Origin of the sequence: Mesorhizobium sp. WSM4906 (genome assembly GCF_029674625.1) — a bacterium.
In the GTDB taxonomy this organism is placed as follows: Bacteria; Pseudomonadota; Alphaproteobacteria; order Rhizobiales; family Rhizobiaceae; genus Mesorhizobium.
The window spans coordinates 5,028,078-5,083,510 of sequence record NZ_CP121355.1; the positions used below are offsets into that span (position 1 = coordinate 5,028,078).

Below are 55,433 nucleotides of genomic sequence, written 5' to 3' on the forward strand. Positions count from 1 at the left end.
CTCCAGCCCGATGCCGCGATTGCCGCCGGTGACGAGGGCGACCTTGCCGGAATGATTTGTCTTGCCGGTCATCGTCCTTCTCCCGGACTCATTTGCCTGTTCGCGACCCTTCGAGGGCGGCATTTTTGTCTGCGCTTACTTCTTCTGCGGATGGATCGTCTCGCCGCGCTTCAGCATGGCCACCAGGTCGGCAATCTTCTTCTTGCGCCCCGCCTCGGTCTTCATGTTGTGGGTGCGGAAGGCGAGCGCGAAGCGGTTCTGCGCGGAAAGCTTTGCCAGCATCGCCTTCGCCTCCGGCTCGGCGTCGATCGCCGCCTGCAGATCGGGCGGAATCGTCATCTCCTTCGATCCGCCATAGGCGCGGTCCCAGCGGCCGTCGGCCTTGGCCGCCTCGACCTGTTCGAGGCCATGCTTCGTCATGCGGCCCTCCTCGATCAGGCGGGCGACATTGTCGATGTTGATCCTGCTCCAGATGCTCTTCCTGCCGCGCGGCGTGTAGCGCTGCAGGAAGCTCTTCTCGTCGAGCGACTTGCGCACCGCGTCGATCCAGCCGAAGCAGAGCACGACGTCGATCGCCTCCTTCGGCGTGATCGAGGCAAGACCCGAACCCACCTTGTGAACCTTGATCCAGACCTCGCTTTCGCTGGCGTGATTGTCGGCCAGCCAGGCGTAGAAACTCTCGGCATCAGGGAATTCGCGAACCTTGTCCGGATCGACTTTTATGGGTGCCATTGCCGCCCTCGTTTGCTTATCCCGATCGTTGCAGTCTGGACGATTCCGCGCCACCGCAGCAATAATTGCTACCAGTTTCCGTCAGCGGCCTGGGGCGACCGCTCCGCACGGCACATATGCAAATTGGACGCCAGCCAAAAAGTCATTTTCTTCCACTTTTTCAATTGCTTAGTGAGACTCAACACTTCTGTTGACTTCTACAGATGTGTGGAGTACGCTATCTTATGAATGCGAACGAACTCCGGCGCTGGCTCGCCAAGCAGGGATGCACCTTCGAAACCCACCGTGGTGGGAGCGGTCACCTGACTGTCCGTCTCAAAGGCAAGGTTTCCCAGCTGCCAATGCACGGCGGCGGCAAGGAACTTGGAACGCGCTTGGTCGAGAAGATCAAGAAGGATCTGGGCCTGAAATAGAGGAGGCTGTGTATGTGGTATGAACTCGCCCTCACGCCCGATGACAACGATACCTGGCTGGTTACAGCGCCTCAATTCGATGAGGTCGTGTCCTATGGCGACACCAAGGAAGAAGCTTGCCGGAATGGGCGGAACGCCATCGAGGAGGCGATCGCGGCGCGCATTGCTCATGGCGACGACATTCCCTACCCGCTCAAGGAAACCAAGGGTAAGGGATGGTTCGTCGAGATTCCGGCGCTCATCTTCCTGAAGTCGGCCCTATACATGGCTCTGAGGGAAAAGGGCTGGAGCCGAGCGGATCTGATGCGCGAACTGAAATGCCAGCGGGAACACGTCGATCGTCTGTTCCGCCTCGACCACAACTCACGCCTTGACTCGCTCGAGGAGGCGTTCAAGGCGCTTGGCCACCCGCTTCGCTTCGACATGGAGTTCCACAAGGCCGCCTGACTTTCGTCGGCGGCCGTCTTATCACCATCGGACTCTCGATGACGCTATCGGTTTCTTCCGTTTCCGTTTCGCCCTCTCGCCTGCCACATCACCGTCCATGCAAAGAAAAGGCATGGACATGGACAATCGAAAAATCCTGATCGTCGGCGGCAGCTCGGGCATGGGGCTGGCGCTTGCCAGGCGCTGCCTGGATGAGGGTGCCACGGTCGTCATCGCCGGGCGCGGCGAAGCGAAACTGAACGCCGCGCGGGACGAGCTCAACCGGCCGGCAAAGCTCGAAACAGCGGTTGTCGACATCAGCCGCGAAGCCGAGGTCGCGGCGCTGTTTGAGCGCATCGGGCGGCTCGACCATATCGTCAGCACCGCGGCCGATATCGAAGGCGCCTACCAGCTGCTGCCCGAGATCGAGCTGGAAGCGGCGCAGCGTGTGGTGGAGAGCAAGTTTTACGGGCCGCTGCTTTTGGCCAAGCACGGCACGCCGAAGCTTTCGGCCAACGGCTCGCTCACCTTCGTCTCCGGCATTGCCGCCTACCGGCCGGCGGCGCGCGGCTCGGTGGTCGCCGCCGTCAACGCCGGGCTCGAAGGTCTGGTGCGGGCCCTGGCCGTCGAGCTGGCGCCGATCCGCGTCAACGCCGTCTCGCCCGGATGGGTCGACACACCGATCTGGCAGCTCGTCGCCGGCGACGCCAAGGACGAGACGCTTGCCGCGATGGCCAAGCGGCTGCCGGCCGGCCGCGTCGGACGGCCGCAAGACATTGCCGACGCGCTTCGCTTCCTGATCGGCAATGGTTTCACGACGGGAACGACGCTGCATGTCGAGGGCGGGCACCGGCTGATCTGACGGGCTCGAAATTCTCTCCTATCGCTGCAAGCAGCGCCTTCAGCGCCGGCGGCTGGACGCGCCGGCGCCGCCAGATCATCACCAGCTCGGCCGAGCGGACAGGGGCTGGCCATGCGATCTCGGCCACCTCGCCACGATCGAGCGCGGCCGCCACCGCCAGGCGCGGCACCACGCCAAGGCCGGTGCCGGCCGCGACCATGCCGGCGATGGCGTCGATGCTGCCGGCTTCCACAGCCAATTTCGGTCCGTCGAGGCCCGCCTCAGCGAAGGCCCGGTCGATCATGGCACGGTAGACGCATCCGGTTCCGGTGGCGACGAAGCATTTTTCGGCAAGCTCCTTGAGATCGACGTCCGTCCGGTTCTCGCCGGGCGGCGCGATCAGCACCAGCGGCTCGGCCGCGACGATGCGCCTGGCAAAACGCTCGTTCGCTTCGCCGGCGCCGGGCCTGTCGAAGCAGAAGGCGACGTCGATCTCGCCTTCTCCCAGCTTGCGCCGCAGCTCGCCGCTGCCAGCGATCTTCAGTCTGATGTCTATGTCGGGATGAGCGGCGCGGAAATCGGCAAGCCACTCGGGAAGCCGTGCGGATGCGATCGTCTCCAGCGCGCCGATCGACAGGCTGCCGGCCGTCTCGCTCCTGGTGGCATCGATGGCGGCCCGCGCCTCGTCGGCGAGCGACAGCAATTGCTCGGCATAGGGTTTCAGCGCCTCGCCGGCCGGTGTCAGTTCCAACCCCTGCCGCGAGCGGGTGAACAGGCTCGCGCCAAGCTCGGCCTCCAGCGCCTGGATCTGGTCACTGACGCTCGACTGCGCAAGATTGACCTCCGCCGCGGCGCGCGTGACGTTGTGCGTGCGCGCGACGGCGAGAAACGTCTTCAGCAGCCTTGGGTGCATGCGGCGTTACTGGAGCTGCGGCTTCTTGAGGAAGGAGTTGCGGTCGGCGGATTTTACGCGCAGCCAGGTTTCGCGGCCGTCGCGCACGACACGCAGCGGAATTTCCGCGCCGGCCGGGTTCTGCCAGAGTTTCCGGTAGAAGTCGGCGAGACCGTCGACCTCGCCGTCGCGCACATCGGAGATGATGTCGCCCTGGCGCAGACCCGCTTGCTCGGCCGGGCCGCCCTCGGCAACGCTCATCACCACCACCATGCCGTTCGACTCGGCCGAGAAGGCGCCGAGCCAGGGGCGCGGCGGCCGGGCCAACTGGCCACGCTTCACCAGGTCGTCGAGGACCGGCGTCAGAAGGTCGATCGGCACGATCATGTTGATGTCGGCGACCTCGCCGGCGCGGCTCATCTGCAGGCGCAGCGAGCCGACGCCGAGCAGCTTGCCGGCGCGGTCGAACAACGCCGCACCGCCCCATGACGGGTGCGCCGGCGCGGTGAAGATCGCCTCGTCGATGAGATATTCCCAGTAGCCGGCGAATTCCTGCTTGGTGACGATGTGGGCGTCGACCTGCTGGCCGATGCCGTCGGCAAGCGTCACGGCGTCGCCGATATTGGCCTTCCTGGCGTTGCCGAACTTGACCGCCGGCAGGCCGAGCGGCGACAGCGCCTGCACCAGGCCGAAGCCGGTCTCCTGGTCGTAGGCCAGCGCATGCGCGGCGACCACGCGGCCGTCCTGGTCGGTCAGCCAGACCTCCTCGGCCTCGGTGATCAGATAGCCGATGGTGAGCACCAGCCCGCTGTCGCGGATCACCACGCCGCTGCCCTCGCGGCGCGTGCCCAGCGCATTGGCGGTGAAGGCGTCGTCCGGAACCGTGGCGCGCACGGCAACGACGGAGCGCGAGACTTTTTCGATGGTCATCGGTCGATCCTGCATTGCGGGTCTTTTTCTATAGGTATGGCCAAAGGGGCGATGTGCAAGGGTATCTTCCCTTCTCCCTTGTGGCCCTTGGGGATAAGGGAAAAGAGGCTGGCCCAGTCGTTAGTTCAACGAAAATTGAACTTTTTTCTTTGACGCGCGCGCAACCGCACCTAAATCTTGCGCCAACGAACCCGCATCCACCCCGCAGAACAGGGCCTTCGAGATGAACCAGTACACTCCGCCGAAAGTCTGGACCTGGAACAAGCCGAATGGCGGCGCCTTCGCCTCGATCAACCGGCCGGTTGCCGGGCCGACGCATGAGAAGGAACTGCCGGTCGGCAAGCATCCGCTGCAGCTCTATTCGCTGGCCACGCCCAACGGCCAGAAGATCACGATCATGCTGGAGGAGCTTCTGGCGCGCGGCCACAGGGGCGCCGAATACGACGCCTGGCTGATCCGCATCAACGACGGCGACCAGTTCGGCTCAGGCTTCGTCGAGGTCAATCCGAACTCGAAGATTCCGGCGCTGATGGACCGCAGCGAGCCGAAGCCGGTGCGCGTGTTCGAATCCGGCTCGATCCTCACCTATCTCGCCGAAAAGTTCGGCGAGTTCCTGCCGACGGAGCGTGCCGCTCGCGCGGAAACCTTCTCGTGGCTGTTCTGGCAGATGGGCTCGGCACCCTATCTCGGCGGCGGCTTCGGCCATTTCTACGCCTATGCGCCGGAAAAGATCGAATATGCCATCGACCGCTTCGCCATGGAGACCAAGCGGCAGATGGACGTGCTCGACCGGCGGCTGGCCGAGAGCGAATACCTTGCCGGCCCCGACTACACCATCGCCGACATGGCGGTCTGGCCCTGGTATGGCGGGCTCGCCAAGGGCCGCAACTACAATGACGCCGCGCAGTTCCTCTCCGTGCATGAATACAAGCACGTGCAGCGCTGGGCCGACGCGATCGACGCCCGGCCGGCGGTGAAGCGTGGCCGCATGGTCAACCGCATCTCCGGCGACCCGGCCTACCAGCTGCACGAGCGCCACGACGCCAGCGACTTCGAGACGAAGACGCAGGACAAGCTGCAAGCGGCGGAGTGATGGGGCTTACCCTCCCCCTCGTGGGGAGGGTCGCTGCGAAGCAGCGGGGCGGGGCTGGCGCCGACCCCCACCCGGACCTTCGGTCCGACCTCCCCACAAGGGGGAGGTAGGGCGTCCTGCTACCTCCCATACGTGTACGTCACGCTGGCCTCGCCCAGCGCCTGGCTCTTCGCCGCCACCGACACCATCGCCGGCGACGGATTTTCCGGCGTGCGCAGCTTCGCTTCGCCCAGCGCATAGAGCGTGAAGACATAGTGGTGCATGCCGCTGCCGGGCGGCGGGCATGGGCCGAAATAGCCGGCGCGGCCGACGCCGCTTTCGCCGGACACCGTGCCCCTGGGCAAGCGCTTGCCGCCCTTCGAGCCGGCGCCTTCGGCCAGGCCTTTGGCGCTCGCCGGGATGTCCCAGGCGAGCCAATGCCAGAACCCCTTGCCGCCATTGGCATCGGGATCGAACATGGTGAGCGCGTAGCTCTTGGTGCCGGCCGGCGGGTCCTTCCAGGCAAGCGCGATCGAGACGCTCTTGCCGCCGCATCCAGCCTTGTCGCCGAGATATTTGGCGTCCCATTTGCCGTTGGAGACCGACGGGCTGGAGATTTCGAAGGCGGATGCCTGGGTGGCGAGACCGAACAGCACAAGCGCGGCAAAGCCAAAGCGCGAGATCATGGCTGCACTCCTTCTGCTTGAACTGAGGAAAATCTATCCGAAAGGCGAACCGGAGCCGAGCAACTTTGTGTGACGAGTTGGCGGGGCGCCGAGACCGCTGATCTCCCCCCTTTGTGGCTACCCTTGTGGCTACGCTATGCACACATCTTCTGTGACTACTGATCGACCTGAGGCTTGATTGCCAGGTGGTTCCCCCAATCCGTCGCTGCTTCGCAGCGCCACCTTTCCCCCCTCCGGAGGGAAAGGAAGGGAGCCTTGCTGGACGAGCGTTGACGGCAAAAAGCCTGGCGCCTTTCCTCTCCCCCGTCGATCGGGGGAGAGGTGGCTCGGCGAAGCCGAGACGGAGTGGGGGGTCGACCAGCGCTACATTAGACATGCGCCAAGCTGCCATGCACGCTATCGCCAAAGACCAGCCGCTTGGAAATGTATGCATCCCCTAGCCGCTTGGGGGGAGATTGGACGTCACCGCCGCTTTCGCCAATCTCCAACGATCGGGTTGAACGCCCTACTCCGCCGCGTTGCATTCCTCCAGCGGCGGCGCCACCAGCCCGTCCACGGCCGCCAGCCACAACCGGTCGATGCGGGCAAGCTTGGCGCCGTCGATCTCGTCGAGGTGGTTCCAGTACATCCCGTCGTCGTAGAAATAGCCGAACTCGTGCTCCATCGCCTCGGCCGCATCCACCGCCTCGGTGTCGATGCAGGCGCGCAACTCGGCCCGCATGGCGGCAAGGCGCGATGGCGTGAGCTCCCGCACCTCCTCGAAGGAGAGCTTCGGGAAGATCAGCCGGCTGCGCGGCAGGGCCGACAGGTTGGCGCAGAGCGTGCCGCGCCGCAGCGCGTGGATCAGCAAGCGCGCGGACTTTGCCTCGAGGCTCTGCAGCGTGATGTCGCCGCGCAGCGGGTCGGCGCGGCCGGTGCCGTAGAAATGCGTGTCGCCGGCATGATCGTAGATCATGTCGCAGCCGAGGAAGGCGAGCACGTCCGGTCTCTGGCTGCGGACCGTCCAGTAGGCCGCCGTCATCGACATGGTGCCGCCGGCATAGACGAAGCCGCCGAAGCTGTTCTGCGCCGGCACATAGTCGGCGGCGCTGAAGATCCGCCGCGCCGGATCGGGCCGCGGCATGCGATCGGCCGGGAAATCGCCGGCATGGACAAGGATGTCCCAGTCGGAGCGCACGCGCCAGGCATTGTTGATGGCGACGATGGCGGCGAAGGCCTGCTTCGGCCATGAAGCGCAGCGCATGACATCGGGCGCGCTGCCGAGCAGCAGCGTCACGCGGAGCGATGCATCCATGCCATCCTCCCTCACCAGCCGGGGCGACACATTTGAGCTTGCCGGCCGTCTCCTGCAAGGGCCGACCGCCGCGCGATCTGCCCGCCAAACCCTCGAAAAGACCGGCGATGCGGCCCTTCACGAATTCTTTCAGCCGGAACATCCCCTGGAATGCTCCGTTGGAAATTCAATCAACGATGCAAACCGATGGAGATTTCCTCATGATGAAGAAAATCCTCGCAGCTTGCGTGCTTACCCTTGCGCTCGCGACCTCGGCCGCGATGGCGCAATCGACCGGCACGAGCGCCGGCGCGAATGCGTCGGGCAGTGTGTCGGGCGGCGTGAACGGTGGCGGAACGGTGACTGGCACAACGCCGACCCAGACGGATACGACCACGACCGGTTCCACGAACAAGTCGAACGGCATGGAGGACCGCTGCAAGGACAGCGGCGGCTACGATACCGACAACAACACTCCCAGCGGCGCCATGACTTCCGACATGCAGAACTGCAACAAGTAGCGTCGCCTGGCTCTGTCGCGCTTCTCCGCGTCGGCTCCCCGATGCGGGCCAATGCATGAAAAAAGCCCCGCCGGTGGAGGCCGTCGGGGCTCTTTCGTTCGGGCCGTGAAGGTGGACTTCGCGGCCTGTCGATCCAGGGGGGTATTGGATCGGCCGCGACCCTAGCTGAAGAATCGGCGGCCTCGACAATCACGCCTGCGCGAGAATGAGATGATAGCCGGCGAAGGAGGTGCTTTACAACTTGGTTGGAGATTGGCGAAAGCCGGCGCGACAGCCAATCTCCCCCCTTGTGGGGCAGATGCCTGGCAAGGCAGAGGGGGGCGCTGTCGCGCCAGTCTCTCCATGCTTCGAAGTGTCGGACAGGCAAGACGGCAAGCCCGCGTTCCTTCGCGCCCCCCTTTGTCCTGCCGGACATCTCCCCCACAAGGGCAGGAGATCAGCAGTTTCAGCGTTGCGGCTCAACCCCTCAGCAACTTCGCCAACCTTGGCACACCCTCGCCCACCGCGCGGTCATCCGCGAGCGTGAACGACATGCGCAGCGTGTTGCGGCCGGTGCCGTCGGCGTAGAAGGCCTTGCCGGGAACGAAGGCGACGCGCGCCTCCTTCACCGAACGGGCCAGGAGGTCGGTGGCGTCCGAGCCTTCGGGCAGCGTCAGCCAGACGAACATGCCGCCTTCCGGCCGGTTCCAGGAAATGCCGTCGGGCATGTTTTCCTCGAGCGCGCCGAGCAGCGCGTCACGACGCCGGCGATAGGCGCCGATCAGCCTCTCCACCTGGCGATCGAAGATCGTTTCGGCGACGCGGTGCATGACCATCTGGTTGATCGAGGGGCTGTGCAGGTCGGAGGCCTGCTTCATCAGCACCAGCTTTTCCACGACGTGGCGCGGCGCGCAGACCCAGCCGACGCGCATGCCGGGCGACAGGATCTTGGAAAACGAGCCGCAATAGAGCGTGCGGGCCTTGTCGATGCCGCCGGAACGCGCGCAGTCGAGCGCCAGGATCGGCGGCACGGCCTCGCCGTCGTAGCGCAGCGCCCGATAGGCGGCATCCTCGATGACGGCTATGTCGAGCTCGCCGGCGAGATCGAGCACCGCCTCGCGCTGCCCGGCATCGAGCGTATTGCCGGTCGGGTTGGCGAAATCCGGCACCAGATAGGCGAACTTCACCTTGCCGCCATTGGCCGCGGCCGCCGCGCGATAGGCTTCCGGCGTCATGTTGCCGCCGGCAACGTTCAGCCGGTCGTAGCGCGGCTCATAGGCGTTGAAGGCCTGCAGCGCGCCAAGATAGGTCGGCCAGGTCACCAGCGCGGTGTCGCCGGGCGACAAAAACAGCCTGCCGAGATAGTCGAGCGCCTGCTGCGAGCCGGAGGTGATGAAGATGTTGCCCTCGTCGCACCGGACACCCAGCGTGCCCATATAGGCGGCCAGCCATTTGCGCAGCGGCAGAAAGCCTTCGCTGACCTGATATTGCAAGGCGGCGCCCGCCTCCGCGCCGCCGAGCACCGCCTGGTAGGCGTCGCCGATGGCCTCGGCCGGAAACAGCGTCGGATCCGGAATGCCGCCGGCGAATGAGATGATGTCGGGCTGGTCGAGCAGCTTGAGCAGCTCGCGGATTTCCGAGGCCTTCATGCGCGAGGAGCGCGAGGCCAGAAGGTTCAACAGGGTCAAGGCGCACCTCCCGCAGGGCGAGTTTTCTTTTAGGTCAATGTAGCTGACCTATTATCAGACGGCACCCTTCGCGTGAATACACAAAACAGTCACGGCGCATCGTCCAGGCGACGTTATTTCCCGCATGTCGCTTTCCCAAAACCGCTGCACACCCAAAACCGCTGCACACTTTTGGCCGACATGCGCTTGCCGGCATATTTTCAGAAACGCTAATGGAAAAATGTTGCGAGTGAAGCGACTTCAGCGCAGCATGGAGGCTGCGGGCCGGAGAGTCAGGAGAAAAACAATCCGGCCAAACGGGATAGGGGGTAAATGACACTCGAAATCATCGGGGCCGGATTCGGCCGCACCGGCACGTGGTCCACTTTCGCTGCGCTGAACAGGCTCGGCTTTCCGAGCTACCATATGCAGGAAGTCATCATGAACAAGGCCAACAAGGGCCATCTCGACTTCTGGCGCAAGGTGGCGAACAGCCCGCCCGGCACGCAGCACGACTGGAATCGCGTCTTTGCCAATTACCGGGCGACCGTCGACAATCCGGGCTGCTGAGTGTGGCGCGAGCTGATGGCGGCCTATCCCCGTGCCAAGGTGCTTTTGACGCTGCATCCGCGTGGCGCCGAAGCCTGGTACGAGAGCACCATCGACACGATCTACTTCACCGAAAATGTCTGGCAGTTCAGGGTGCTGGAATGGCTGACGCCGTTCGGCCGCAAGTTCGGCGACATGTCGCGGAAGCTGGTCTGGGGCCGCACGCTGAAAGGCGTGATGAACGACCGTGACAAGGCGGTGGCGCGCTACAACGCCTATATCGACGAAGTGAAAGCGGCGGTGTCACCGGAGAGGCTCCTGGTGTTCAAGGTGACCGACGGCTGGGGTCCGCTCTGCGATTTCCTCGGCGTTCCGCTTCCCAACGAACCCTTCCCCAACCTCAACGACCGCGCCAGTATCAAGAAGATCATCCGCGAGATGATCATCGGCTCCTATCTTATGCTCGCCGGCGTCGCGGTGCTGATCGCGCTGGCGGTCGGCGGACTGTGGTGGTGGCTGGGGTAAAGGCAAAGGATACCGGATCGGCGGCGTGCATCTCCGCCTCCGGCGCCAATAGCGGGATTGTCGTTATATTAGAATAAGCGCATATTATCGCAGGCCGAAGCCTTGCTCCGGCCGAACCGCCGTTGGCCATGTTTGTCCAGGCGGTCCACAGACCAAGTCAAATGCCGGTGAAGCACATGCACCTCGGTGTGCTGCTCAAACGATCGAGCAGCCCGGGGCAATGATATTTGGAGGAGATTCCCATGAAGGTTACCATATTGGCCAATTACGAACCCCATGCCGCCAAAGGGCTGATGCAGGGATCGAACCGCGAGGTTGCAATTGCGGCGCTTTTTGAAAGCGTCGGCGGCAGGATGAGCAACCTGACGTTCACGCGCGGCATGTACGACGTCGTCGTCAATGGTGAGGTGCCGGATCAGGTTGCCGGGATGGGCATGGCCCTTGCCGTGCGGGCCAGTGGCTCGGTGAGCGACCTCGTCGTCCTCGAAGAGCTCGACATGAAAGCCGTGATCGCGGCCGCCAACAAGGCCGCCGGCGCCTACAAGCCCGCCGGCTGACCATTGGCCAGGCGGCACGGGACGATTGAACGCACCCGTGCCGCCGGCATCGCATCGCTAAGCGAGGCTTTGTTGTGACGCATGTCGTTGTCCCAAAAACCGCTACGCACTTTTGGGCAACACGCGGTTAGAAGGGCAACCGAATCTCGATGTCCAGGACGGAATCGGGCAAGCCGATATCCTTGCGGATTTCCGGCGGCAGTTCGTTCAATTCGCGCGTCGTCCTGCGGCGCTGGCTCGCCCGCGCGAAGGCGGCCCGGATTCGGCTAAGGCTCTTAAACATCGCGACCTCCACTTAAGCAGCGGCACGATAGTGCCGGGCGCCGCTTTTGAGGTGCGTCTGTAACCAGCCGATTGCGCGGAAACGGTGAAATGCTTCACGAAGCCGAAGCGGCCTGAAACATATGCACGCAAACTAATTGGGGTGGGGGCGCATGTCGATCCGCGGCGCCCGCGATGTCAGGCGATCAAGCGCAGGCGGCGGCAAGCGCCGCGCCTGAAGCGCGTCGCGATCTTTCAGATTCGCCGCATGCGCTTTAGGTTTTTGATTTTACGCATGTCTTCGTCCTGAAACCGGCTCCCACTGGGAGACATGCTTTAGCTCGTCGCTTGATAGTTGGCTTAAACTTCGAAACCGGAACAGGCGCCCGCATAATCCGGCGCCTGCCGTTCGGCCGCTCGCCATGCGGCTTTCAGAACTTCATGGTGCTCGGCGTCTATGCGCCGGCCCGGCGGGCGCGTTTGCCCGACGTATCCTGCCTTTGATCTTCTTCGTCGATCTCGCTCATCGCCTGTTCCCAAAAGCGCAAGTCGGCGCCCTCGGGCTTTCCTTCCTTTTCCCAAAGTTCATAGGCGCGCATGCGGATGCGCTCTTCTCTGCTCTGATCAGCCATCGGTTCCTCCGGATCTCGATTTCACCAGAAGGAACGTTGGCAGCGGCGAAACGATCCGCGGGCCGCAGCCGATTTTCCGCGCCGCTCAGCCGATCATTGCGCCGTCGCTGGCGACCGCCCTGCCCGCCCGGTATTGTGGGAAGGCTGATCGGCGCGCAGCACCGAGACAGATGAGGGGGTTGGGAGGAACGGGGCGTGGATGATTTTGAGCACCTGGCCTCCAATATCTCGCTTCGTCCAGCACCAGTCATCCGTCGCCTTCGGCGACTCCTTCTCCCGCAACGGAGAAGGAGGCACTGCCTATTCCGCTTTCGCGGAAGTTTCCGCGCGCAAAAAATATGCGATGGTGCGGTCTGCGGTACGAGGCCGCCGTGGTCGACGCGGACGCCCAAGCACATCCCCAACAATGTCGCCCCCAACGGCCGCGTCGACCATGAACCAAGGCGCCCCCCGCGGGCGCCGTTTCTTTTGGGCAATCAGGCTTGGGCGTATTCGGCGACCAGCCCCTCATACTCCTCGAAGGCCGGCAGGGCCGCGTAGCTGTGCACGGCGGGCGTCGTCGCCCAGGATAATTTCTCGCTGGTCCAGGTCTCGATGAAGGGCGTGAACCAGGCGTGGTCGTCGAGCATGGTCGGACGCAGGTTGACGAACCAGTCGAGCCCTTCCGGCCGGGTGAACATCCAGGTCATGCAGTAGCCGCAGAAATAGTGTCTCGAGGCGCCGTGCAGGCCGCCGATCACCGGCTCCCCCTTGGTGATCTCGAAACCTTCCGCGGGCATGGCGGCGCTCAGCGAATAGGCGCTGGAGGACATAAGCTGACAGCCGGTGCAGTGGCAGGCCATGGTGAGCAGCGGCTTTGCCGAGATTTTCAGGCGCACGCGGCCGCAGCGGCAGCCTCCTTCGGCGGGCAGTGCGATGTGGGGCATGGTGGGCTCCTTTGGGGTCTTCCCCTTCTCCCCTTGTGGGAGAAGGTGTCGCCGAAGGCGACGGATGAGGGGTGCTGGACGGAGCGAGGCGATGGAGTCCTGGCGCTTCAACCAGCAGACGCCGAGTTTCTTCCAACACCCCTCATCCGTCTCGGCGCTGCGCGCCGATCCACCTTCTCCCACAAGGGGAGAAGGGAACTGGCGCTCAGCTGCCAACCAACACCGCCGTCGTCGTCAGCCGCGCGCCCTGCTTCGCGAAAACCTCATTGTGCCGCGCGATGATGTCAGGCGCCTTCTCCTCATGAGAATCCAGCGTCGAATGGGCATCCGAAACCACGGTGACGCCAAGCCCTTCGGCTAACGCGCCCTTGACTGTGGCGGCGACGCAGAAGTCGGTCTGGGCGCCGATAAGCACGACGTCCCGCGCGCCCTGCCCCGCGATCCACTGCCTGAGCTCGGCATTGGAAAAGGCATTGCCGACCGTCTTGCCGAATGTCGGCTCGCCGGCCGCCTGGCCGAGCTGCGGCCACACCGGCCAACCGGAAGCGCCCGGCGCCAGCGGATCGCCCGCCGGCCCATCATGGCGGATGAACGCCACCTTGCGGCCGGAGCGCCGCGCCCAGTCGATCAGTTTTCGAGCACGTTCAGCGATGGCGCCGGCGTCATGGATCGGCGGATCGAAGCGGCCGTCGAACATGCCGGTCTGGAGGTCGATGACGATGAGCGGAGCGGCGGCGGAGGGAGCGGTGTCTGACATGGCGGCGAGGATAGCGGAGGCGGGGGATGGGTCAAGGCGGCGGAGCCGGCGAGTGCCATTGCCGACTTATCAATCACTAGTTGAAATGCAAATACATCACAACTACAATCCGCGATTGATTGGGGGAATTACGATGAGTCGACAATGCACCGTATTTCTGATTGGAGGAGACACCGGAGGCAACGAGCCGGCGGTGTTCACGCTGCAGGACGTGGGAACAAGATGCAGGCTCACCTGCAGCTATCGAAACAAGGTCATCGAGGCGGAAGAAGACGACTATTTCGAAGCCCTGTGCCAAATCCGCAAGCAACTCGAAGTAGAAGGGATACTGCCATTCTGTTACGGCGCGAGTTACAATGTTTTCCCTGAAGGGACTGTGACAGGAATGAGCCGTGGATTGGTGGTCTGCAAGGTAAAAAAGGGGGAGCGTCCCAGGGAGAGCGACTTAGTCAATATATTCGACGAAGGCTATGACGTGGTGCCCGTGTTCGTCCACATGCAGCAGCAGTTTTGGGACTCATGGCTCGCTTCTGTATCCGATTGAGGATTGATCCTCCCGTTCGCCTGTCGCAGGAGTTGACAGATGGATCCCGACTGGCCGTTTGACGATCCGCCCAATGTTGCGGTCTTCACGACGCGTCAGGTCGTGACGGGCGAACATATCATCGACTATGTCGTGCATGACGACGACGACGGCGCGTGGCAGTTCCTGAACCGGGCTGCCGATTTCAAGATGGCCAATGCCATGCTTGTCGGCCTGTCGGAGATGGTAAAGCGTGATAGCTCGCTTCGCGAGCTCTGGGATCTTCCATATGGCTGGTGTGCATGGCGCGAGGGTAAGGGCCAACCTTGGCACAGGGCGAAACAGGAGCAAGAGGCGGAGTGATGGTCTGGAGGCGCCAGCGTGCCTTCGTCATCAACTCTGAAGGATCGAGGCGTCTCTAAGCCTAGCGTTTAGGGTGACGATGATCTTTCGCATGACGGCGGCGATGGCCACCATTGGCTTCTTGCCGTTGGCGCGAAGGCGTTTGTAGAATGGTGCGAACTCGCCCCTTCCGGCAGCGGCGTGCAAGGCGGGCATGTAGAGCATGCTCCTGACCTCTGGTCGTCCGCCACGGATTTTGCGGTAGCCGTGTTTTTGGCCACTGTCGTTTGGATGAGGCGCGAGCCCTGCAAGGGCTGCAGCCTTGCGGCGTGTCATGGACCCCAGTTCGGGCAAGGTGGCCAAGAGCTTGGCCGCCACGATCGGGCCGAGACTGTCCATGGCCGTGCAGATGGCTGCCCGGTGCTTGAGGGTGGTGCTGTTGGCGACGAGCTCGCGGATGTCGGCCTCGATGGCCTTGATCTGATTGTCGATGGCTTTGATCAGCGCCTTGAAGGAGGCGGCGAGCTCGCGGCCGCCGGGAGCCTTGAGGCGGTTCTTCTCGGCGCCCCTGAGGGCTATGAGCTCCTGGCGGCGGCGGACCAAGGCGCGCAGGCGGATCTCCTCAGCGTCTGGAGCCTGCCACAGGCACAGCTTATCCCAGCGCTCACGGCCATAGGCCCAAAGCATGCCGGCATCGATGGCGTCGCTCTTGCCGTGCGTGCCGTAGGAGCGGATGAAGCTCTTGACCTTGAGCGTGTCGGCACGATGGCAGGCGATACCGGCGCGCAGGCACTCCTCGAGCAGCAGGCTTTCATGGCCGCCGGTCGGCTCGCACACGACAAGGTCGATGTGTTTGTAGCTCTTGAGCAAGGCACGGATCGTGCGCCGCTGATTGGCGATAGTGCGGGTGGTGGCGCCGTCACAGACGGTGATGGTGTCCTTGGCGATGTCGAAGCCGAGGCACAATTGCGGTTGTGATGCAGGAAGGCCATGCTGGTGGTATCCTTAAAGGGCTTCGGATTGTTTGCGGGCGTGGCGTGAGCCGGCGGCCAATCAACTCTCCAAGCGATGGCGGACAAAGACGGCAGGGACCTTGATGACGTCGGGTGCTACCCGGTCCCAGGGACGGTCGCCTGCCGCCGGGACTGCTGGCTGTGATGGGCCGCAGTCCCGGCCGCCAAACTACCCGATCCTTCTCAAACAATCCTAGGGCGGAGCAAGGAGCGAAGCGACGCGCGCAGACCCTGGGATCCATGCCGTGACGTCGGTCGGAGGATGCCACGATCGAGAACGGCCGCTTGTCGAGCAGCCCTGCCTTTCTGCGACGTGGCGGCGCTCGAGCGTCACGGCATGGATCCTCGGGTCAAGCCCCATAGGCGCTAACTTAGCAATCGATGTGCGATGGCGCGTCGTCGTCGGGGTGGTTCGCGCAAGCGGTGGAGCAGCATGTCGAGGGAGATCAACCTGGTAGGCCCCAGTAATACAGCCATCGAGATGTTGGAGATTGCCAAGGCCACGAGACGCCAGATCGGCAGGGCGGATCGGTTCAGGCGGCCAGGGGGAGAGAGTCCGGCGCCTCGGGATCGAGGGCCGGCAGGTCATCTTCGGCCAGCAGGGCGGCCAGCAGAGCGGTGTTGATCCACAGGCGAGCCAGGTCGGGATCCTTTGCGCGGAGATCTTCCAGACCCACCAGCGACTTCATGCGTTTGAACGCCAGCTCGATCTGCCATCGCAGACGATAGGTCGAGGCGAGCCGCTCAGGCGGCCAGTCATCCGGCGGCAGCGATGTCAACAGCACCAGATAGCCGGCCATCTCGATGCCGGCCTGGCTGGGTTTGTATCTCGCCTTGGCCGCCAAACGGCGCGCCGCTCGTCTGGCCTTCTCAGCCGCCTCGGGCGGCATGGGCAGGATCACCACCCGAGCGGGTATCGCGACCCTGGACTTGCCGTCCTGGACGCCCACCGAAAGATCGAGCACGCCCTTCTTGCCCGCTTCACGGCACAGCGCCAAGCGATCCAATAGCCGGCCTTGGCCATCCAGCAGGCGTGGATAGTTTGAAGGGGCACGAACCAGAAAATCAGCCCCTGCCTCGATTACCCGAGCCAGATCGTCGGCCTTGGCGTGGGCACGGTCGGCGATCCGAAGCTCTCCAGCCCTGGCGCCGCGCGACAGCCGCTCGGCTTCATGGCGATCCGTGACCTCCACCGAACAGAGCTTCAGCGTTGCAAGATCGAACACCGTGTGCACCATCCAATAAACCCGCTTGGGACCAGGCGGCGCAACTACCGTGGCGTCCACCGCCATCATCCGCAGGCCTCCGTACAAGCCGGCGAAGGCTTCGGGGCAGCGCTCGGCAAGCAATTGCGAAACCAGGCCGCCCACCCAATCAGCACTGGCCTTCAGACGCTTCAGCATCGCCACGTCCGACATCGACGCCACTCCCCGCTGCTCGGCCCAACCAGCCAGCATCCGAAGCGAGAAGCGACCCAGCACATAGGCAAAACACAGCCGCAGCAGGTCAGCAGCGCTAGCCACCTGCCGTTTGCGCAGCAGCGCCCCAGCCTCCCGCGCGCTGGTCTCCAACTCTTCCGCCGAGCCCAATCGTCCGACCAGCTCGTCCCAATCCAACGCTTGCAGCGAATCGCTCATAACCACGGTGAATCACTCACCACGATCACCGTCAAGCCTAAGTTAGCGCCTATGGGGTCAAGCCCGAGGATGACGACCGGATAGGCTGGCTAAGGTATTGAAATCGCTTTCCCTCCCAGGGAGATAGCGCCGCGCCTCACGACATCAGCGGCATGGGTCCCTTCAGCGCTTCCGCCAGCGCGTCGCGGAAGACCGCGATCGGGCGCGCGAGCCTGCCGGCCGGCGGGCGGTGGAGGAGCCAGCAGCGCACCTGCGGCTTGAAGCCGGGGCAATCGACCACCTCGACCGCGTCGCGCCAAGGGCTGCCGGACAGGGCGCCGGGGGTGACGACGCCGATGCCGTGGCCGCGCGCCACCAGCGACATCCTGAGATCGGCCCCTTGCGCCTCGACGCCGACGTGGAAAGGCAGCCGCGCCACTTCGAAGCGGTGGCGGATGAAGGCGCGGAAGCCGCAGCCGGTCTCGTTGAGCACCCAGGGGTAGCGCGCAAGGTCGGTGAGCTCCGACGGTTTCGGCACGCCGAGGCCGGGCGAGGCAACCAAGAGCACCGCCTGCACGCCGAGATCGTCGCCGACGAGTTCCGGCGGCGGCGCGACACCCTCGGCGAGGCAGACGGCGACGGCGTCGATCTCGCTGTGCAGCACCTGCTCCACCAGGCGCGGCGACAGGCTGGAGGTGATTTTCAGCGTCAGCTGCGGAAAGGCCGCGCGAAGACCGTCGAGCGGCTCGGAGAGCGCGCTGGTCGAGAGATAGGGCATGATGCCCAGCCGAAACTCGCCCCTCACCTCGCCGGCCGGCGACACGCCGGCCTTCAGATCCTCCAGCGAGCGCAGCACGCGGCGGCCATGCTCATAGGCCTCGCGGCCCGAGGCGGTCGGCTTCAGCGGTTTCGACTGGCGGTCGAGCAAGGGTGTGGCCAGCCGCTCCTCCAGATTCTGGATGCGGCGCGTGACGCCTGGCTGGGTGAGGTTGAGCCTGGCCGAGGCGCCGACGATGGAGCCGGTTTCGACGACGGCGACGAAGGCTTCGAGGTCGTGGATATTCATGCGTAGCTCGCATAATCATTATCATGTCAATTCAATTGTAGCATTATGCTTATTCCGAATAAAGTCCTCGCTGGATATGCGAACAGCGAGGAACCTCATGCACGGAACCCACAACGCGCAACTGGCCGAGCGGCCGGCCGAAACCATCACCCGATCGCAGACGCTGCTCTTTGCCGCCTCGGTCGGCATCATCGTCACCAACCTGTTCGCGCCGCAGACGCTGGTCGGGCTGATCGGCCCGTCGCTGGGCGCCGCGGCATCGGAGAGCGGTCTCGTCTCGATGGCGACCTTGCTCGGCTATGCCGCCGGGCTGTTCTTCCTGGTGCCGCTCTCCGACCTCGTCGAGAACCGGGTGCTGGTGCTGCGCATGCTCGGCGCGGCGGCGCTCGCTGCGGCGATCGCATCGTTCGCGCCGTCCGCCACCTCCCTGCTCGCCGTGCTGTTCGTGCTGGGCGCCGCCTGCTCCTGCATCCAGGTGCTGGTGCCGGTCGCCGCCTCGATGGCGCCGCCCGGACAGGACGGGCGCGTCATCGGCGACGTGATGAGCGGGCTGATGGTCGGCATCCTGTTGTCGCGTCCGCTCGCCAGCCTGGCCGCCGACGCCTTCGGCTGGCGCGCCTTCTACGGCATCAGCGCCGCGGCGCTGGCGCTGCTCGCCATCTTGCTCGGCCTCGCCTTGCCGCGGCGGCGGCCGCTGGCGCATACGAGCTACGCGACGTTGATCGCCTCGCTGCTGGAGCTTTTGCGCCAGGAACCAGTGCTGCGCCGCCGCGCGCTGACGGCGAGCCTGGTGATGGCTGCCTTCAGCGTGTTCTGGACGGCAGTAGCGCTTCGCCTTTCGGCAGCACCCTTCGAACTCGGCCAGCGCGGCATCGCGCTGTTCGCGCTGGCGGGCGCCGGGGGTGCTGCGGTGACGCCGATCTTCGGCCGCGCCGGCGATCGCGGCTTCACGCGGCCGGTGACGATCGCCTGTCATCTCGGGCTCATCGCCGCGCTCGGACTTGCGACTTGGGCGGGCGCGGCCACCGGTGGGGGATGGCTGCCGCTGCTGCTGATGGGCGCCAGCGCCGTGCTGCTCGACATCGGCGTCACCGGCGACCAGACGCTCGGCCGCCGCGCCGTCAACCTTTTGCAGCCGAAGGCGCGCGGGCGCCTCAACGGACTGTTCGTCGGGATATTCTTCATCGGCGGCGCGGTCGGCTCGCTGCTGGCGGGGGTGACCTGGGCGTGGGGCGGATGGAATGCGGTCTGCGCGGCCGGGGCGGTGTTCGGGGTGGCGGCGCTGGTGGTGGATTGGGTGGGGTGAGGCGGCGCCGAATCTCCCCCCTCGAGGGGGAGATGGCCGCGAAGCGGCCAGAGGGGGTCGTCTCGCATCAAGCACCGACGCCTTGTGGAAGCGAAGAGGTTGGCGCCCCACGCGCAGCGACCCCCTCTGTCGCCTTCGGCGACATCTCCCCCTCAAGGGGGGAGATCAGGCGCTAACCAATCCCGCCCGTCACGACATAGGCGCCCGCCGCGCGCCCATCTGCCAGCCTCACGACGGCCGTGACGATAGAGCCATAGGAGCCGCGCCAGACACTGTGGAGGCCTTGATGCGTCGGGGCCGGCACCTCGACCCGGCCGGTGTAGCGGTTACCTCCCGGCTGCATGATGACCGCCTCGCCGTTGACGTGGACTTTCGCGACCGCTTCCGGCTGCGCCTCGCTCGCCTCAATCTCCAGCGCGATCGCGATCTCGTCCGTGTCACCGGCGTGGACCGTTTCGGCAGTCAGCGTCGGGGCAAACGGCGCATCGCCGGCACCGCTCGTCATACCGCCGCGCGCCGCAAACACATCGTCCGCCAGCGCCGGCGTGCGCGGCGGAACGGTGCGGCGCTGCGTGGAGCGCTCGTAGTCGCCGGCCATCGTCAGCAGCGCGACGTCGTCATAGGCCTTGCCGGCGAAGGTGAGGCCGACAGGCATGCCGATATCGGCCATGGTGCCCATCGGCACCGTCACCGTAGGGATGCCGAGATGGCGCCAGACCAGATTGCCGTTGGCGACCCAGGCGCCGTTGCGCCAGGCGAGGTCTGCCGAGGCCACGTTGACGTCGGCATCGGCCGGGCCGACATCGGCGACGGCCGGCAGCACCACGGCGTCGAGCCGGTTGGCCCCGAGCCAATCCTCGAAATCGACGCGGCGCGTTGCCTCCAGGCCCTTCAGCCCCGCCTCGATCGTGGGGATGTCTTCGAGCGGCGAGACACCCTGCTTGGCCCGCTCGACATACTCCGCCAGGTCGAAGCCGTCGTCGCCGTAGCGGTCGGGCAGCGCGCCCGGCGGCTGCGGGAAGATCTTCGGGCCGTCGACCGAGGCGAGATCGGGGAGCGCCGGATCGGCATTGGCGCGCAGGAAATCGTCCCATGACCAGATGGCGAGGTCCCAGAGCTCGCGTTGGGCAAACTCCTGCGGCACCAGCCCGCGATCGATCATGGAGAGAGCGCCCGGACGGTCGCGCTCGTAGTTGGAGACGACGGGGAAATCGACCTCGACCACTTCGGCGCCGAGCGCTTCGAGGTCGCGCGCCGCCTGTTGCCAGAGGTCGAGCACCGAGGCGCGCGTCTCGATCGGCCGGTTGGCTTCGCTGTCCTTGCCGATATACATTTTGGGCACGCCGAGCCGCTTGCCCTTGAGCGCGCCTTGCAACGCCAGCCCGGTATAGCTCGCCGGCCGAAGCGTCGAGGTCTTGGGGATCGGCACCCAGGGCTGCACGCGCCAGAAATCGCCGCGCGTGTCGTGATCGTCGGCGACGATCACGTCGAGCAGCTCCAGCATGTCGGGGACGGTGCGCGTGTGCGGCACCACCACATCCATGGTCGGCACCAGCGGCCAGTTGCCGCGCACCGAGATCACACCGCGCGAGGGCGTGTAGGCGACCAGCGCATTGTTGGACGCCGGCGCGCGGCCCGACGACCAGGTCTCCTCGCCGAGCCCGAAGGCGGCGAAGCTCGCGGCGGTCGCCGTGCCCGAGCCGTTGGACGAGCCGGAGCCGAAGGCTGCGGTCAGGTAATCCTTGTTGTATGGACTCTCGGCGCGGCCATAGACCCCGCGCTGCATGCCGCCATTGGCCATCGGCGGCATGTTGGTGAGGCCGATAAGCACCGCGCCGGCGGCGCGCAGCCGGGCGATGGTGAAGGCGTCGTCGTTTGCCGTGAGATGCTCGAAAGCGGGCGAGCCGGCCGCGACCGTCAGGCCCTTCGCCTTGTAGCTGTCCTTGGCGGTGTAGGGGATGCCGTCGAGAGGCCCGAGCGGCTTGCCCTGGCGGCGGCGCCGGTCTGAGGCAGCCGCCTCCTCGAACATTTTCGGATTGAGGATGGGCACGGCATTCAGCGCAATGCCGTGCCGGTCGTAATGCGCGATGCGACGCAAGTATGCGCCGGTAAGCTCGACGCTGGTGACTGCGCCATCCTCCAGCGCGCGGCACAGGTCGGCGATCGAGGCTTCGACGAGGTGAAGGGTGTTCATCTCATTCCCTGCTTGTGTGGCGGCCACAACGGCCAAAGGCAGCGTTCCGTCACACCCCCCTCTGCCCTGCCGGGCATCTCCCCCGCAAGGGGGGAGATTGGATGTCGCGCATGCTTTCGCCAATCACCGACATTGCAGAGAGGGTGCCGTCGCCGGAACTGCCAATCTCCCCCCCTTGCGGGGGAGATGGCCGGCAGGTCAGAGGGGGGGTGCGAAGGAACTCGGTCTTTGCGAATTCGCCTCCAAGAAGATAGTGGTTCGACTGAAATGCTGGCGGGACAGCGCCCCCCTCTGCCCTGCCGGGCATCTCCCCCACAAGGGGGGAGATCGACTGTCACGCGAGCTTTCGCCAATCGGCAGCCCCTACACCCCCAGCACCGCCTTCACCCGTTCGCGCGTATAGGGCAGATCGTAGATGCGCTTGCCCGTCGCATGCCGAAACGCGTTGGCGATGGCGCCGGCGGTGGGGCCTTGGGCGGCTTCGGCGACGCCGAGATAGGGCGCGCCGGGATTGTCGACGACATGAACATCGATCCTGTCCGGCACGGCGCTGAAGCGCAGGATCGGATAGGCCGACCAGTCGGAACTCAGGATGCGCGTCCTGTCGAAATGGACGGCCTCGTAGAGCGTCCAGCTCAGCGACTGCAATATGCCGCCCTCGGTCTGGTTGACGATCGAATCCGGCGCCACCGCCTCGCCGCAGTCGACGGCGCAGACCACATGCGAGATGCGGATCGTGCCGCTGTCGCGATCGACATCCGCCTCCAGCGCCACGGCAAGCCAGGCGGCGTGGTTCTTGTATTTGGCGAAGGCGAAACCCCTGCCCCGGCCTTGCGGCAGCGCATCTTTCGACCAGCCGAATTTGTCGGCCGCCACCTCGATCACCTTCCTGGCGCGCGGGTCCTTCAGGTGGCGCAACCGGTATTCCACCGGATCGGCATTCGCCGCCAGCGCAAGCTCGTCCATGAAGCTTTCGATGGAGAAGACGTTGCAATAGGCGCCGAGCCCGCGCAGCGAGGATACCCGCACCGGCATATCGGCGATGAAGTGCCAGTTCACGCGCTGATTCGGCACGTCGTAGAGCGGGATCGCGTTGCGGTCGCCATTGCCGAGCGGCGAGATCTGCAGCTTGGCGGGGTCGGCCGGGAAATGCCGCGCCATCAGCCGGCCCGCGATCAGCGAGCCGGCCGAGCCCGGCCGCGTGCCGTGGCTGTTGCTCCACAGATCGTAATGCCAGTTCACGATGCTGCCGTGCTGGTCGAGCGTGGCGCTCGCCCTGGTGAGCATCGCCGGCCCGTAGGGCTCCCACAGATGCTCCTGGTCGCGCATCCATTGCACCCGCACCGGCTTGCCCGGAACTTTCTGCGCGATCAGCGCCGCATCGGCGGCGGCGTCGTCGGCGCCGTTATGGCCGTAGCAGCCGGAGCCCTCGGTGTGGATGCAGCGCACTTTTTCGGGCGGCACGCCGAGCATCTCGGCGATCGCCTTGCGGTCGGGGTAGACGCCTTGGGTGTGCGTCCACACCGTCGTCAGGCCATTGTCCAGCAGGGCCACCGCGCTCGACGGGCCGATCGAGCCGTGCATCTGGTAAGCACGCGTGAACTGCGCCTGCAGCGTTCTGGCGCCCGGCGCGCTTTCGGCGCCGACCGAGGTCACGGCGCCGACTTCCGAAACGGATTTTTCCAGGAAGGCCGGCATGTCGCTCTGGTCGGGAAGCGCCGGCTGCTCCTGCCATTTCGCGACGGCGGCCATGGCGCGCATGGCCTTCACCGCCTGGAACTCCTGCTCGGCGACGACGGCCAGGAAATCGCCGTCGCGCACCACCGCGACCACGCCGGGCATCGCCTTGACGGCGGCGTCGGCGAAATCGGTGAGCTTGGCACCATAGCTCGGCGGCCTGACCACGCGGGCATGCACCATGCCCGGCGGCCGCATGTCCTGCACATAGGCCTCGCCGCCGGTGACCTTGGCCGGAATGTCCACCCGCGCGAAGGGCTTGCCGATCGCGCGATAGGTTCCGGGCGGCTTGAGCCTGGTGTCGGCGGCCGCATCGACATGCAGGAAATCGGCCGAGACCAGCTCGCCATAGCCGGCCTCGGCGCCGTTCGGGCCGACGATCCTGCCGGCCTCCGCCTTGAGCGTCTCGACCGGCGCGCCGAGCCTTGCGCCCGCCTTGGCGAGAAGGATCTGGCGCACCTGCGCCGCCGCGTAGCGGATCGCGGTGCCGCTGTTCTGGATCGTCTGGCTGCCGGCCGTGTAGCCTTCGTTCGGCGTCAGCGCCGTGTCGGCGGTGATCAGCTTGATCGCCGCGGGCTCCACTTCAAGCTCCTCGGCCGCGATCTGGCGCAGCGATGTCTTGGTGCCCTGACCAAGTTCGGCCTTGCCGGTGAAGACGGTGATCGAGCCGTCGGCGTCGATGCGGATCCAGGCGTCGAGCGACGGCGTGTCGGCGAGGCTGCCCGGCAGCTTCGGCTTTGCCGCTTCGGCGCCAGGCGCCGGCGTCGCGCCCTCCTGGGCAGCCGCGGGGATGGCAAAGGACACGACCAGCGCGCCGGCTCCCGCCAGGAAGCCGCGCCGCGTCATGTCCGGAAGATGCGGGTTCGGTGCGTCCATCATCCCCTCCCCGCGGCAGCGGCGGGCGCCAGGCCGGCCGACCTCGCCTTCATGAGGTCGCGCGCCCGGGCCACGGCGCGCAGGATGCGCATATGCGTGCCGCAGCGGCAGAGATTGGGCTCCAGCGCCTGCCTGATGTCGGCATCGCCCGCCTCGGGCTTAGCCTCGAGCAGCGCCTGCGCCCGCATCATCATGCCGGCGATGCAATAGCCGCATTGCGCCGCCTGCTCCTCGATGAAGGCCTTTTGCATCGGCCCTGGATCGTCGATGGTGCCGAGGCCCTCGACCGTCCTTATCGCGCGCCCCTCGACGAGCATCGCCGGCGTCAGGCAGGAAAAGACCGGCTCGCCGTCCACCATCACCGTGCAGGCGCCGCACTGGCCGAGGCCGCAGCCGAACTTGGCGCCGTTGAGCTTCAAATCGTTGCGCAGCACGTAAAGCAGCGGCGTCGCCGGATCGACGTCGACGTCGTGCGCGGCGCCGTTGACGTTGAGCTTAACCATCAGTCCCTTGGCTCCTATGTTCTAGTCCTTGGCTCCTATGTTTTCGGGGGCGCGCTCGATGCCGTCGGAGGGCCGAACGCTGACCTGGTATTTCCCGCTCCTGGTGTCCGCGAGCTTCGCTTGCGCGTCCGGCCAGGCCGGCTTGGCGGCATAGGCCTCGCGCAGATAGGCGAGCAGGTCGACCACCTGGTCGTCCTTCAGCGTCGCGGCGAAACCCGGCATGATCGGGCTCTGGCGGCCGCTCGCCGCCGGCAGGCCGAACAGCACGACGTTGATGGCGTTCTGCGCGTCGGACGCCGCAATGGTGCTGGAGAGGTGGAAATCGATGCCGCCGAAGGGCTGCGCGCGGCTGCCGTCATGGCAGGTGGCGCAGGCCGCCTGGTAGATCGCGCCGCCGCGGCTGGTCACGCTGCCGGTCGTGGCGCTCGCCGGTATCGGCGTGCCGCCCTGATCGGTCGAGAGTTTCTTGCGGACCGCCTCGCCTATCGCCGCGCGCTCGGGCGTCGGCGCGCCCATGCGGGACGTCAGGTAAGTGGCGATGGCGCCGATGTCGGAATCGGGCAGCCGGCCGAGATTGCCGGTGACTTCGGCCATCGGTCCGTTGGCCACGCCATGGTCGGCCTGCCAGCCTTGCCTCAGATAGGCAAAGAGGCTGTCACGCGTCCATGGGATCGGAGCGGAGGACGAGGCGTCGAGCGCGAAGGCTGTCCAGCCCTCGGCCTCGCCGCCGGCCAGATGCGATCCCTTCTTTTCGGCGCCGAGCGCGTTGCGCGGCGTGTGGCAGGCGCCGCAATGGCCGAGGCCCTCGAACAGATAGGCGCCGCGGTTCCACTCCGCGCTCTGGGACGCATCCTCGCGATAAGCACCCTTGTCGAAGAAGAGCAGTTTCCAGCCGGCCAGAACAAACCGCACGTTCAGCGGGAACGGCAGTTCATTGGCGGGAGGCTGGTTCTCCACCGGCCGGCGCGTCATCAGATAGGCATAGAGCGCCTTGTTGTCCTCGTCGGACACAAGCGTGAAATGGTCGAACGGAAAGGCCGGGTAGAGATGATCGCCGTCACGATCGACGCCCTCGCGCATGGCCCGGCTGAAGGCGGCTTCCGACCAGCGTCCGATGCCGGTCTTTGGGTCCGGCGTGATGTTGGTGGAATAGATGGTGCCGAAGGGCGTCGGCACCGCCAGCCCGCCGGCGAAGGATTTTTCCCCCGGCTTGGTGTGGCACGCGGTGCAGTTACCGACCGAGGCGAGCACGGCCCCTTTCTCGATCAGCGCCTGGTCGAAAGCGGCGCGCTGCGGCGGCTCGACCGGATCGATCTCAGGCTTCCAGGCATAGGCGCCGAAGCCAACCACGCAAACGACAGCGAGAATGAGAACGCCGATCCAGAAACGTTTCAAGAAGGGCCTCCTTTGCGCGAGGCACGGCGGGCACGCGTCGCAGGCGTGGCGCCACGCGAGGAGAACTAGGTTCGAGGTGCGGGGCGTCAATGACAGCTGATCTCCTCCCTTGAGGGGGAGATGGCCGGCAGGCCAGAGGGGGTCGTCTCGCGCGGAACTCCAGCGTCGTGCAAATGCCGCAAGAAGGAGTTGGCGCTCTACGCGCAGCGACCCCCTCTGTCGCCTTCGGCGACATCTCCCCCTCAAGGGGGGAGATTGCGCCCGGCCGCTTTCGCCGATCTCCTGCGTTACTCCGGCGCGCCGGCGAACAGCACCGTCCCATCCCCGCCGGCCGCCGGCCAGCCGCGGATGGTGCGGTCGATGCCGCCGGTGAGAAGCGTGCCGTCGGCGGCGAACGCCACCGAGTACATCGGCCCGGTGCCGGGGTCGAATTCGGCGATCTCGGCGCCTGTGTCCATGTTCCAGACGCGCGCGGTGCCGTCGAGCGAGACCGAGCCCAGCCGCTTGCCGTCGGCGGACAGAGCGAGCGCATAGACCGTGCCGGAATGGCCGTCGAAGCGACGCACTTCCCTGAAGCTGTCGAGGTCCCAGAGCTTTATCGTGTAGTCGCCGCTGCCGGTCACCGCGTGGTGGCCGTCAGCGGTGAAGAGAGCGCCATAGGCGCCGCGGTCGTGGCCATGCCAGCTGCGCAATTGCTTGCCGGCGCCGATGTCCCAAAGCTTGAGCTCGCCGTCGATGCTGCCGGTGAGCGCTGTTGTGTCGTCGGGCGAGACGGCGACCGAGCTGACAGACCAGTCGTGGCCGGGCAGGACGTGGAGCACCGCGCTCTTCTCCAGGTCCCAGACGATGACGGAACCGCTGTCGTGGCCGCTGACGGCGCGTTTGCCGTCCGGGCTGACGGCGAGCTTGTTGACGCCGCCGTTCTGGCCCGACGAGAAGACATGCAGCACCGCGTCGTCGGAAAGCTGGCGCAGCACGATCTCGCCATCGTCGCCGGCGGTAAGAGCGGTCTTGCCGTCGGGCATGAAGAGTGCCGTGCGCGCCATGTCCTTGTGGACGCCGAGGTCGCGGATCAGCCGCTTGCCGTCGATGTCCCAGAGCTTGATCATGCGGTCGGTGCTGGCGCTCATGATCTCATGCCCGTCGGCCGAGACCGCCAGCCAGACGACGGCATCGCGATGGCCTTCCGGCGCGGTCGGCTGCGCCGGCGGCTCGGGCGGAGGCGGCGCCACCGTCTCGGGCGGCGAGGCGATTTCGGGCTGAGCAACGGGCGCCAACGCCGTCTGCTGGACGGGCTCCGGGGCGGCTGGGGCAGCCTGCTGCGTCGGCAGCTGCGCTGGCGGCACTGGCATCAGGTCGGGCGGCATCGTAGCCAGAGGCGTCGGCTCGGCGGGCGCCGCGACGGGCTCGCCGGACGGGCTCCCCGCCGTTTCCTGGGCGAGGGGAGCCGGCTGCGGGGCCGGGGCCGGCGCGATCCCGACCGGCGTCGCGGGCTGCGCCGGAGCGGCGGCAACCTCCTTGGATTCGGCCGGTTCGCCACCAGGCGCCTGCCAGAGACCGAGCTGGTCGGCGACGATGGCGAGCAGGGCAATGAGCGGCACGGCAAGCGCGATGCGGCGCAGCCTGGGGCGCCCGGCTGGCACGATCTCGGCGTCGCGGCCGAAGAGAGGCGCCGAAGGATCGTGCTTCGGCGCCGCCGGCAGCAGGCCGGCGAGGAACGAAAGCCCGGCGAGAATCGAAAGCACGCCCGCCGCGCCGAAGACCTCGGCGCTCGTCCTGGCCGGGGGCTTGCCGCCCAGCGCCAAATAGAGCTTGGCGAAGCAGACGAGGCCGACTACGAGCATCGCCAGCGCCAGCAGCTTGTCGGTCGATCTTTTCATAGGCGTTCCCCCCGCGCCTTCCTGCCCGATAGCGGAAAGCGCATCGGCCATCCTAGCCGAGCTTCTTTCCGTGGCTAAGTGCGAGACATCACACGAAGAAAGATAAATGTGCCTCGGCCGGGCGAGGCATAAAGCGCCGGCGGTGTGAGCAGAAAGCCACATTCCCCAAGAATGGACGGGACTGCTAGCCGGCTTGGTTGACAGAAAACGGCCTTATGACATCATCCGGGCGGGATTTTCAGGAGAGCTTGGCATGAAGAAGATTTACGAGAGGCCTTCGCTGGTGAAAAAGGGCCGGCTTTCGGCAGTCACCGCGCAAGTGGCGCCATCCACGGCGACTTGACGGATTTTGAGACGCTAGGCTTTCGCGCGAGCATTTTCGCGAATCGTCGGGCAATGGCGGACCGGCAGGTTGATCCGGCAGCGAAGGGCGTCCTGTGTCGGCCGTCGGGATTCTCCAGCTTGGCGGATACGTTCAGGATCTGCGAGCAAGCAATAAGATCACCAAGCGTCTCATTTCTTCCAGCGCCCTCATCCGTCTCGGCGCGACGCGCCGAGCCACCTTCTCCCACAAGGGGAGAAGGTCAGGTTGCCAATTCCACCCACACCGGCGCGTGGTCGCTGGCGTTGTCCCCGCCCCGCACCTCGCGATCGATGCCCGCCCCTTTCAGTTTTCGCGCCAGCTTCTTCGACAAGAGGATGTGGTCGAGCCTGAGCCCCGCGTCGCGTGGCCAGCGGTTCCGGCGGTAGTCCCAGAAGGTGTAGAGCTTCTCCGCCTTCGGAAAGACCTTGCGCAGCGCGTCCGTCCAGCCTTGCTCGATCAGCGCGGCGAAGGCGGCGCGGCTTTCAGGCTGCACCAGCGCGTTGTCGTCATAGGAGCGGGTGGCGTAGATGTCGCGCGGCTCGGGCACGATGTTGTAGTCGCCGGCAAGCACCACCGGCAGGCCGGTGTCGAGCAGTAGCTCGGCATGCGCCGCGAAGCGCTCGTGCCAAGCGAGCTTGTAGTCGAATTTCGGCCCCGGCTGCGGGTTGCCGTTCGGCGCGTAGAGGCAGGCGATCACGATGCCGTCGACCGCCGCCTCGATATAGCGCGCCTGACGGTCGGCGTCGTCGCCGGGCAGCGCATCGCGCGTCAGCACCGGCTCGGCACCGCGCGCCAGGATCGCCACGCCGTTCCAGGTCGGCTCGCCTTTCCACACCGCGCCGTAGCCCGCATTCGCAAGCCGGGTCAGCGGGAACTGGGTGTCGCGCGACTTCAGCTCCTGAAGGCAGACGACGTCGGGCTTTGCACGCGCGAGCCAGGCGAGGAGGTTCTCCAGGCGGCTGTTGATGTTGTTGATGTTGAAGGTGGCGAGTTTCATTTTTGGATGTCGAAGGCGCCCCTCGCTTCGTCATCTTCGGGCTTGACCCGAGGATGACGAAGTCGATGGCGCCATCCAGGCCTTCACCGTCTCCGCCACCGTCTTCAGATGATCCGCCGCCGAAAACCCCGAGATCGCCTTGCGCGGCTTCAAATCGTGGTCGCCGTCCTCCAGCCAGACCATCTGAATAGCCTCGGAAAGGCCATAGGTCGCGACCTCGTCCTTCGTGCCGAACTCGTCGCGCGTACCCTGGAAGATCAGCGTCGGCGTCTTCAAGTCGGTAAGATGCTTCGTCCGAAGCTGCTCAGGCTTGGCCGGCGGATGGAAGGGATAGCCCAGACAAACCAGGCCGGCGATCTCGCCCTTCGAAAACAGCTCGTCGGCGACCATGGAGGCGACGCGCCCGCCCATCGACTTGCCGCCGATGATCAGCTCACCGGTGATGCCCTTGGCGCGCAGGTCGGCGATCGCCTTGATATATTCCGGGTTCACCGTCTCGGCGCGCGGCGGCGGCTTGCGGTGGCCATAGCGGCGCGCCGCCATGTAGTGGAACTCGAAGCGCGCGACGCGAAAGCCGGCCGCGGCGAGCGCCTTGGCGGTGGCGGCCATCGAGGCGGAATCCATCGGCGCGCCGGCGCCGTGGGCGAGCAGGATGGTGACGGGGGCGGCTTCCGGGCCGTCGAAGAGGAAATATGTCATGGTGTCTCCGGCGTGGGCGACCCCTTCTCCCCTTGTGGGAGAAGGTGGCCGAGCGAAGCTCGGACGGATGAGGGGTGCTCCAGCTTGGCGGACACGCCCATCGATGTACCGGCACGCGACAAGATCACTAGCGCCTCATTCCTTCCAGCACCCCTCATCCGTCTCGGCGCTGACGCGCCGATCCACCCCGGCCCTTCGCAGGCTCAGGGCGTTCGAAGCTCGAAAAGCCAAGCAATTGGCTTTTCGTCCGCTGCGCGGACCGCTTCTCACCCACAAGGGGAGAAGGAAAGGCGCTCACCCCGCCGTCCGCGCCATGTGCAGATCCACGAACTGTATCCCCTTCCGCGCCAGCCCCGCCCACTCGGACTCCGCATCCAGCTCCAGATACCGCGTCCACAGCCGACGCGCCTCCAGCAGATTGCCTGCGTCGAACTCCAACCGCGCCAGGTTGAACACCGGGTCGGCATAGGCCTTGTCGAGCGCGATCGCCTTCTGCAGATGCCGCCTGGCGGAGGCGACCTTGCCCTCGTCGCTCATCAGCCCGGCGAGGTTGAACCAAGCCTCGACGAAGCCGGGATCGAGTTTTATCGCTCGGGCATAGTCATGCGCGGCCTCCGCGACGCGGCCGGCGCCGCGCAGGCAGTTGGCGCGGTTGAAGGCGGCGATGGGATCCTTGGGGTCGATCGCCATGCAGCGCTGGTAGAGGACGGCCGCGTCGTCGTGGCGGCCCTCCTCTTCCGATGCTTCCGCCTCTGCGAAGAGTTCCTCCAGCGTGTCGTCTTCCGGGCTGCCCAGATCGAACAGCAGCTGGCCGTCGAGCTCGCTCCTTCCCTCGTCGAGATAGATCGCGTCCGGGCGGCCATGCTGCGAGCCGAGATTGAGCGACTTGGCGGTGAGCGAAGCGACCGGGCCGGAGCGATGCACCGAGCGCGCGATCGCGCCCCAACTGGCGCCGCTGGCGATCAGCCCGGCATATTTTCTGGCCAGGATCAGGTCGCGGAAGGAATAGGGCTCGCCGTCATGCTCGAAGGCGTCGAACAGCGAGAGCATGTCCAGGTCGTCGCCGGCGAGCCGCGACTGGTCGATCAGCGACTGCCTGGACAGCGACGATGCCTCCGGCGCTTTCATCAGGCCGAGCAGGCGCAGGAAGCCGTTCTCGCTGATCAGTTGGCGCCCGGCGTCGCGCTCGGCCTTCGCGCGGCGCTCGATCTCGGCGTCGCCGGCCTTTGCCAGCCCGGCCTTGGCGAGAAGCGCGCGGCCGAACACGACATGGGTGGTGCGCCGCGTGACGCCGCGCCGCAGCTCGGCATGGCGGCGCTCGACCTCGCGGGCGGCGAGCCTGAGCGGAAAGGCGGCAAGCGCGCCGACGGCGCCGAAGACGGCGCCGGGGAGGATCACTGGCCCTGCGTTTCCCGTCACTTCTTGCTCTTGCCGACGGCCTTCAACAGGTTCGCCTTGAGCGGATTTTCAGGCGCGCCGCCGCCGGCAGCCGCCTTCTTGGCGGGCTTGGCCGGCGCTTCCTCGGCCTTGCTCTTCGACTTGGCCGGGGGCTTGGCCGATTGCGACAGGCTCGCCTTCAGCGCGTCCATCAGGTTGATGACGTTGCCGCGCTCGGGTGCGGCCGCAATGATCGGCTTGTGGCCCTTCAGCTTCTCGCGGATCATCGCCATCAACGCCACCTCATAGCGATCCTCGTAATTCTTCGGATCGAAGTGGGTTTCCTTCTGCTTGATCAGCGCCTGGGCGAGATCGAGCATTTCCGGATCCGGTTTGCCGGCGGGGATGTTGCCGAAATATTCAGTCGTGCCGCGCACTTCGTTCGGGTTCCTCAAGGTGCAGACGAACATGCCGTTCTCGCGCGCGCCGATCGTCACCACACGCTCGCGGCTCGAAAGCACGAGGCGGGCGATGGCGAGCTTGCTGGACTTGCGCATCGCCTCGCGCAGCACGATGAAGGTCTCCTCCGCCATGGCGCCGTCGGGCGCAAGGTAATAGGGCGAGTCCTGATAGATGACGTCGACCTCGTCCTCGTCGACGAAGGCCTCGATGTTCATCGTGTGATTGGATTCGATCCTGACCGCGTCGAGGTCGGCGTCATCGATGATGATGTACTGCTTGTCCTCGTATTCGTAGCCGCGGACAAGGTCCGAGCGCTCGACCAGGCCGAGCTCGGGATCGACCGGCTTCATGTTGATGCGGTTGTGGGTCTTCTTGTGCAGCTGGTTGAACGAGATGCGCTCGCTCGCGCTGGTGGCTGGATAAAGCCGGACCGGACAGCTGACGAGGCTGAGCTTGAGGTAACCTTTCCAACTTGCCCTGGGCGCCATTGATTAACTCCTACGCGGCCATGCACTGACATCTATGTTGGAGCATGGTCTTGTCCAAAAACCGGTTCCCACTTTTGGGGACCATGCTCTCTGCAGCGTTTTTCGTCCGAAGGACGAGCAGCGCCGTGGAAATCCTACACCGACCCCTGATCTTACAGCCGAATTCCTAGCGAAATGTTTTTGGGACGGGGTTGGCGCGGAGGATAGTTCAAATTGTAGCAAGCGTCGATGGAGATACGGGCACGACGCTGGCGATTGGCCGAAGCCCCGAAGCTTCGTCATCCTAGGGCGAAGCAAGGAGCGAAGCGACGCGGCGCAGACCCTAGGATCCATGCCGTGACCTGCGAGCGCCGCAGCGGTGCAGAACGCTCACCAGCCGGTTCCGCGAAAGAGTTCAAACCATTCTGGGTTCGTCTTTTCGATCAAGTGAATCTTCCATTGGCGTGGCCAGCGCTTCAGCGACTTCTCACGCTGAATGGCATCAGTGATGTCGAAGTATTCCTCATACCAGACCAATCGCTGAACGCCGTAGCGGCTGGTGAAGCGCGAGCCCTGACCGGACTTGTGCTCAGGCATGCGACGTCCGAGATCATTGGTGACGCCGATGTAGATCGTGCCGCCTTTCTGGCTTGCGGTCATGTAGACATAGCCGGTCATGGATCAATCCTGGCCACTATCCTGCACCGCTGCGCCCTACGGCCAACGTCACGGCATGGATCCTAGGGTCTGCGCGCGTCGCTTCGCTCCTTGCTCCGCCCTAGGATGACGAAAAACGGGACGGCAAATCCCTGGCAGCCTCATCGATCTCCGCCCAGGGATCGCCCGAGGTCTCCAGCAATCCCGGCAGCGAGGCGTAGTTCAGGTCCTCCGGCGCGTCGATCGTCTCCAGGTCGGTCCAACTCACCGGCGTCGAGGCCGGCAGGTTGGTGCGGGCGCGCAGCGAATAGGGCGCGGCGGAGGTGTGGCCGCGGGCGTTGCGGTGGAAATCGATGAAGATGCGCCTCTTGCGGTTATCCTTGCCCATGGTTGTGGTGAAGGTATCGGGCGCGCTCGCGGCGAGCAAAGTCGAAATGGCGCTCGAGGCCTGGTGCAGTTTCTTCCAGTTCTGCTTGCGCGTCAACGGCACGGTGATGTGGATGCCCTTGCCGCCCGAAGTCTTGGCGAAAGGCACCAGGCCGAGGCTCTCCAGCCCGCCTTTGATGTGGACGGCCGCCTCCACCACCTCGCGCCATGAAATCCCCTCGCCCGGATCAAGGTCGAAGACGATCTGGTCGGGCTTGTCGAGCTTGGTGCGGTGCGTGCCCCAGGTGTGGAACTCGACGACGCCGAACTGCGCCAGCGCCAGATAGCCCTTGGCATCCTCGACCGAGAGATAGGTCTTGGTCTCGCCTTCCGAATTGGTCGATTCGAACACCGCCACCGAAGGCGGCATGCCCGTGAAGGCGTGGCGCTGGAAGAAGCAGTCCTGCGGCTTGCCGGTCGGACAGCGCACCAGCGACACCGGCCGGCCGATGATATGCGGCAGCATGAAATCGCCGACCAGCGCGTAGTAGACGGCGATATCGAGCTTGGTCGGCCCGGTCTTGCCGAACAGCCGCCTCTCCGGGTTGGTCACCCAGATGGTGGCTAGGTCGGATTCGGCGATCAGCCGCTTGCGCTTGACCGGCACCGGCGTGGTTAGCTCGCCGACATCGCGCAGGCCGCGGAAGACGCCATGGCGGATCGCATTGTCGCCGGTGCGGTTCGAATAATGGATGCGGGCCGACAGCAGCGGCTTCACCCAGTGCATCTCGCGCATCACCTCGCGCGGCGCACCTTCGGGCGGCGTGGCGCCGGCGGTCAGCCGCTCCAGCCTTGCAAGCAGTTCGGTCGCCATGTCGCGGTCGAAGCCGGTGCCGACCTTGCCGCGATAGTGCAGTTCGCCATTGTCGAACTCGGCCATGCCAAGTGCCGCCAGCCCTTCCGCCCGGTCGGAGACCGTATAGCCGGCGATGACGAAATCGTCCGTCTTCTGCGCCTTCACCTTGGTCCAGCTCTTGGTGCGGCCGCTCTGGTAGGTTGCGTCGGCACGTTTGGAGACGACGCCTTCGAGCCCCAGTTCCGTCGCCTGTTCGTAGAGCCCGCGTCCATCGCCCTCGACATGGTCGCTATACTGGATGGCGGAATTGGCGGCCTGGCCGGCAAGCAGTTCGGCAAGCAAGGCTTTGCGCTTTTGCAGCGGCACCTTGCGCAGGTCCCAGCCGTCGAGGTGGAGAAGGTCGAAAGCGTAAAAATGCAATTTGGAGCCGGCGCCCTCGGCGAGCGCCTCCTGCAGCAGCGCGAAGCGGGAGATGCCCTTCTCGTCGAGCACCATGATCTCGCCGTCGATGATCGCCCGGCTGACCGGCAGGCGCGCGAAAGCCTGCGGAAGATCGCCGTAGCGCTTCGTCCAGTCGATGCCGCCGCGGGTGATCAGCCGCACCTCGCCGTCGACGACATGCGCCATGGTGCGGTAGCCGTCGAATTTTATCTCGTGCAGCCAGAGCGTGCCGGTGTTCTCGATCGGCCCGCCGGGCGGCTCGGTCACCTGCGTCGCAAGCTGCGGTTCGATCCGGTTCGGCGGCTCGCCCTTCACCGCGCCGGGCAGCGCGCCGGGTTTCAGCGAGCCGGGCTTGGGCGGCAGGCGCTGCGGCTTCTTCGCCGGCGCCGCCAATTCCTCGATGCGGCGGCCGGACTTCACGCTTTCCGGCCGCGCCTCGAGGATGTCGAGCTTGGTGTCCGAGGCGAGATCGCGCTCCTTGAACAGCAGCCAGTTCTTCTTGTTCTCGTCCTCGCCGGGTTTCGGCTTCAGCCTGGTCAGCATCCAGCCGCCGTTGAGCTTCTGGCCGGCCAGCCGGAACTTGAAGGCGCCGGTGCGCAGGCTCTTCTCGACATCCTCCATCGGCGCCCAGGTGCCGGTGTCCCAGACGATCATCGGCCCGCCGCCATATTCGCCCTCGGGGATGACGCCCTCGAAGTCGATATATTCGATCGGATGGTCCTCGGTCTCGACGGCGAGGCGCTTGTCGGCCGGGTTGAGCGATGGGCCACGGGGTACCGCCCAGCTCTTCAGCACGCCGCCGACTTCGAGGCGCAGGTCGTAATGGTCGGCGGTGGCATGGTGCTTGTGGACGACGAAGCGGTTGCCGCCCACGCCGGTCGTACCGCCGGCAGGCTCGGGTGTCCGGCTGAACTCGCGCTTGGCGCGGTAGGTTTTGAGTTTCGAGGGCATGGGTCAGGCGGAAGTGGTGGCGGACGCGGCTTCCCAGCGCCGGGATCTCGCCATCCCTACGGTCGTCATCCTCGGGCTTGACCCGAGGATCCATGCTGTGACTTCAATCATATGGTGCAGCGGAGCAGAACCTGGACCGCAGCGGCACTTTGACGTCACGGCATGGATCCCAGGGTCTTCGCGACGTCGCTTCGCTCCTGCTCCGCCCTGGGATGACGAAGAGACAAGCGTCACGCTCAATCGTCGGTCGCCGGCGTCAGTTCCAGCTCGGCGGGCGTTAGCCCCTGCCTGAGCTGTGAAAGCCGGAACTCGTCGACCCAGTAAGCCTCGCCATCGACCAGCACGCGGGCCTGATAGGTGCCGCCGGAAAAGCTCTGCGCGGTGACATAGACCTTGTGGCGGTCGAGCGCCTTCTTCACCGCGGCGCGGCGGGAATTCTCTCTGGCGGCGGGACTGGCCATGGCATCACTCGATTACGCTGCCGCCGGGACTGCGGCCGCCGCCAAGGATGGCGGAGAGCGGAGAACGAGTCAATTTGGTCAGATGGCGATGCCGATCTCCTCCCCGTGGGAAGATCGGCCGTCACCTCCTCAATAGTCCATCCCCGCTCCCGGAGGCATCGCGGGAGCGGCCTCCTTCTTCGGCTTTTCCGCCACCATCGCCTCGGTGGTGACCAGCAGGCCGGCGATGGAGGCGGCGTCCTGCAAGGCGGTGCGCACCACCTTGGCCGGGTCGATCACGCCCTGGCCGTAGAGGTCACCGTAGTCGCCGGTCTGTGCGTTCCAGCCGAAAGAGAATTGCCCGTTCTCGCGCAGTCTGCCGACGATGATCGACCCTTCGGCGCCCGCGTTCTCGGCGATTTGGCGCACCGGCGTTTCCAGTGCACGACGCACGATCTCGATGCCTGTCTTCTGATCGGGATTGTCGACTGCGGCCGCGTCGAGTGCCCTTGCGGCTCTCAGCAAGGCCACGCCGCCGCCCGGCAGGATGCCTTCCTCGACCGCTGCGCGGGTGGCGTGCAGCGCGTCGTCGACACGATCCTTGCGCTCCCTGACCTCGACCTCGGTCGAGCCGCCGACGCGAATGACGGCGACGCCGCCGGCGAGCTTGGCCAGCCTTTCCTGCAGTTTCTCGCGGTCATAATCCGAGGTGGTTTCGTCGATCTGCTGCCTGATCTGGGCGACGCGGCCCTCGATCTCGGGTTTGGCCCCGGCACCGTCGACGATGGTGGTGTTCTCCTTCTCGACGGCGATCCGCCGGGCCCGGCCAAGCATGTCCAGCGTGACGTTATCCAGCTTGATGCCGAGATCCTCGGAGATGACCTGGCCGCCGGTGAGGATGGCGATGTCCTCCAGCATCGCCTTGCGGCGATCGCCGAAGCCCGGCGCCTTGACGGCGGCGACCTTGAGGCCGCCACGCAGCTTGTTGACGACCAGCGTGGCCAGCGCTTCGCCTTCGACATCCTCGGCAATGATCAAAAGCGGCTTCGCCGATTGAACCACCGCTTCCAGGATAGGCAGCAGCGCCTGAAGATTGGACAGCTTCTTCTCGTGGATCAGGAGATAAGGCTCCTCGAGATCGGCGCGCATCTTGTCCTGATTGGTTATGAAATAAGGGCTGAGATAGCCGCGGTCGAACTGCATGCCCTCGACCACTTCGAGCTCGGTCTCGGCGGTCTTGGCCTCCTCGACGGTGATGACGCCTTCATTGCCGACCCTCTGCATCGCTTCGGCCAGGAAGCGGCCGATCTCGGCGTCGCCATTGGCCGAGATGGTGCCGACCTGGGCGATCTCGTCGTTGCGGGTCACCTTGCGGGCATTGGCCTTGAGCTCGGCGACGATCACTTCCACGGCCTTGTCGATGCCGCGCTTCAAATCCATCGGGTTCATGCCGGCGGCAACGGCCTTCGCCCCCTCTCTGACGATCGTCTGAGCAAGCACCGTGGCGGTGGTGGTACCGTCGCCGGCAACGTCGCTGGTCTTCGACGCGACCTCGCGCACCATCTGCGCGCCCATGTTCTCGAACTTGTCGACCAGTTCGATTTCCTTCGCCACGGTTACGCCGTCCTTGGTGATGCGCGGCGCGCCAAACGACTTCTCGATGACGACGTTGCGACCCTTGGGGCCGAGCGTCACCTTCACCGCGTCGGCCAGAATATCGACGCCACGCAGCATCTTGTCGCGAGCTTCCGTATGGAATTTTACTTCCTTGGCAGCCATTGGAATCCTCCCTCCGCGAGCCTTCTCCTTGCCGGGGCTCGCACGTCTGTCGAACTAGTCTGGTGCCGCAGGGTTTCAAGGGCGGCAGCCAGGAATTTTCAACACTCGGCCGGCACTTCAACGCATTGTAATCGCGACGCTAATCAGGATAGCGCGGGCAAGAGCGGATGACTTCCGTGGCGGGGGGACTGTGCGGCGCAGCATCGGAACACTTCACCCCATCAGCCCGTTCAAATGAGGCCCGGCAATTGTCGACAGGCTTGCCAGGCAGGCGGGCCGGCTGCAGTAGTGAGCCGCGTCACACCGCGCCGGCGAATGAGGGAGATGGCAATGGTCCAGATCAGGGCAATGGCGAATGAGGATCTCGGCGCAGTCTCGCGGTTGCTCGGCCAGTCCTGGCGGCGGACCTATTCGCCGATCATGGGTGAGGAAAACACCGCCCGGCTCTCCGACGAGAGGCATGCGCCCGAGAAGCTGGCCGAGGAGCTTGCCGACGACAACAAGATGTCCTTTGTCGCCGAGCGGACCGACGGCTCGATCGCCGGCTATGCGATGGCGGCGATGGACGAGAAGGGCGACGTCACGCTCGACCGGCTGCATATCGAGCCGCAGGAATTCGGCAGCGGGCTTGCCGTCGACCTTCTGCATGCGGTGCTCGCCGCCCATGCCGGCATTCCCTCGATCGCGCTGGAGGTGATCGAAGGCAACGACCGCGCGGTCGCCTTCTATCGCAAGCACGGCTTCGAGATCGCCGAGCGCCGGCCGGCGGCGCATGGCGTCGGCGGCCATGCCTCGCTGATCATGCGCCGGCTGCTGTCAAGAGCTTGAGTTTCAAGCGGGCGGTTCAGGTGGTTCCGTCAGGGCTTCCGAGGGAGTGGAGTCGGCCGGAACCACCCGCCCGCCTTGTGTCCTTCCCAAGACGGATGAACGCTACGACCTACCGTCCTGCCCTGCTTTGATCCTGATCAAGCGAGCGCAGGCTGGACGCCTCGCCCTTGGCCTCTATATCTTCGCGAGCGCTTATTTTCCATTGGAGACAGACAGATGAGCCTCGGCAAGCAGAAACTCGGGGGCCAGGGGCTCGTCGTCTCAGCGATCGGCCTCGGCTGCATGGGCATGAGCCAGGCCTACGGGCCGGCCGACGAGGCGGAGTCGATCGCGACGCTACACCGGGCGATCGAGCTCGGCTGCACCTTCCTCGACACGGCCGAGGTCTATGGGCCTTTCCTCAACGAGGAGCTGCTCGGCCGCGCGCTGAAGGGCCGGCGCGACGAGGTGACGATCGCGACCAAATTCGGCTTCCGCATCGTCGACGGCAAGCAAGTCGGCACCGAGCGCGACAGCCGGCCCGAGCATATCCGCGAAGTTGTGGACGCCTCGCTCACGCGGCTCGCCACCGACCATATCGACCTGCTCTACCAGCACCGCGTCGATCCAGGCGTGCCGATGGAGGATGTGGCGGGCACGGTGGGCGAGCTGGTCGCCGAGGGCAAGGTGCGCTTCTTCGGCCTGTCGGAGGCCGGCATCGCAAACATCCGCCGCGCGCATCAAGTGCACCCGGTCTCGGCGCTGCAGAGCGAATATTCGCTGTGGGAACGCAACCTCGAGCCCGAGATCATCCCGGCGCTTGCGGAATTGGGCATCGGCCTGGTGCCGTTCGCGCCGCTCGGCCGCGGCTTCCTCGCCGGCGACGTCAAGCGCGCGGAAGAGTATCCTGAAGGCGATTTCCGGCGCGGCGACCCGCGCTACCAGGGCGAGAATTTCGACGCCAATGTCGCCGCGGCCGCGACGGTGCGCGACATCGCCGCCGCCAAGGGCGCAAAGCCCGGCCAGGTGGCAATTGCCTGGCTGCTCGCCAAGGGTCCGGAATTCGGCATCGACATCGTGCCGATCCCCGGCACCAAGCGGCGGACCTATCTGCAGGAGAATGTCGCCGCCGCCGACATCAAGCTCGACGCCACCGAGATGCTGGGGCTCGACATGGCGCTGACGCCCGACAGGGTTTCGGGGCCGAGATACAACGAGCGGACGATGTCGATGGTGGACCGGTAGGGGCGCCAGCCGATCTCCTCCTCGAGGGGGAGATGTCGCCAAAGGCGACAGAGGGGGTCGCTGCGCGTGGATCGCCAACGTTCCACGACGAAGAGGAGGCCGCCGCTCCATGTGAGACGACCCCCTCTGGCCGCTTGGCGGCCATCTCCCCCCTTGTGGTCCCTCAAGGGGGGAGATCGGCGCTACTTCTTCTTGCAATCCGGCAACGCCTCCATCGCCTTCCTGGCCTCGCCCTCGCTGGCGTATTTCTTCTTGCCGAGATCGACGACGAGCGTCCCGTCGGGCTTCTTCGGCACAATCTCGCACTGCTTCGAGACGGCATCCCTGGCGACCCAGTATTCCTCGGCCGCCATGGCGGGCAGGCCGGCCAAGCCAGCGGTGAGGATGGCGATGGCGATGGGGCGAACCATTCTGGCCTCCATTGCGTTCGTTGCAGGCAGGCGGAACCGTCGGCACCATAGGCACCATAGGCGGCAGGCGCCGGCACGCTGCTTTTCGGAAACGCCCCGCCCGCCCCTTCTGTTCCGGGACTTCGTTGGAGCGCGCTTCGCTCAGCCGCCCGAATGCGGGTCGATGCTGTAGGGGTGCACGGGATAGCCAGGGCCGATCGCCTCGCTCACCCGATCGATCCAGGCGCTGACCGCCGGATAGTCGGCGAGCGAGAAGCCGCAATCCTCGGCGCGGTGGCCGTAGGCATAGACGGCGATGTCGGCGATGGTGAGCGAGCCGCCGGCGAGGAAGGGCGTGTCCTGCAGGCTGCGCTCGAGCGCGGCAAGCGCGCGGATGCCCGCCTCGCGCTTGCCGGGAACAAGCGCCTTGTTGCGCTCCAGCCGCCCGGTCAGCGTCCAGAAGCGCAGCGAGCCGATGACCGGCTCGACATAATACTGCTCGAAGAACAGCCATTGCATGGCCTTGGCGCGCAGATGCCGGTTCGCCGGCAGATAGGGCGAGACCTCGGCGAGATAGACGAGGATGGCGTTGGACTCGGCGATCGCCTCGCCGTCCTCCAGCCGGAGCACCGGAACGGCGCCGGCCGGATTGAGCTTGAGAAATTCCTCCGAGTGGCTCTCGCCCTCGAAGATCGACACCTGCCGTGTCTCGTAAGCGATGCCGAGCAATCCGAGCAGGACACGCACCTTCCAGGCATTTTGCGACGGCAGATAATCGTAGAGCGTGAGCATGATGGGTCCCCTCTCTCGTCCAGGTGGCTTGCTTCGCATGGGGAATGCATGGGCGCCACCCGATTTATGCGCCATTAGTCTCCCCCCTTGAGGGGGAGATGTCGCCGAAGGCGACAGAGGGGGTCGTCTCACGTAAATCGCCAGCGTCGTCTCACGTCGCGGAGCGCGTTGGCGCTTCACGCGAAGCGACCCCCTCTGGCCTGCCGGCCATCTCCCCCTCAAGGGGGGAGATCAGCAACTCCGCCATGTCTCTCATCCCGCTATATCCATCGCCACCGCCTTTGCTTCGATGCCGATCTCGCGCAGCAGGCCGGTGACGGGGTTGTGGAAGCCGACGAGATAGACGCCGAGGTCGGAGGCGCCGGCATTGACGCCGCTTTTCGCCGGCCTGAGCTCCGCCGGCAGGATGCCGTCATAGCCCGGCCGATAGCCGGTGGCGAAGATCACCGCGTCGAAGTTTTTCTCCTGCCCATCGGCGAATTCCGCGCCGTCCTCGGTGAAGCGGACGATGTCGGGGAGGATGCCGATCCTGCCTGCCTTGATCGCCGCCACGGTGCCGACATCGATGACTGGAATGCGGCCGGCATCGATCTGAGCGAGGATGCCCTGCTTCGGTCGCACGATGCCGTATTTCTCCAACCTGCCCAGCGCCAGGTCGAGGATTTTCGGGAACATCCAGTCGTTGAGCGCCTGCGGCATCGGCCGACTCGCGATGCCGACCATCTGGATCGGCACGCCGAAGAGCTGGCGCGGCACGATGTGAACGCCCTTGCGCACCGAGATCGCCGGGTGCGCGCCGCTTTCGGCCAGGTCGAGCGCGATCTCGGCGCCGGTGTTGCCCATGCCGATGACCAGCACATCCTTGCCGACATAGGGTGCGGCCTCGGTGTAGGCGGCGCTGTGCAGCACCTCTCCCTTGAACGCCTCGATGCCGGGGAAGCCCGGCACGATCGGCTCGGCATTGTTGCCGGTGGCGATCACGATCTTGCTGGCGCGGATCTCGCCTGCGTCGGTCTCGACCAGGAATTTTTCGCCCACGCGGCGGATCGATTTCACCGTCACGCCGAAACGCGGCTCGAGGCCGAAGCGTTCGGCATAGGCATCGAGATAGGCGACCACCTTTTCGCGCGGGACGTAGCGGGGATGGCTCTTCGGAAACGGCACGAAGGGCAGCGAGGAAAACGACTTCACCGTGTGGAGATGCAGCCGGCGATAATGCCGCCGCCAGGCCGGCGCCACCTCGCTGGTCTTTTCGAGGATGGTGAAATCCACCCCCGCCTGTTTAAGGCAAGCGCCGACGGCCAGCCCCGCCGGCCCCGCGCCGACAATGACGACATTGGTGTCCAAGGCAGTGTCCTCCCCAAGGCCAAGCTATGACGAGAGCTGTACGAGCGGCAAGTAGGGAGAAGCACCTATCCTTCTCCCCTTCTTGTCTAGGGGATGCACACATTTCCAAGCGGCTGGTCTTTGGCGATAGCGTGCATGGCAGCATGGCGCATGCATTGTCCAATGTAGCGCTGGTCGACCCCCACTCCGTCTCGGCTTCGCCGAGCCACCTCTCCCCCGATCGACGGGGTAGAGGAAAGGCGCCAAGCCTCTTGCCGTCAACGCTCGTCCAGCAGCGCTCCCTTCCTTTCCCTCCGGAGGGGGGAAAGGTGGCGCTGCGAAGCAGCGACGGATTGGGGGAACCACGTGGCAATCAAGCCTCAGGTCGATCAGTAGTCACAGAAGATGTGTGCATAGCGTAGCCCTTCTTGTGGGAGAAGGAAGAACTTACTCCATCCCACTCGGCGCTTCGGGCTCGTCCTCGGGCGGCTCCAGGATCTCGATCAGCCGCGCTACCCTGGCGCTGGGCAATGCGTGCCCCTCGTTCACCAGCGCCTCGTCGGCGCCGATCCAGGCAACGGCCTCGTGCAATTCCTTAAGGCTGGCACCAGTGAGCGCGACGTCGGCGATGACGGCCTCGTCGACCGGACCAAGCACCGAAATGATCTCGTTGCGGGTCATCCTTGGCTCCCCATGGGTCGGGACGAATGGCATAGAAACGGGCGACGGGTGGGACAGGTTCCGGGACGCTGGCGCAGCCTATCTCCCCCTTGTGGGGAGATAGCGCGCCCTCGCCTTTTCTGCGCCATCCCGGCCTTAGCACGGCAACCGCAGGGGAGACGCCCTCTTTGCTCTCGCTGCCTATAAGCGCTATGCACGAAGCTTCGCCCGGAATCCCACCGAGTCCCCATGAAGCCTGCCCTCCTGCTTACCACCCTGCTGTTCTCGACGCCGGCCTTGGCCGACTGGCAACCGGTCGAGAAGATCGAGACCTATGCCATCTCCGGGCAAACCGTGGAGGCGCTCTATGTCTCGATCGGCGACAAGGGTCCGCTGATCGGCAGGGACAGCGCGGGCAATGGGCGGCGGGCGATCGCGCAGACCAATTTCAAGCTGACCTGGCAGCGTGACTACCAACCTCAAGGCGGCGCGTGCGTGCTGAGGACGGCGCGACCCAAGCTGATCATCACCTACACGCTGCCGAAGCCCGCGGGAAAACTCGCTCCCGACGTGCAGGCGCGCTGGGACGCGTTCGCCGCCGGGCTTATCGCGCATGAGAAGGTGCACGGCGCCGGCATCATCGACATGGTGGACAAGATCGTCGCTTTCAGCACCGGCCTCACCGTCACCGACGACCCCGGCTGCACGAAGGTCAGGGCCGAGCTGACGCAATATCTCGACAAGCTTTCCAAGGCGCAGCGCCAAGCCAGCCGCGACTTCGACAAGGTCGAGTTCGGCCCGGGCGGGAATTTGCAGAAGCTGATCGCGGCGTTTTTGATCGGCGAGTGATAAGGGCCAGGCGTGATAGTACCGCTGCCAGCGGCGGCGCGCAGAGCCACAACGGAAGCACCAACCAGCAATGCCCGCATTCGGGACGGACAGTCCCCAATCACGCTGCCGTCGCGACAGGTGCTATGTAAGATTTCCCGCGTAAGTTGAAGCTTATTATCTTAGTAATTTCTAATGTCTTTCGACCGCTATTCGATAGTTTGATCGGCAATCCGGTCTGGCCTGGCTTCACTCTCCCAGAGGCGAGCTTTGTCCATCTCTCCTCAGCGACGAAGGTATAAGCATGCGCACCGACGCTTTACAGGCGTATTTGGTAGCGCTACCGTTTCACGGTCGCGTGACCCGGGGGGAGCTGGGGCAGACGTCGCCGACGCCAGTGGTGGATGCTTGCCGGCATCCGTTTCAGCCACACCTGATAGAAACGGCTCCCCGCGAGACCTCGCAGGGACCATCGGGAGGAATGCGATGGCGTCTGTCGCGATTGGCGATGTCTACAAATCGTTCGGGGCTACCCAGATCCTGCATGGCGTCAGCGTCGACATAGACGACGGCGAATTCGTCACGCTGGTCGGACCCTCCGGCTGCGGAAAATCGACTCTTCTCAGGATGATCGCCGGGCTGGAAAAGATCTCGCGCGGCCATATCTCGATCGGCAGCCGTATCGTCAACGACGTTGCGCCAAAGGAGCGCGACGTGGCCATGGTGTTCCAGAACTACGCGCTCTATCCGCACATGACCGTTGCCGAGAACATGGCGTTCTCGCTCATGCTCAAGGGTGTCCCGAAGGCGGAAAGCGATTCGGGCGTGAAGCGGGCGGCCGAAATCCTCGGGCTGGTGCCGCTTTTGTCGCGCTATCCGCGCCAGCTTTCGGGCGGCCAGCGGCAGCGGGTCGCCATGGGCCGGGCCATCGTGCGCAATCCGCAGGTATTCCTGTTCGACGAACCGCTCTCGAACCTCGACGCAAAGCTGAGGGTGCAGATGCGCGCCGAGATCAAGGAACTGCACCAGCGGCTGAAGACCACGACGGTCTATGTCACCCACGACCAGATCGAGGCCATGACCATGGCCGACAAGATCGTGGTCATGCATGACGGGGTCGTGGAGCAGATCGGACCGCCGCTGGAACTCTACGACCGGCCGAACAACCTCTTCGTCGCGAGCTTCATCGGCTCGCCCGCCATGAACCTGCTCAAGGGCACGTTCGCCAGCGACGGTGCGCCGTCGTTCCAGGGCGCGGGAGGCATCTCCGTGCCTCTGCCGAAACCACCTTCGATCGACAACGGCGAGGCTATAGTCCTGGGGGTGCGGCCCGAGCATCTGCGGCTGGCCGAGGACGGCATTCCGGTGACCGTGGTGGTGATCGAGCCGACCGGCTCGGAAGTGCAGATCATCGGCCGGACGGCCGGCGGCGAGGATATCGTCGCCAATTTCCGGGAACGCCATTCCTTCGCGCCGGGAGATACCATCCGGCTGTCGGTCGAGCCCGGGCCTATCCATCTGTTCCACGGCAAAACCGGCCAGCGGATCGAAGCGGCGCGATAGGCCACCCAGCAAGGAAACACACAGGAGGAGACGAGCATGAAGTTCACCAGACGCGACGTGATCCGCACGACCGCCGGCGCGGCCGCCGGGGCTTTGGGCAGCCGCCTTGTCGGCTCGACCGCCTTTGCCCAGGAGGGCCTAACCTACAAGCCCGAGGACGGTGCGAAGCTGAGGCTGCTGCGCTGGTCGCCCTTCGTGCAGGGCGACGAGGACCAGTGGCTGAAGAATACCAAGCGGTTCACCGAGGCGACGGGCGTGGAGGTCCGCGTCGACAAGGAGAGCTGGGAGGACATCCGGCCGAAGGCAGCGGTTGCCGCCAATGTCGGCTCCGGCCCCGACCTGATGCTCGTCTGGTTCGACGACCCGCACCAATATCCCGACAAGCTGCTCGACGTCACCGAACTCGGCGACTATCTCGGCAAGAAATATGGCGGCTGGCACGATGGGCCGAAGCAGTATGCAACGCGCGAGGGCAAGTTCCTCGGCCTGCCGCTTGCCACCATCGGCAACGCCATCGTCTATCGCGAAAGCTGGGTGAAGGAGGCCGGCTTCTCGGAATTCCCGAAGGACACGGCCGGCTTCCTCGAACTCTGCAAGGCGCTGAAGGCGAAGGGCCATCCGGCCGGCTTCACGCATGGCCACGGCGTCGGCGACGGCAACAACTACGCGCATTGGCTGCTGTGGAGCCATGGCGGCCAGATGGTCGACGAGAAAGGCAAGGTGACGATCAACAGCCCCGAGACTCTGAAAGCGATCCAGTATGCGCAGGAGCTCTACAAAACCTTTATCCCGGGCACGGAGAGCTGGCTCGACGTCAACAACAACCGCGCCTTCCTGGCCGGCGAGGTGAGCGTCATCGCCAACGGCATCTCTGCGTACAACACCGCCAAGGTCAACAAGGACAACGACCCAAAGTTGGCGGAGATCGCCAAGGACATCCGCACCACCAATCTGCCGATCGGTCCGGTCGGGAAATCGGTCGAGCTGTTCCAGGTGACCACCGCCGTCATCTTCAACTACACGCCCTACCCCAACGCGGCAAAAGCCTATCTGCAGTTCATGTTCGAGAACCCGCAGATGTCGGACTGGATCACCTCGTCGGCCGGCTATTGCTGCCAGACGCTGAAGGCTTTCGACAACAATCCGGTGTGGAAGGCCGACCCGAACAATGCCGCCTATGCCAAAGCCTCGGCGACGCTGCGCCCCAACGGCTATGCGGGACCGCTCGGCTATGCCTCGGCCGCGACCATGGCCGACTATGTGCTGGTCGACATGTTCGCCAAGGCGGTGACGGGCCAGGCCACGCCGCAAGAGGCGATGGAAGAGGCGGAGAAGCGCGCCAACCGCTACTATCGCGTCTGATCCTTTTCGACCTCAGCCGGGGTGGCACGTCTTTCGGAGGCATCCGGAAGAAGGGTTGCCGCCCCGGCCGCTCCATCAGACCTCGTACCAGGGAGCCCGCGCCATGGCCGTGCCATCCGTTGCCGTTCAGCAAGGTCCGTCGATGCTTTCGCGGCTCGCCGAGAACCGTAATGCCCTCAGCCTCGGCTTCATGCTGCCGGCGGCGGCGCTGCTCCTGGTCTTTCTCACCTATCCGCTGGGGCTCGGCATATGGCTCGGCTTCACCGATACGCGCATCGGCCGCCCGGGCATCTTCATCGGCGCCGAGAACTACGAATACCTCTGGAGCGACAGCGTCTTCTGGCTGTCGGTCTTCAACACGCTGCTCTATACGGTCAGCGCCTCGATCCTGAAATTCGTGCTCGGCCTCTGGCTGGCGCTCATCCTCAACGAGAAGCTGCCCTTCAAGTCGTTCTTCCGCGCGGTGGTGCTGCTGCCCTGGGTGGTGCCGACGGTGCTGTCGGCGATCGCCTTCTGGTGGATCTACGATTCGCAGTTCTCGATCCTGTCCTGGGCACTGCAGCAGATGGGCCTGATCGACCACCGCATCAACTTTCTCGGCGACCCTACCAATGCGCGCGCTTCCGTCATCGCGGCCAATGTGTGGCGCGGCATTCCATTCGTCGCCATCACGCTGCTTGCCGGTCTGCAGACGATCCCGCAATCGCTCTATGAAGCCGCCACGCTCGACGGCGCCAGCCGGTGGCAACTGTTCCGCCATGTGACGCTGCCGCTGCTGACGCCGATAATCGCCATCACCATGACCTTCTCGGTGCTGTTCACCTTCACCGATTTCCAGCTGATCTATGTACTGACCCGGGGCGGGCCGGTGAACGCCACCCATCTGATGGCGACACTGTCGTTCCAGCGCGGCATTGCCGGCGGCCAGCTCGGCGAAGGCGCGGCAATCGCCGTCGCCATGATCCCCTTCCTGCTGGCGGCGATCCTGTTCAGCTATTTCGGCCTGCAACGGCGCAGGTGGCAGCAAGGCGGCGGAGACTGACATGGCCGCGATCAAGCAAGCCGAACGCATGGAAACCGACGAAGGCGGCATGGGCTACCTGCAAAGCCTGCCGCGCCGGGTGGTCACGGTCTATCTGCCGCTCTTGGTGTTTCTGGTCGTGCTGTTGTTTCCGTTCTACTGGATGACGATCACGGCGGTTAAACCCAATGTCGAGATGACCGACTATGTGAACTACAATCCGTTCTGGGTCGTGCATCCGACACTGGAGCACATCCGCTACCTGCTTCTCGAGACGTCATATCCCGGCTGGCTGCTCAACACGGTGATCATCTCCACCGCCGCCACCTTCCTGTCGCTGGCGGCCGCGGTGCTTGCGGCCTACGCGATCGAAAGGCTGAGGTTCTCGGGCGCGCGCCAGGTCGGCCTCGCCGTCTTCCTCGCCTATCTGGTGCCGCCTTCGATCCTGTTCATCCCGCTGTCGGTCATGGTGTTCAATCTCGGGCTCTACGACACGCCGTTCGCGCTGATCCTCACCTATCCCACGTTCCTGATCCCGTTCTGCACTTGGCTCTTGATGGGCTATTTCCGTTCGATCCCGTTCGAACTGGAGGAATGCGCGCTCATCGACGGAGCAACACGCTGGCAGATCCTCACCAAGATCGTTCTGCCGCTGTCGGTGCCGGGCCTGATCTCGGCCGGCATCTTCGCCTTCACGCTCTCCTGGAACGAGTTCATCTACGCGCTGACCTTCATCCAATCGTCCGAAAAGAAGACGGTGCCGGTCGGCGTGCTCACCGAGCTTGTCCGCTCCGACGTCTATGAATGGGGAGCGCTGATGGCCGGCGCCTTGATCGGCTCGCTGCCGGTCGTCGTGCTCTATTCCTTCTTCGTCGAGCACTATGTGTCCTCGATGACGGGCGCAGTGAAGGAATAAGCGACGGCGTAGCGGCAGGCGCATGCGCCTGCCTCAGATTCCGGCGGTCGGCACCCTCGCTATGCTGATACTCGTTGGCAGTTTCCCTTCGCTGTCGCCATGGACGTATTCGACTACAGTCCGACACAGAGCGCCTCGCTGGGAGCAGACCATTCTTCAAAAACTGATCTCCACAGCCGCCGCACTCCGCTTGGCCTCGCCATGGTATACCGCCTCGATGTTGCTGCCGTCGGGGTCGAGCAGGAAGCAGGCGTAGTAGCCAGGGTGGTAATGGCGCTCGCCCGGCGCGCCATTGTCCTTGCCGCCGGCGGCGAGCCCAGCCGTGTAGAAAGCGTCGACCATGGCGCGGTCCTTGGCCTGGAAGGCGAGATGGTGGCGGCCGGTGAGCACGCCGAGCGCGGCGCGGCTGTCGGCGCTGGAGACGAAGAGTTCGTCCGCCCAGAAATAATCCTCGGCCTCGCCGCCGATCGGAATGCCAAGCACCTCGAGCAGCGCGCCGTAGAAGCGCCGGCTCGCCTTGATGTCTCGCACCACAAGATGAAGGTGGTCGATGAGCCGGCCGCGATAGAGTTGCATGGAGGTTCTCCCTGGTTGACGGGTCAATCTAGAAGGGACGGGAGCGCGGTCAATGCTGGCGCGGTGGACTGCTGACATACTGAAGGGTGGGCGGGACAGCGCCCCCCTCTGGCCTGCCGGCCATCTCCCCACTTGGGGAGATCAGCCTTCATGCGACCTTTCGCCAACCGCCAAACTCGCAGAAAAAAGCGCCAGCGCCGGAACTGCCGATCTCCCCCCTTGTGGGGGAGATGGCCGGCAGGCCAGAGGGGGGCGCGAAGGAACGCGACTTTTCAGGTGACAAGCCAAATCACCGCCCCAAAAAAATCCAGATAAAAAATGCAACCAGATTGTAGGATCGTTGTCGCCTGCGGCGTCCTTCGGACGCAAGCGGCACGAATGAGCCTGGAAAAACCGTGCCGCATCAAACAGGATGCCTTGCGGCATGGGAGAAAACCATGAACCTTTCCTATCGTTGGGTCATCGTCGCGGCGGGCGCGCTGATGACTTGTGTGGCGCTCGGCGCGATGTTCTCGCTGGCGATCTTTCTCGAACCGATGTCGCTCGACACCGGCTGGTCGCGCGCCGGCATTTCCAGCGCCATGACCTTGAACTTCCTCGTCATGGGCGTCGGCGGCTTCGCCTGGGGCTCGATCTATGACCGCCTCGGCGCCCGGCCCGTGGTGCTCGCCGGCGCGGTGCTGCTCGGCCTGGCATTGGTGGTGGCGAGCCGCGCCGGCTCGCTTATCGTCTTTCAGCTGAGTTACGGCGTGATCGTGGGCCTCGCGGCCAGCGCCTTCTTCGCGCCGATGATCGCGCTCACCACCGCCTGGTTCGACACCAACCGCAGCCTGGCGGTATCGCTGGTCTCGGCCGGCATGGGCGTCGCGCCGATGACGATCTCGCCCTTCGCGCGCTGGCTGATCTCGGCCTATGAGTGGCGCACGGCCATGTTCGACATCGGCGTCATGGCCTGGGTGCTTCTGTTGCCCGCCGTCCTGCTGGTGCGCCAGCCGCCGGCGGCGGTTGCGGCATCCGACGGCGGCACACCCTCGCCCACTGCCGACGATCCCGGCATGAGTGTCGGCCAGGCGCTGCGCTCGCCGCAATTCTTGGTGCTGGGCATGACCTTCTTCGCTTGCTGCGCGGCGCATTCAGGGCCGATCTTCCACATGGTGAGCTATGCGATGGCCTGCGGCGTGGCGCCGATGGCCGCCGTCTCGATCTACAGCGTCGAGGGCCTGGCCGGCCTCGGCGGCCGCGTGCTCTACGGCGTGCTCGGCGACCGGCTGGGCGTCAAGCCGGTGCTGATCGCCGGGCTGGCTATCCAGGCCGCGGTGATCGCCGCCTATCTCGCGGTCGGCCGGCTCGAGCAGTTCTACGTGCTCGCCGTCATCTTCGGCGCCACCTATGGCGGCGTCATGCCGCTCTACGCGGTGCTCGCACGCGAATATTTCGGGCCGCGCATCATCGGCACGGTGTTCGGCGCCGCCACCATGCTCTCCAGCCTCGGCATGTCGTTCGGACCTTTGGCCGGCGGCATGATCTACGACGCCTATGCCAGCTATTCCTGGCTGTTCATCGGCTCGGCGCTGGTCGGCCTCGGCGCGGCCGGCATCGCGATTGCCTTCCCGCCGCAGCCGAGCAGGCAGCGGCTGCAGATGGCGTGAGCTGGGCGATCTCCCCCGTTGAGAGGGAGATGTCGCCGTGGGCGACAGAGGGGGGTCGCCGCGCGTGAAGCGTCGACTTCCTCTTTGTTTCGACAGAGCGTTGCCGCTCTACGTGAAACGACCCCCTCTGCTGTGTCGGGCATCTCCCTCTCAAGGGTCTCTCAAGGGCAGATTGCACGCCCCGGCGCCTACGCTAGCGCCACCCCCTCCAGGGCGATGATGCGCGTCCTGGCGCTGCGGAAGCGGATTTCCTTCAGCCGCCCATATTCCGGTGAATCGTACCAGGCGGTCAGCGAGCTCATGTCGGGGAATTGGATGATGACTAGGCGGTGCGGCTCCCAGTCGCCCTCGAGCACCTTGGTCGCGCCGCCGCGAGCGAGATAGTGCCCGCCATAGCGGGCCTCGGTCGCGGGGACCTCGCGCCTGTACTCGTCGAACACGGCCATGTCGGTGATATCGACATCGGCAATCAGATAGGCGGCCATATCACGTCCCTCCTTCTCTTCGCCAAAGCGCGGTTGAAAGGGGGACATTTTATATTAGCAACTACTCATATCAAAGTGCAACGGAGCCTCGGGTCGGCAGACTTTTGGCGAGAAATCGGTTTGGCAGACGCTAATCGCCCTGCGCCGCCACCCGCTTCTCGACCACCCAGCGGTGCTTGCCGATCCGGCGGTTGCGGCTGAAACCCTGCGCTTCGAACATCGCCAGCGTGCCGTTGTGCAGGAAGGCGCCAGCGACCTTCCGGCCTTCGGCATCTTCCGGATAGCTTTCCACCAGGCCGCCGCCGCGACGGCCGATCTCGGTGAGCGCGCCGGCAAGGGCTGCTGCCGCCACGCCCTTGCCGCGAAACCCCTTGTCGGAGAAGAAGCAGGTGATGCGCCAGTCGGGCAGCGCCACCAGCCCTTCCTCGTAGGCGCGCCGGTGCTTTATGCGCGGCACGGCGGTCGGTCCGAACTGGCACCAGCCGACACAGGCCGGACCGTCAAACACCAGAGCGGCATGCGCCCGGCCGTCGCGCACCAGGGCCTCCTTCGCCGCGCGGTTGCCGGCGGCGCCAGCGCCCTTGGCGTGGAAGGCCATGCACCAGCAGCCGCCCCACACGCCGTTGTGACGCTCGACCAGCGCGAAGAAGTGCGGCCAGGTGGTCATGTCGAGAGGTTTTGTGCTGAAGCTCATCGTCGCCACCTCCTAGCGCCGAGAGTAACCGATCCGGCCCGACTTTGAAGCGAGCCTCGCGAGCGGAATGCGGCAATAGGGCGACGGCCTGTGAACCAGATCACATGCGCAACTCAAAATTGCGCTTAGATGCTCGAAAGGCAGCCTGGGTCTGGTGCCACCATGGCGGCCTGACGCTGCACCGCATGGCCGGTTGAGGACATCCAGCATGACAAAGACGCTTGACAGTCTTCAGACACTATCGCGGGTCCTGCTGCTGCTTGCGGCGACGCTAATCGTGACGGCCGCCTACTATAACCGTCCGTTTTCCTACACTCGGGTGCAGGAAGGGCTTACGGGGCTTGGTCGGGCGTATGATGGTCTGCTTGGCGACATAAAAGCCGACGCAACGCAGGTCTACCGCGCGCAACTCAGTCCCGCCTTCAGCGCGGCACCGGCGGGACAGGCCAAGATCATCGAGGCGATACAGTTCACCCCGGCCTTGCTGACCGCCGGGTCCGACGCGGGGAAAGCCATCGTGAATCTTGCGACCGCCGATCCGACCGTCCAGGACATGTTCACGCTCACGAATTTCAACTGGCAAGCCATCTCCTACACAGTCTCGACACTCGACGCCGGACAGTTCATGAAATTCGTCGATGAAGCGGTGAATATGGTGTCGTGGAACGGCCTCATCACAGCGAAAGACCTGGTGGTCGAGGTCGGCGAAATGAACCTGCAGACCGGGACCTGTGTCCTGCGATTGCGGTCCGAGACCTGGGAACAGCAGAAACGGTCTCCCCTGGCCGCTAGTATCGGCTGCTCGGCCGCAGCACCGCGCGACGTTACGACGTTGTGGCAAAACTTCTATTTCTCAATACAGAACCAGCTCGACCTGCTCCGCGGCGTGCCGATTTCGGCGAACATCTTCGATCTGCCGAGGACTATCGCCATCAGCAAGCTAGCGACGCTCGCCGCCACCGAGACACCGGAGGAGGAAAAAGAGGATTTGCTCGGTGTGAAGATCGGCATCGTCGGCATGCTCAACATCGGCCCCATCGTCATCATCGCAATTCTTGCGATGATGCTCGGACAGGTTCGTTGGACCTCTCGGCTTCCGGACAAGGATCCCGCCGAGAGCACCTTCTGGTACAGCCAATTCCTAGGATTGACCTCGGTCAGCTTCGTCATTGCGCTTTGGGCATTGCCCATTGTCGCAGTGGGCATGGCAATGAGCGCCACCTATGTCGAGCCACCTGGGCTCTTCGGCAAGCCCTGGTACGATCCGGACCTGTTGCAAGCACAGAAATGGTTCATCATCGCCTTGCTCGGCAGCCTCGGCCTGTCGACGTGGTTGGCCGTCGAGAACGGGGTCGCCGCAAGGAAATGGCGAGAGCGCCTGAAGGCTGCCGCACCCAAGCCTGACGACGCGGCCGCCTCAAAAGCGAGATGGCTTGGGTGGTCGTTGCCGGCGAGGACCTTACCGCGGAGAGGCCACGAGGTAACGGAGGAGGCTCTTCCTGCGAAAGCACCGCGATCCCGCAGCAGACGCTCGCAGTCAGCGACTTAGGAATGCCCGCTCCGGCCGCTGCGCGGCTCATTTCCGCCGGTTTCGTGCTGAAGCCCCGGCCGTCTCACCCCGTCCCCGACCGCAGCGCCTCCCTGCCCTCGTCGTCGCGGCGCAGGCGCTCGTCGGAGATCAGCACCACCGGGCACGGGCAGCGCTGCAGCACGCCGCTCGTCGTCTCGCCGAAGATGAGCTCTTCGCCCGGCCGCCGCGCCACGCCCATGACGATCAACGCCACCCGCCTGCCGGCCTGGCGGGCAATGGCATCGGCGGCGGCGGCCCTGCTCCTGATGGCCGTCTCGATCTCGACGCCATAGCGATCGGCAAGCGCGACGATGTCCTTCAGCACGGCCTCCCTGCGGCGATGCGAGACGGTGTCGCGCGGCTCATCGCGGCCGATCCGCGCGACATAGAGCATCTTGACCGGCGCGCCGGTGACAGCGGCGATTGCCAATGCCAGCTCGGCGCCACGGCGTGCGACCGACGTGCCGTTGACCGGCACCAGGATCCGGCCCGACTCGGGGCCGAGCCTCGGCATCCGGCGACCCGCGCTGGTGGGCTTCAGCACCAGGCAGAGCGGGCCGTCGAAGGCGCCGGCGACCTCGTTCAGCCGGTGCGAGAAACTGCCCTTCGGCGTGACCGCGCGGCCAAGGCCGATGAGCAGCATGCCGTAGCCCTTGCGTGCTTCCTTCGCGACCGCCTCGGCGGAAAGCTGCACGTCGCGCCGGCGGCGCGTGAGGGGGGCTTCACGCGCGGGCTCCTCGTCGGCCTCCCTTGCCGCCTCGCGGCCGTCCTCGGCTCCCTTCTCGACCTCGTCCAGATGCGCCGCTTCTTCGGGGTCGGCATCGCTTTCGCCGCTGGCGTGCAGCACCGTCGTCGGTTTGCCAGCGCCGATCACGCCGGCGAGGTAGGCGGCGAAGCGGCCGACCACGCCTTCGTCGACCACCACAAGCAGCCGCTCCAGATTGGCGATGAAGCCGCGCTGGTCGACCTCCTCGCGCTCCAGCCTCTTCTTCTCCGCCTCGCCGATCGACAGGCGCCCCAGCGCCCAGCGCAACGTGGGCGGCATGGCCAAGGTGGTGATGACGGCCATGGTGAGGATCATGGTGAAAAGCGTGTGCGAGATCACGCCGATCGACAGGCCGATCGAGGCGACGATGACCTCGGTCGAGCCGCGCGCGTTCATGCCGCAGCCGACCGCTATCCCCTCGGCGCGGCTCATGCCGGCGACCTCGGCGCCGATGAAGGCGCCGCCGAACTTGCCGATGCTGGCGATCGCCACAAGCGCCACCGTGAGCAGCGCGAGCTCGCGGTCGGCAAGCACGGTGAGGTCGGCCGACAAGCCCGCGACGCCGAAGAACACCGGCATGAACAGCGCGGTGATGACGCCGCGCAACTGCCCCTCGATGTGACGCGACAGGATCGGCGACTCGCCGACCAATATGCCGGCGACGAAGGCGCCGAGCACGGTATGCACGCCGATCAGGTCGGTGATCAGCGCCATGGCGCCCATGATGGCGAGGATGACGGTGACGACCGCGTATTCGCTACGGAAAGTGTCGTTGGTCCAGCGGATGGCATCGAAGACGATGCGGCGGCCGAGCGTGAAGGAAAAGGCCATGAACAGA

Annotated in this window: 54 protein-coding genes and 1 pseudogene (2 of these 55 cut by a window edge); 20 read left to right on the forward strand and 35 right to left on the reverse strand. The window is 65.2% G+C overall.

The window, feature by feature from the left end:
* Together QAZ22_RS24240 and QAZ22_RS24245 are read right to left on the reverse strand one after the other, a co-directional pair.
* Positions 1-72, reverse strand: partial view of an SDR family NAD(P)-dependent oxidoreductase gene (locus QAZ22_RS24240; RefSeq protein ID WP_278203256.1) — the beginning only. It extends 636 nt beyond the left edge of the window; 72 of the gene's 708 nt are visible here — the first part of the coding sequence; its start codon is at positions 70-72; its stop codon lies off the left edge, out of view.
* Between the two features lie 63 nt (positions 73-135).
* On the reverse strand, positions 136-732 hold the full coding sequence (locus QAZ22_RS24245) for a YdeI/OmpD-associated family protein (protein ID WP_278203257.1): 597 nt from the start codon (positions 730-732) through the stop codon (positions 136-138).
* A gap of 224 nt (positions 733-956) precedes the next feature.
* Here QAZ22_RS24245 and QAZ22_RS24250 point away from each other — a divergent pair, with 224 nt between their 5' ends.
* The 3 genes from QAZ22_RS24250 (at position 957) to QAZ22_RS24260 (ending at position 2,433) form a co-directional block, all read left to right on the forward strand.
* Positions 957-1,145 carry a type II toxin-antitoxin system HicA family toxin gene (locus QAZ22_RS24250; protein WP_278203258.1) on the forward strand — a complete coding sequence of 63 codons (189 nt, stop codon included), beginning with the start codon at positions 957-959 and terminating at the stop codon, positions 1,143-1,145.
* Between the two features lie 12 nt (positions 1,146-1,157).
* Positions 1,158-1,592: a type II toxin-antitoxin system HicB family antitoxin gene (locus tag QAZ22_RS24255; protein WP_278203259.1), complete on the forward strand. Its 435-nt coding sequence runs from the start codon at positions 1,158-1,160 to the stop codon at positions 1,590-1,592.
* A gap of 112 nt (positions 1,593-1,704) precedes the next feature.
* On the forward strand, positions 1,705-2,433 hold the full coding sequence (locus tag QAZ22_RS24260; RefSeq protein ID WP_278203260.1) for an SDR family oxidoreductase: 729 nt from the start codon (positions 1,705-1,707) through the stop codon (positions 2,431-2,433).
* Here the strand turns inward: QAZ22_RS24260 and QAZ22_RS24265 are convergent.
* Positions 2,384-3,325 (reverse strand): LysR family transcriptional regulator, encoded by a 942-nt coding sequence (locus QAZ22_RS24265; RefSeq protein WP_278203261.1) that lies wholly within the window; start codon positions 3,323-3,325, stop codon positions 2,384-2,386. The two genes, QAZ22_RS24260 and QAZ22_RS24265, sit on opposite strands and share 50 nt — an antisense overlap.
* Positions 3,326-3,331: 6 nt before the next feature.
* On the reverse strand, positions 3,332-4,234 hold the full coding sequence (locus QAZ22_RS24270; RefSeq protein WP_278203262.1) for a S1C family serine protease: 903 nt from the start codon (positions 4,232-4,234) through the stop codon (positions 3,332-3,334).
* Positions 4,235-4,457: 223 nt separating this feature from the next.
* On the opposite strand from QAZ22_RS24270, the gene yghU reads away from it, so the two are divergent.
* Positions 4,458-5,327, forward strand: coding sequence for a glutathione-dependent disulfide-bond oxidoreductase (gene yghU, locus QAZ22_RS24275; RefSeq protein WP_278203263.1), 870 nt, complete (start codon positions 4,458-4,460; stop codon positions 5,325-5,327).
* Positions 5,328-5,446: 119 nt separating this feature from the next.
* Here yghU and QAZ22_RS24280 read toward each other — a convergent pair whose 3' ends face one another.
* Positions 5,447-5,992 carry a YbhB/YbcL family Raf kinase inhibitor-like protein gene (locus tag QAZ22_RS24280; protein ID WP_278203264.1) on the reverse strand — a complete coding sequence of 182 codons (546 nt, stop codon included), beginning with the start codon at positions 5,990-5,992 and terminating at the stop codon, positions 5,447-5,449.
* A 505-nt stretch (positions 5,993-6,497) separates the two neighbouring features.
* Positions 6,498-7,286 (reverse strand): hypothetical protein, encoded by a 789-nt coding sequence (locus tag QAZ22_RS24285; protein WP_278203265.1) that lies wholly within the window; start codon positions 7,284-7,286, stop codon positions 6,498-6,500.
* A 200-nt stretch (positions 7,287-7,486) separates the two neighbouring features.
* On the opposite strand from QAZ22_RS24285, the gene QAZ22_RS24290 reads away from it, so the two are divergent.
* Positions 7,487-7,786, forward strand: a complete 300-nt coding sequence (locus QAZ22_RS24290; RefSeq protein ID WP_278203266.1) for a hypothetical protein — start codon at positions 7,487-7,489, stop codon at positions 7,784-7,786.
* 458 nt (positions 7,787-8,244) lie between these two features.
* Here the strand turns inward: QAZ22_RS24290 and QAZ22_RS24295 are convergent, their stop codons facing one another.
* Positions 8,245-9,414 (reverse strand): PLP-dependent aminotransferase family protein, encoded by a 1,170-nt coding sequence (locus QAZ22_RS24295; protein ID WP_278207930.1) that lies wholly within the window; start codon positions 9,412-9,414, stop codon positions 8,245-8,247.
* A gap of 351 nt (positions 9,415-9,765) precedes the next feature.
* Here QAZ22_RS24295 and QAZ22_RS24300 point away from each other — a divergent pair.
* Positions 9,766-10,506: pseudogene (locus QAZ22_RS24300) on the forward strand (sulfotransferase family protein).
* Positions 10,507-10,763: 257 nt separating this feature from the next.
* On the forward strand, positions 10,764-11,063 hold the full coding sequence (locus QAZ22_RS24305) for a GYD domain-containing protein (protein ID WP_278203267.1): 300 nt from the start codon (positions 10,764-10,766) through the stop codon (positions 11,061-11,063).
* Positions 11,064-11,190: 127 nt separating this feature from the next.
* Here the strand turns inward: QAZ22_RS24305 and QAZ22_RS24310 are convergent, their stop codons facing one another.
* From QAZ22_RS24310 to QAZ22_RS24325, 4 genes are all read right to left on the reverse strand, one after another.
* A complete protein-coding gene (locus tag QAZ22_RS24310; protein WP_278203268.1) occupies positions 11,191-11,346 on the reverse strand; it encodes a DUF1127 domain-containing protein in 156 nt (51 codons plus the stop codon).
* A gap of 433 nt (positions 11,347-11,779) precedes the next feature.
* Positions 11,780-11,923, reverse strand: a complete 144-nt coding sequence (locus QAZ22_RS24315; protein WP_278203269.1) for a DUF2934 domain-containing protein — start codon at positions 11,921-11,923, stop codon at positions 11,780-11,782.
* 509 nt (positions 11,924-12,432) lie between these two features.
* The gene (locus tag QAZ22_RS24320) at positions 12,433-12,882 is read right to left on the reverse strand and encodes a GFA family protein (RefSeq protein WP_278203270.1); all 450 of its coding nucleotides are present in this window, start codon (positions 12,880-12,882) and stop codon (positions 12,433-12,435) included.
* Between the two features lie 205 nt (positions 12,883-13,087).
* Entirely contained in the window at positions 13,088-13,639 is a 552-nt protein-coding gene (locus QAZ22_RS24325; protein ID WP_278203271.1) for an isochorismatase family protein, read from the reverse strand.
* Positions 13,640-13,691: 52 nt separating this feature from the next.
* On the opposite strand from QAZ22_RS24325, the gene QAZ22_RS24330 reads away from it, so the two are divergent.
* Both QAZ22_RS24330 and QAZ22_RS24335 read left to right on the forward strand, forming a co-directional pair.
* Positions 13,692-14,183: a hypothetical protein gene (locus tag QAZ22_RS24330; protein WP_278203272.1), complete on the forward strand. Its 492-nt coding sequence runs from the start codon at positions 13,692-13,694 to the stop codon at positions 14,181-14,183.
* Between the two features lie 39 nt (positions 14,184-14,222).
* A complete protein-coding gene (locus QAZ22_RS24335) occupies positions 14,223-14,525 on the forward strand; it encodes a hypothetical protein (RefSeq protein WP_278203273.1) in 303 nt (100 codons plus the stop codon).
* A 30-nt stretch (positions 14,526-14,555) separates the two neighbouring features.
* Here QAZ22_RS24335 and QAZ22_RS24340 read toward each other — a convergent pair whose 3' ends face one another.
* The 3 genes from QAZ22_RS24340 to QAZ22_RS24350 all read right to left on the reverse strand — a co-directional run bounded on the left by QAZ22_RS24340 (position 14,556) and on the right by QAZ22_RS24350 (position 18,199).
* Positions 14,556-15,470, reverse strand: a complete 915-nt coding sequence (locus QAZ22_RS24340; RefSeq protein ID WP_278203224.1) for an IS110 family transposase — start codon at positions 15,468-15,470, stop codon at positions 14,556-14,558.
* A 580-nt stretch (positions 15,471-16,050) separates the two neighbouring features.
* Complete coding sequence (locus tag QAZ22_RS24345; protein ID WP_278203274.1) at positions 16,051-17,154, reverse strand: IS4 family transposase; 1,104 nt, start codon at positions 17,152-17,154, stop codon at positions 16,051-16,053.
* Positions 17,155-17,290: 136 nt separating this feature from the next.
* Positions 17,291-18,199 (reverse strand): LysR family transcriptional regulator, encoded by a 909-nt coding sequence (locus QAZ22_RS24350; RefSeq protein WP_278203275.1) that lies wholly within the window; start codon positions 18,197-18,199, stop codon positions 17,291-17,293.
* A 97-nt stretch (positions 18,200-18,296) separates the two neighbouring features.
* On the opposite strand from QAZ22_RS24350, the gene QAZ22_RS24355 reads away from it, so the two are divergent.
* Positions 18,297-19,505 (forward strand): MFS transporter, encoded by a 1,209-nt coding sequence (locus tag QAZ22_RS24355; protein ID WP_278203276.1) that lies wholly within the window; start codon positions 18,297-18,299, stop codon positions 19,503-19,505.
* A gap of 172 nt (positions 19,506-19,677) precedes the next feature.
* Here the strand turns inward: QAZ22_RS24355 and QAZ22_RS24360 are convergent, their stop codons facing one another.
* From QAZ22_RS24360 to QAZ22_RS24380, 5 genes are all read right to left on the reverse strand, one after another.
* Positions 19,678-21,699: an amidase gene (locus QAZ22_RS24360; RefSeq protein WP_278203277.1), complete on the reverse strand. Its 2,022-nt coding sequence runs from the start codon at positions 21,697-21,699 to the stop codon at positions 19,678-19,680.
* Between the two features lie 363 nt (positions 21,700-22,062).
* Positions 22,063-24,312 (reverse strand): molybdopterin cofactor-binding domain-containing protein, encoded by a 2,250-nt coding sequence (locus QAZ22_RS24365; RefSeq protein ID WP_278203278.1) that lies wholly within the window; start codon positions 24,310-24,312, stop codon positions 22,063-22,065.
* On the reverse strand, positions 24,312-24,815 hold the full coding sequence (locus QAZ22_RS24370; RefSeq protein ID WP_278203279.1) for a (2Fe-2S)-binding protein: 504 nt from the start codon (positions 24,813-24,815) through the stop codon (positions 24,312-24,314). Before QAZ22_RS24370 ends, QAZ22_RS24365 begins: the two co-directional genes overlap by 1 nt.
* A 21-nt stretch (positions 24,816-24,836) precedes the next feature.
* Complete coding sequence (locus QAZ22_RS24375) at positions 24,837-26,210, reverse strand: cytochrome c (protein WP_278203280.1); 1,374 nt, start codon at positions 26,208-26,210, stop codon at positions 24,837-24,839.
* A 287-nt stretch (positions 26,211-26,497) separates the two neighbouring features.
* Positions 26,498-28,090, reverse strand: a complete 1,593-nt coding sequence (locus QAZ22_RS24380) for a WD40 repeat domain-containing protein (protein WP_278203281.1) — start codon at positions 28,088-28,090, stop codon at positions 26,498-26,500.
* A 253-nt stretch (positions 28,091-28,343) separates the two neighbouring features.
* On the opposite strand from QAZ22_RS24380, the gene QAZ22_RS24385 reads away from it, so the two are divergent.
* Positions 28,344-28,433: a putative RiPP precursor gene (locus QAZ22_RS24385; RefSeq protein ID WP_278075689.1), complete on the forward strand. Its 90-nt coding sequence runs from the start codon at positions 28,344-28,346 to the stop codon at positions 28,431-28,433.
* A gap of 241 nt (positions 28,434-28,674) precedes the next feature.
* Here QAZ22_RS24385 and QAZ22_RS24390 read toward each other — a convergent pair whose 3' ends face one another.
* From QAZ22_RS24390 to groL, 8 genes are all read right to left on the reverse strand, one after another.
* Positions 28,675-29,451 carry an exodeoxyribonuclease III gene (locus tag QAZ22_RS24390; protein ID WP_278203282.1) on the reverse strand — a complete coding sequence of 259 codons (777 nt, stop codon included), beginning with the start codon at positions 29,449-29,451 and terminating at the stop codon, positions 28,675-28,677.
* A 30-nt stretch (positions 29,452-29,481) separates the two neighbouring features.
* Positions 29,482-30,150, reverse strand: coding sequence for an alpha/beta family hydrolase (locus QAZ22_RS24395; RefSeq protein WP_278203283.1), 669 nt, complete (start codon positions 30,148-30,150; stop codon positions 29,482-29,484).
* Between the two features lie 294 nt (positions 30,151-30,444).
* Positions 30,445-31,569 carry a tetratricopeptide repeat protein gene (locus tag QAZ22_RS24400; protein ID WP_278203284.1) on the reverse strand — a complete coding sequence of 375 codons (1,125 nt, stop codon included), beginning with the start codon at positions 31,567-31,569 and terminating at the stop codon, positions 30,445-30,447.
* On the reverse strand, positions 31,566-32,477 hold the full coding sequence (locus QAZ22_RS24405) for a Ku protein (protein WP_278203285.1): 912 nt from the start codon (positions 32,475-32,477) through the stop codon (positions 31,566-31,568). Before QAZ22_RS24405 ends, QAZ22_RS24400 begins: the two co-directional genes overlap by 4 nt.
* Before the next feature lie 369 nt (positions 32,478-32,846).
* Complete coding sequence (locus QAZ22_RS24410; RefSeq protein ID WP_278203286.1) at positions 32,847-33,134, reverse strand: GIY-YIG nuclease family protein; 288 nt, start codon at positions 33,132-33,134, stop codon at positions 32,847-32,849.
* A gap of 100 nt (positions 33,135-33,234) precedes the next feature.
* Positions 33,235-35,727 carry a DNA ligase D gene (gene ligD / locus QAZ22_RS24415; RefSeq protein WP_278203287.1) on the reverse strand — a complete coding sequence of 831 codons (2,493 nt, stop codon included), beginning with the start codon at positions 35,725-35,727 and terminating at the stop codon, positions 33,235-33,237.
* 236 nt (positions 35,728-35,963) lie between these two features.
* The gene (locus QAZ22_RS24420; protein ID WP_278203288.1) at positions 35,964-36,188 is read right to left on the reverse strand and encodes a hypothetical protein; all 225 of its coding nucleotides are present in this window, start codon (positions 36,186-36,188) and stop codon (positions 35,964-35,966) included.
* A 129-nt stretch (positions 36,189-36,317) separates the two neighbouring features.
* Positions 36,318-37,946 carry a chaperonin GroEL gene (gene groL, locus QAZ22_RS24425; protein ID WP_278203289.1) on the reverse strand — a complete coding sequence of 543 codons (1,629 nt, stop codon included), beginning with the start codon at positions 37,944-37,946 and terminating at the stop codon, positions 36,318-36,320.
* A gap of 330 nt (positions 37,947-38,276) precedes the next feature.
* On the opposite strand from groL, the gene QAZ22_RS24430 reads away from it, so the two are divergent.
* The gene (locus QAZ22_RS24430) at positions 38,277-38,774 is read left to right on the forward strand and encodes an N-acetyltransferase (RefSeq protein WP_278203290.1); all 498 of its coding nucleotides are present in this window, start codon (positions 38,277-38,279) and stop codon (positions 38,772-38,774) included.
* A 216-nt stretch (positions 38,775-38,990) separates the two neighbouring features.
* On the forward strand, positions 38,991-39,998 hold the full coding sequence (locus QAZ22_RS24435) for an aldo/keto reductase (protein WP_278203291.1): 1,008 nt from the start codon (positions 38,991-38,993) through the stop codon (positions 39,996-39,998).
* 182 nt (positions 39,999-40,180) lie between these two features.
* Here the strand turns inward: QAZ22_RS24435 and QAZ22_RS24440 are convergent, their stop codons facing one another.
* From QAZ22_RS24440 to QAZ22_RS24455, 4 genes are all read right to left on the reverse strand, one after another.
* Entirely contained in the window at positions 40,181-40,408 is a 228-nt protein-coding gene (locus QAZ22_RS24440) for a hypothetical protein (protein WP_278203292.1), read from the reverse strand.
* Positions 40,409-40,549: 141 nt separating this feature from the next.
* Positions 40,550-41,179, reverse strand: coding sequence for a glutathione S-transferase family protein (locus QAZ22_RS24445; protein ID WP_278203293.1), 630 nt, complete (start codon positions 41,177-41,179; stop codon positions 40,550-40,552).
* A gap of 252 nt (positions 41,180-41,431) precedes the next feature.
* Positions 41,432-42,526 (reverse strand): NAD(P)/FAD-dependent oxidoreductase, encoded by a 1,095-nt coding sequence (locus QAZ22_RS24450; RefSeq protein ID WP_278203294.1) that lies wholly within the window; start codon positions 42,524-42,526, stop codon positions 41,432-41,434.
* 426 nt (positions 42,527-42,952) lie between these two features.
* A complete protein-coding gene (locus tag QAZ22_RS24455) occupies positions 42,953-43,186 on the reverse strand; it encodes a hypothetical protein (RefSeq protein WP_278203295.1) in 234 nt (77 codons plus the stop codon).
* A 228-nt stretch (positions 43,187-43,414) separates the two neighbouring features.
* Here QAZ22_RS24455 and QAZ22_RS24460 point away from each other — a divergent pair, with 228 nt between their 5' ends.
* The 5 genes from QAZ22_RS24460 to QAZ22_RS24480 all read left to right on the forward strand — a co-directional run bounded on the left by QAZ22_RS24460 (position 43,415) and on the right by QAZ22_RS24480 (position 48,855).
* Positions 43,415-44,014 carry a DUF922 domain-containing protein gene (locus tag QAZ22_RS24460; RefSeq protein WP_278203296.1) on the forward strand — a complete coding sequence of 200 codons (600 nt, stop codon included), beginning with the start codon at positions 43,415-43,417 and terminating at the stop codon, positions 44,012-44,014.
* Between the two features lie 465 nt (positions 44,015-44,479).
* Complete coding sequence (ugpC, locus tag QAZ22_RS24465) at positions 44,480-45,556, forward strand: sn-glycerol-3-phosphate ABC transporter ATP-binding protein UgpC (protein WP_278203297.1); 1,077 nt, start codon at positions 44,480-44,482, stop codon at positions 45,554-45,556.
* Between the two features lie 36 nt (positions 45,557-45,592).
* Positions 45,593-46,918 (forward strand): ABC transporter substrate-binding protein, encoded by a 1,326-nt coding sequence (locus tag QAZ22_RS24470; protein ID WP_278203298.1) that lies wholly within the window; start codon positions 45,593-45,595, stop codon positions 46,916-46,918.
* Positions 46,919-47,021: 103 nt separating this feature from the next.
* Complete coding sequence (locus QAZ22_RS24475) at positions 47,022-47,960, forward strand: sugar ABC transporter permease (RefSeq protein ID WP_278203299.1); 939 nt, start codon at positions 47,022-47,024, stop codon at positions 47,958-47,960.
* A gap of 1 nt (position 47,961) precedes the next feature.
* Complete coding sequence (locus QAZ22_RS24480; RefSeq protein ID WP_278203300.1) at positions 47,962-48,855, forward strand: carbohydrate ABC transporter permease; 894 nt, start codon at positions 47,962-47,964, stop codon at positions 48,853-48,855.
* Between the two features lie 156 nt (positions 48,856-49,011).
* On the opposite strand, the gene QAZ22_RS24485 is transcribed toward QAZ22_RS24480, so the two are convergent.
* Positions 49,012-49,431: a VOC family protein gene (locus tag QAZ22_RS24485; protein WP_278203301.1), complete on the reverse strand. Its 420-nt coding sequence runs from the start codon at positions 49,429-49,431 to the stop codon at positions 49,012-49,014.
* Between the two features lie 437 nt (positions 49,432-49,868).
* On the opposite strand from QAZ22_RS24485, the gene QAZ22_RS24490 reads away from it, so the two are divergent.
* The gene (locus QAZ22_RS24490; RefSeq protein ID WP_278203302.1) at positions 49,869-51,080 is read left to right on the forward strand and encodes an MFS transporter; all 1,212 of its coding nucleotides are present in this window, start codon (positions 49,869-49,871) and stop codon (positions 51,078-51,080) included.
* A 188-nt stretch (positions 51,081-51,268) separates the two neighbouring features.
* On the opposite strand, the gene QAZ22_RS24495 is transcribed toward QAZ22_RS24490, so the two are convergent.
* Together QAZ22_RS24495 and QAZ22_RS24500 are read right to left on the reverse strand one after the other, a co-directional pair.
* Entirely contained in the window at positions 51,269-51,565 is a 297-nt protein-coding gene (locus QAZ22_RS24495) for a DUF1330 domain-containing protein (protein WP_278203303.1), read from the reverse strand.
* A gap of 130 nt (positions 51,566-51,695) precedes the next feature.
* The gene (locus QAZ22_RS24500) at positions 51,696-52,259 is read right to left on the reverse strand and encodes a hypothetical protein (RefSeq protein WP_278203304.1); all 564 of its coding nucleotides are present in this window, start codon (positions 52,257-52,259) and stop codon (positions 51,696-51,698) included.
* Between the two features lie 208 nt (positions 52,260-52,467).
* Between QAZ22_RS24500 and QAZ22_RS24505 the strand changes: the two genes are divergently transcribed.
* Complete coding sequence (locus QAZ22_RS24505; RefSeq protein ID WP_278203305.1) at positions 52,468-53,808, forward strand: hypothetical protein; 1,341 nt, start codon at positions 52,468-52,470, stop codon at positions 53,806-53,808.
* Between the two features lie 64 nt (positions 53,809-53,872).
* On the opposite strand, the gene QAZ22_RS24510 is transcribed toward QAZ22_RS24505, so the two are convergent.
* Positions 53,873-55,433, reverse strand: the 3' portion of a protein-coding gene (locus QAZ22_RS24510; RefSeq protein WP_278203306.1) for a cation:proton antiporter. The gene runs 719 nt beyond the window's last position; the window shows 1,561 of its 2,280 coding nt (coding positions 720-2,280); its start codon lies beyond the right edge, outside the window — the gene reads right to left on this strand; it ends in the stop codon at positions 53,873-53,875.

Bases quoted from the DNA above. Each gene is read 5' to 3' on its own strand.
- QAZ22_RS24245 (WP_278203257.1), bottom strand. From the start codon at position 732: ATGGCACCCATAAAAGTCGATCCGGACAAGGTTCGCGAATTCCCTGAT.
- QAZ22_RS24250 (WP_278203258.1), top strand. From the start codon at position 957: ATGAATGCGAACGAACTCCGGCGCTGGCTCGCCAAGCAGGGATGCACC.
- QAZ22_RS24255 (WP_278203259.1), top strand. From the start codon at position 1,158: ATGTGGTATGAACTCGCCCTCACGCCCGATGACAACGATACCTGGCTG.
- QAZ22_RS24260 (WP_278203260.1), top strand. From the start codon at position 1,705: ATGGACATGGACAATCGAAAAATCCTGATCGTCGGCGGCAGCTCGGGC.
- QAZ22_RS24265 (WP_278203261.1), bottom strand. From the start codon at position 3,325: ATGCACCCAAGGCTGCTGAAGACGTTTCTCGCCGTCGCGCGCACGCAC.
- QAZ22_RS24270 (WP_278203262.1), bottom strand. From the start codon at position 4,234: ATGACCATCGAAAAAGTCTCGCGCTCCGTCGTTGCCGTGCGCGCCACG.
- yghU (WP_278203263.1), top strand. From the start codon at position 4,458: ATGAACCAGTACACTCCGCCGAAAGTCTGGACCTGGAACAAGCCGAAT.
- QAZ22_RS24280 (WP_278203264.1), bottom strand. From the start codon at position 5,992: ATGATCTCGCGCTTTGGCTTTGCCGCGCTTGTGCTGTTCGGTCTCGCC.
- QAZ22_RS24285 (WP_278203265.1), bottom strand. From the start codon at position 7,286: ATGGATGCATCGCTCCGCGTGACGCTGCTGCTCGGCAGCGCGCCCGAT.
- QAZ22_RS24290 (WP_278203266.1), top strand. From the start codon at position 7,487: ATGATGAAGAAAATCCTCGCAGCTTGCGTGCTTACCCTTGCGCTCGCG.
- QAZ22_RS24295 (WP_278207930.1), bottom strand. From the start codon at position 9,414: ATGAAGGCCTCGGAAATCCGCGAGCTGCTCAAGCTGCTCGACCAGCCC.
- QAZ22_RS24310 (WP_278203268.1), bottom strand. From the start codon at position 11,346: ATGTTTAAGAGCCTTAGCCGAATCCGGGCCGCCTTCGCGCGGGCGAGC.
- QAZ22_RS24315 (WP_278203269.1), bottom strand. From the start codon at position 11,923: ATGCGCGCCTATGAACTTTGGGAAAAGGAAGGAAAGCCCGAGGGCGCC.
- QAZ22_RS24320 (WP_278203270.1), bottom strand. From the start codon at position 12,882: ATGCCCCACATCGCACTGCCCGCCGAAGGAGGCTGCCGCTGCGGCCGC.
- QAZ22_RS24325 (WP_278203271.1), bottom strand. From the start codon at position 13,639: ATGTCAGACACCGCTCCCTCCGCCGCCGCTCCGCTCATCGTCATCGAC.
- QAZ22_RS24335 (WP_278203273.1), top strand. From the start codon at position 14,223: ATGGATCCCGACTGGCCGTTTGACGATCCGCCCAATGTTGCGGTCTTC.
- QAZ22_RS24345 (WP_278203274.1), bottom strand. From the start codon at position 17,154: ATGAGCGATTCGCTGCAAGCGTTGGATTGGGACGAGCTGGTCGGACGA.
- QAZ22_RS24350 (WP_278203275.1), bottom strand. From the start codon at position 18,199: ATGAATATCCACGACCTCGAAGCCTTCGTCGCCGTCGTCGAAACCGGC.
- QAZ22_RS24355 (WP_278203276.1), top strand. From the start codon at position 18,297: ATGCACGGAACCCACAACGCGCAACTGGCCGAGCGGCCGGCCGAAACC.
- QAZ22_RS24360 (WP_278203277.1), bottom strand. From the start codon at position 21,699: ATGAACACCCTTCACCTCGTCGAAGCCTCGATCGCCGACCTGTGCCGC.
- QAZ22_RS24365 (WP_278203278.1), bottom strand. From the start codon at position 24,312: ATGGACGCACCGAACCCGCATCTTCCGGACATGACGCGGCGCGGCTTC.
- QAZ22_RS24370 (WP_278203279.1), bottom strand. From the start codon at position 24,815: ATGGTTAAGCTCAACGTCAACGGCGCCGCGCACGACGTCGACGTCGAT.
- QAZ22_RS24380 (WP_278203281.1), bottom strand. From the start codon at position 28,090: ATGAAAAGATCGACCGACAAGCTGCTGGCGCTGGCGATGCTCGTAGTC.
- QAZ22_RS24385 (WP_278075689.1), top strand. From the start codon at position 28,344: ATGAAGAAGATTTACGAGAGGCCTTCGCTGGTGAAAAAGGGCCGGCTT.
- QAZ22_RS24390 (WP_278203282.1), bottom strand. From the start codon at position 29,451: ATGAAACTCGCCACCTTCAACATCAACAACATCAACAGCCGCCTGGAG.
- QAZ22_RS24395 (WP_278203283.1), bottom strand. From the start codon at position 30,150: ATGACATATTTCCTCTTCGACGGCCCGGAAGCCGCCCCCGTCACCATC.
- QAZ22_RS24405 (WP_278203285.1), bottom strand. From the start codon at position 32,477: ATGGCGCCCAGGGCAAGTTGGAAAGGTTACCTCAAGCTCAGCCTCGTC.
- QAZ22_RS24410 (WP_278203286.1), bottom strand. From the start codon at position 33,134: ATGACCGGCTATGTCTACATGACCGCAAGCCAGAAAGGCGGCACGATC.
- ligD (WP_278203287.1), bottom strand. From the start codon at position 35,727: ATGCCCTCGAAACTCAAAACCTACCGCGCCAAGCGCGAGTTCAGCCGG.
- QAZ22_RS24420 (WP_278203288.1), bottom strand. From the start codon at position 36,188: ATGGCCAGTCCCGCCGCCAGAGAGAATTCCCGCCGCGCCGCGGTGAAG.
- groL (WP_278203289.1), bottom strand. From the start codon at position 37,946: ATGGCTGCCAAGGAAGTAAAATTCCATACGGAAGCTCGCGACAAGATG.
- QAZ22_RS24430 (WP_278203290.1), top strand. From the start codon at position 38,277: ATGGTCCAGATCAGGGCAATGGCGAATGAGGATCTCGGCGCAGTCTCG.
- QAZ22_RS24435 (WP_278203291.1), top strand. From the start codon at position 38,991: ATGAGCCTCGGCAAGCAGAAACTCGGGGGCCAGGGGCTCGTCGTCTCA.
- QAZ22_RS24440 (WP_278203292.1), bottom strand. From the start codon at position 40,408: ATGGTTCGCCCCATCGCCATCGCCATCCTCACCGCTGGCTTGGCCGGC.
- QAZ22_RS24445 (WP_278203293.1), bottom strand. From the start codon at position 41,179: ATGCTCACGCTCTACGATTATCTGCCGTCGCAAAATGCCTGGAAGGTG.
- QAZ22_RS24455 (WP_278203295.1), bottom strand. From the start codon at position 43,186: ATGACCCGCAACGAGATCATTTCGGTGCTTGGTCCGGTCGACGAGGCC.
- QAZ22_RS24460 (WP_278203296.1), top strand. From the start codon at position 43,415: ATGAAGCCTGCCCTCCTGCTTACCACCCTGCTGTTCTCGACGCCGGCC.
- ugpC (WP_278203297.1), top strand. From the start codon at position 44,480: ATGGCGTCTGTCGCGATTGGCGATGTCTACAAATCGTTCGGGGCTACC.
- QAZ22_RS24470 (WP_278203298.1), top strand. From the start codon at position 45,593: ATGAAGTTCACCAGACGCGACGTGATCCGCACGACCGCCGGCGCGGCC.
- QAZ22_RS24475 (WP_278203299.1), top strand. From the start codon at position 47,022: ATGGCCGTGCCATCCGTTGCCGTTCAGCAAGGTCCGTCGATGCTTTCG.
- QAZ22_RS24480 (WP_278203300.1), top strand. From the start codon at position 47,962: ATGGCCGCGATCAAGCAAGCCGAACGCATGGAAACCGACGAAGGCGGC.
- QAZ22_RS24485 (WP_278203301.1), bottom strand. From the start codon at position 49,431: ATGCAACTCTATCGCGGCCGGCTCATCGACCACCTTCATCTTGTGGTG.
- QAZ22_RS24490 (WP_278203302.1), top strand. From the start codon at position 49,869: ATGAACCTTTCCTATCGTTGGGTCATCGTCGCGGCGGGCGCGCTGATG.
- QAZ22_RS24495 (WP_278203303.1), bottom strand. From the start codon at position 51,565: ATGGCCGCCTATCTGATTGCCGATGTCGATATCACCGACATGGCCGTG.
- QAZ22_RS24500 (WP_278203304.1), bottom strand. From the start codon at position 52,259: ATGAGCTTCAGCACAAAACCTCTCGACATGACCACCTGGCCGCACTTC.
- QAZ22_RS24505 (WP_278203305.1), top strand. From the start codon at position 52,468: ATGACAAAGACGCTTGACAGTCTTCAGACACTATCGCGGGTCCTGCTG.